General features: G+C 60.1%; 51 protein-coding genes and 1 pseudogene (2 of these 52 running past the window's edge). 43 read left to right on the top strand and 9 right to left on the bottom strand.

Going from position 1 to position 57,492, the window contains the following annotated elements; translation table 11 throughout:
- Positions 1 to 844 carry the 3' portion of a phosphoglycerate dehydrogenase gene (serA, locus tag B0B52_RS17480; protein WP_077594949.1) on the top strand. Its footprint begins 386 nt before the window's first position, so only the last 844 of its 1,230 coding nucleotides appear in the window; its start codon lies off the left edge, out of view; it ends in the stop codon at positions 842 to 844.
- A 90-nt stretch (positions 845 to 934) separates the two neighbouring features.
- Here serA and B0B52_RS17475 read toward each other — a convergent pair whose 3' ends face one another.
- Both B0B52_RS17475 and B0B52_RS17470 read right to left on the bottom strand, forming a co-directional pair.
- The gene (locus B0B52_RS17475) at positions 935 to 1,543 is read right to left on the bottom strand and encodes a thioredoxin fold domain-containing protein (protein ID WP_077595046.1); all 609 of its coding nucleotides are present in this window, start codon (positions 1,541 to 1,543) and stop codon (positions 935 to 937) included.
- Between the two features lie 186 nt (positions 1,544 to 1,729).
- Positions 1,730 to 2,701 (bottom strand): tripartite tricarboxylate transporter substrate binding protein, encoded by a 972-nt coding sequence (locus B0B52_RS17470; RefSeq protein ID WP_077594948.1) that lies wholly within the window; start codon positions 2,699 to 2,701, stop codon positions 1,730 to 1,732.
- Positions 2,702 to 2,917: 216 nt separating this feature from the next.
- On the opposite strand from B0B52_RS17470, the gene B0B52_RS17465 reads away from it, so the two are divergent.
- From B0B52_RS17465 to B0B52_RS17455, 3 genes are all read left to right on the top strand, one after another.
- Positions 2,918 to 3,427 (top strand): hypothetical protein, encoded by a 510-nt coding sequence (locus B0B52_RS17465; RefSeq protein WP_077595045.1) that lies wholly within the window; start codon positions 2,918 to 2,920, stop codon positions 3,425 to 3,427.
- Positions 3,427 to 4,707 (top strand): Hsp70 family protein, encoded by a 1,281-nt coding sequence (locus B0B52_RS17460; RefSeq protein ID WP_077594947.1) that lies wholly within the window; start codon positions 3,427 to 3,429, stop codon positions 4,705 to 4,707. Before B0B52_RS17465 ends, B0B52_RS17460 begins: the two co-directional genes overlap by 1 nt.
- 194 nt (positions 4,708 to 4,901) lie before the next feature.
- On the top strand, positions 4,902 to 5,351 hold the full coding sequence (locus B0B52_RS17455) for an Lrp/AsnC family transcriptional regulator (RefSeq protein ID WP_077594946.1): 450 nt from the start codon (positions 4,902 to 4,904) through the stop codon (positions 5,349 to 5,351).
- Positions 5,352 to 5,551: 200 nt separating this feature from the next.
- Here the strand turns inward: B0B52_RS17455 and B0B52_RS17450 are convergent, their stop codons facing one another.
- A complete protein-coding gene (locus tag B0B52_RS17450; RefSeq protein WP_077594945.1) occupies positions 5,552 to 6,262 on the bottom strand; it encodes a hypothetical protein in 711 nt (236 codons plus the stop codon).
- 435 nt (positions 6,263 to 6,697) lie between these two features.
- Here B0B52_RS17450 and B0B52_RS17445 point away from each other — a divergent pair, with 435 nt between their 5' ends.
- The 4 genes and pseudogenes from B0B52_RS17445 to B0B52_RS17430 form a co-directional block, all read left to right on the top strand.
- Positions 6,698 to 7,168 (top strand): DUF2721 domain-containing protein, encoded by a 471-nt coding sequence (locus tag B0B52_RS17445; protein ID WP_077594944.1) that lies wholly within the window; start codon positions 6,698 to 6,700, stop codon positions 7,166 to 7,168.
- 72 nt (positions 7,169 to 7,240) lie between these two features.
- Entirely contained in the window at positions 7,241 to 7,876 is a 636-nt protein-coding gene (locus B0B52_RS17440) for an isochorismatase family protein (RefSeq protein ID WP_077594943.1), read from the top strand.
- Between the two features lie 66 nt (positions 7,877 to 7,942).
- A complete protein-coding gene (locus B0B52_RS17435) occupies positions 7,943 to 8,797 on the top strand; it encodes a DMT family transporter (protein WP_077594942.1) in 855 nt (284 codons plus the stop codon).
- 265 nt (positions 8,798 to 9,062) lie between these two features.
- Positions 9,063 to 10,979: pseudogene (locus B0B52_RS17430) on the top strand (propionate--CoA ligase); the annotation flags it as partial.
- Positions 10,980 to 11,076: 97 nt separating this feature from the next.
- Here B0B52_RS17430 and B0B52_RS17425 read toward each other — a convergent pair.
- The gene (locus B0B52_RS17425) at positions 11,077 to 13,206 is read right to left on the bottom strand and encodes a tetratricopeptide repeat protein (RefSeq protein WP_077594940.1); all 2,130 of its coding nucleotides are present in this window, start codon (positions 13,204 to 13,206) and stop codon (positions 11,077 to 11,079) included.
- Between the two features lie 85 nt (positions 13,207 to 13,291).
- Here B0B52_RS17425 and B0B52_RS17420 point away from each other — a divergent pair, with 85 nt between their 5' ends.
- Positions 13,292 to 14,302: a glycosyltransferase gene (locus B0B52_RS17420; protein WP_217349811.1), complete on the top strand. Its 1,011-nt coding sequence runs from the start codon at positions 13,292 to 13,294 to the stop codon at positions 14,300 to 14,302.
- 8 nt (positions 14,303 to 14,310) lie between these two features.
- Here B0B52_RS17420 and B0B52_RS17415 read toward each other — a convergent pair whose 3' ends face one another.
- The 3 genes from B0B52_RS17415 to B0B52_RS17405 all read right to left on the bottom strand — a co-directional run bounded on the left by B0B52_RS17415 (position 14,311) and on the right by B0B52_RS17405 (position 18,454).
- Positions 14,311 to 15,651, bottom strand: coding sequence for a FecR family protein (locus B0B52_RS17415; protein WP_077594938.1), 1,341 nt, complete (start codon positions 15,649 to 15,651; stop codon positions 14,311 to 14,313).
- Positions 15,652 to 15,706: 55 nt separating this feature from the next.
- On the bottom strand, positions 15,707 to 17,038 hold the full coding sequence (locus B0B52_RS17410; RefSeq protein ID WP_077594937.1) for a FecR domain-containing protein: 1,332 nt from the start codon (positions 17,036 to 17,038) through the stop codon (positions 15,707 to 15,709).
- An 81-nt stretch (positions 17,039 to 17,119) separates the two neighbouring features.
- Complete coding sequence (locus B0B52_RS17405; RefSeq protein ID WP_077594936.1) at positions 17,120 to 18,454, bottom strand: porin family protein; 1,335 nt, start codon at positions 18,452 to 18,454, stop codon at positions 17,120 to 17,122.
- Positions 18,455 to 18,709: 255 nt separating this feature from the next.
- On the opposite strand from B0B52_RS17405, the gene B0B52_RS17400 reads away from it, so the two are divergent.
- The 13 genes from B0B52_RS17400 to B0B52_RS17340 all read left to right on the top strand — a co-directional run bounded on the left by B0B52_RS17400 (position 18,710) and on the right by B0B52_RS17340 (position 34,254).
- Positions 18,710 to 19,105, top strand: coding sequence for a helix-turn-helix transcriptional regulator (locus tag B0B52_RS17400; RefSeq protein WP_077594935.1), 396 nt, complete (start codon positions 18,710 to 18,712; stop codon positions 19,103 to 19,105).
- An 18-nt stretch (positions 19,106 to 19,123) separates the two neighbouring features.
- Positions 19,124 to 20,446, top strand: a complete 1,323-nt coding sequence (gene soxC / locus B0B52_RS17395; protein WP_077594934.1) for a sulfite dehydrogenase — start codon at positions 19,124 to 19,126, stop codon at positions 20,444 to 20,446.
- The gene (locus tag B0B52_RS17390; protein ID WP_077594933.1) at positions 20,433 to 21,563 is read left to right on the top strand and encodes a c-type cytochrome; all 1,131 of its coding nucleotides are present in this window, start codon (positions 20,433 to 20,435) and stop codon (positions 21,561 to 21,563) included. Before soxC ends, B0B52_RS17390 begins: the two co-directional genes overlap by 14 nt.
- Before the next feature lie 122 nt (positions 21,564 to 21,685).
- Complete coding sequence (soxY, locus tag B0B52_RS17385; protein ID WP_077594932.1) at positions 21,686 to 22,153, top strand: thiosulfate oxidation carrier protein SoxY; 468 nt, start codon at positions 21,686 to 21,688, stop codon at positions 22,151 to 22,153.
- 154 nt (positions 22,154 to 22,307) lie between these two features.
- Positions 22,308 to 22,619, top strand: a complete 312-nt coding sequence (gene soxZ / locus B0B52_RS17380) for a thiosulfate oxidation carrier complex protein SoxZ (protein WP_077594931.1) — start codon at positions 22,308 to 22,310, stop codon at positions 22,617 to 22,619.
- A gap of 34 nt (positions 22,620 to 22,653) precedes the next feature.
- Positions 22,654 to 23,451 (top strand): sulfur oxidation c-type cytochrome SoxA, encoded by a 798-nt coding sequence (soxA, locus tag B0B52_RS17375; RefSeq protein ID WP_077594930.1) that lies wholly within the window; start codon positions 22,654 to 22,656, stop codon positions 23,449 to 23,451.
- A 24-nt stretch (positions 23,452 to 23,475) separates the two neighbouring features.
- Positions 23,476 to 24,120 (top strand): sulfur oxidation c-type cytochrome SoxX, encoded by a 645-nt coding sequence (gene soxX / locus B0B52_RS17370; protein ID WP_077594929.1) that lies wholly within the window; start codon positions 23,476 to 23,478, stop codon positions 24,118 to 24,120.
- 105 nt (positions 24,121 to 24,225) lie between these two features.
- Positions 24,226 to 25,941, top strand: coding sequence for a thiosulfohydrolase SoxB (soxB, locus tag B0B52_RS17365; protein ID WP_077594928.1), 1,716 nt, complete (start codon positions 24,226 to 24,228; stop codon positions 25,939 to 25,941).
- A 238-nt stretch (positions 25,942 to 26,179) separates the two neighbouring features.
- Positions 26,180 to 29,059, top strand: a complete 2,880-nt coding sequence (locus B0B52_RS17360; RefSeq protein ID WP_077594927.1) for a 2-oxoglutarate dehydrogenase E1 component — start codon at positions 26,180 to 26,182, stop codon at positions 29,057 to 29,059.
- A 58-nt stretch (positions 29,060 to 29,117) separates the two neighbouring features.
- Positions 29,118 to 30,389, top strand: a complete 1,272-nt coding sequence (gene odhB, locus B0B52_RS17355; protein WP_077594926.1) for a 2-oxoglutarate dehydrogenase complex dihydrolipoyllysine-residue succinyltransferase — start codon at positions 29,118 to 29,120, stop codon at positions 30,387 to 30,389.
- A gap of 630 nt (positions 30,390 to 31,019) precedes the next feature.
- On the top strand, positions 31,020 to 32,447 hold the full coding sequence (gene lpdA, locus B0B52_RS17350) for a dihydrolipoyl dehydrogenase (protein WP_077594925.1): 1,428 nt from the start codon (positions 31,020 to 31,022) through the stop codon (positions 32,445 to 32,447).
- 68 nt (positions 32,448 to 32,515) lie between these two features.
- Positions 32,516 to 33,616 carry a cell division protein ZapE gene (gene zapE, locus B0B52_RS17345; protein ID WP_077594924.1) on the top strand — a complete coding sequence of 367 codons (1,101 nt, stop codon included), beginning with the start codon at positions 32,516 to 32,518 and terminating at the stop codon, positions 33,614 to 33,616.
- Positions 33,613 to 34,254 (top strand): hypothetical protein, encoded by a 642-nt coding sequence (locus tag B0B52_RS17340; protein WP_077594923.1) that lies wholly within the window; start codon positions 33,613 to 33,615, stop codon positions 34,252 to 34,254. The genes zapE and B0B52_RS17340 overlap by 4 nt, the downstream gene beginning before the upstream one ends.
- 9 nt (positions 34,255 to 34,263) lie before the next feature.
- Here the strand turns inward: B0B52_RS17340 and B0B52_RS17335 are convergent, their stop codons facing one another.
- A complete protein-coding gene (locus B0B52_RS17335; protein WP_077594922.1) occupies positions 34,264 to 35,022 on the bottom strand; it encodes a PP2C family serine/threonine-protein phosphatase in 759 nt (252 codons plus the stop codon).
- A gap of 85 nt (positions 35,023 to 35,107) precedes the next feature.
- On the opposite strand from B0B52_RS17335, the gene B0B52_RS17330 reads away from it, so the two are divergent.
- Both B0B52_RS17330 and B0B52_RS17325 read left to right on the top strand, forming a co-directional pair.
- Positions 35,108 to 35,311 (top strand): DUF465 domain-containing protein, encoded by a 204-nt coding sequence (locus B0B52_RS17330; protein ID WP_077594921.1) that lies wholly within the window; start codon positions 35,108 to 35,110, stop codon positions 35,309 to 35,311.
- Positions 35,311 to 37,317 carry an ATP-dependent DNA helicase gene (locus B0B52_RS17325; RefSeq protein ID WP_077594920.1) on the top strand — a complete coding sequence of 669 codons (2,007 nt, stop codon included), beginning with the start codon at positions 35,311 to 35,313 and terminating at the stop codon, positions 37,315 to 37,317. Before B0B52_RS17330 ends, B0B52_RS17325 begins: the two co-directional genes overlap by 1 nt.
- Here B0B52_RS17325 and B0B52_RS17320 read toward each other — a convergent pair.
- Complete coding sequence (locus B0B52_RS17320) at positions 37,280 to 38,104, bottom strand: outer membrane protein assembly factor BamD (RefSeq protein ID WP_077594919.1); 825 nt, start codon at positions 38,102 to 38,104, stop codon at positions 37,280 to 37,282. The two genes, B0B52_RS17325 and B0B52_RS17320, sit on opposite strands and share 38 nt — an antisense overlap.
- A gap of 17 nt (positions 38,105 to 38,121) precedes the next feature.
- Here B0B52_RS17320 and B0B52_RS17315 point away from each other — a divergent pair, with 17 nt between their 5' ends.
- From B0B52_RS17315 to B0B52_RS17225, 19 genes are all read left to right on the top strand, one after another.
- Positions 38,122 to 39,156, top strand: coding sequence for an RluA family pseudouridine synthase (locus B0B52_RS17315; RefSeq protein ID WP_077594918.1), 1,035 nt, complete (start codon positions 38,122 to 38,124; stop codon positions 39,154 to 39,156).
- A gap of 104 nt (positions 39,157 to 39,260) precedes the next feature.
- Positions 39,261 to 39,974 (top strand): SMC-Scp complex subunit ScpB, encoded by a 714-nt coding sequence (gene scpB, locus B0B52_RS17310; RefSeq protein ID WP_077594917.1) that lies wholly within the window; start codon positions 39,261 to 39,263, stop codon positions 39,972 to 39,974.
- Positions 39,975 to 39,984: 10 nt separating this feature from the next.
- Positions 39,985 to 41,664 carry a pseudouridine synthase gene (locus B0B52_RS17305; RefSeq protein ID WP_077594916.1) on the top strand — a complete coding sequence of 560 codons (1,680 nt, stop codon included), beginning with the start codon at positions 39,985 to 39,987 and terminating at the stop codon, positions 41,662 to 41,664.
- A gap of 118 nt (positions 41,665 to 41,782) precedes the next feature.
- Entirely contained in the window at positions 41,783 to 42,208 is a 426-nt protein-coding gene (ndk, locus tag B0B52_RS17300; protein WP_077594915.1) for a nucleoside-diphosphate kinase, read from the top strand.
- A 19-nt stretch (positions 42,209 to 42,227) separates the two neighbouring features.
- Positions 42,228 to 43,373 carry a 23S rRNA (adenine(2503)-C(2))-methyltransferase RlmN gene (gene rlmN / locus B0B52_RS17295; RefSeq protein WP_077594914.1) on the top strand — a complete coding sequence of 382 codons (1,146 nt, stop codon included), beginning with the start codon at positions 42,228 to 42,230 and terminating at the stop codon, positions 43,371 to 43,373.
- Complete coding sequence (pilW, locus tag B0B52_RS17290) at positions 43,370 to 44,182, top strand: type IV pilus biogenesis/stability protein PilW (protein ID WP_077594913.1); 813 nt, start codon at positions 43,370 to 43,372, stop codon at positions 44,180 to 44,182. Before rlmN ends, pilW begins: the two co-directional genes overlap by 4 nt.
- On the top strand, positions 44,175 to 45,167 hold the full coding sequence (locus B0B52_RS17285; RefSeq protein ID WP_077594912.1) for a helix-turn-helix domain-containing protein: 993 nt from the start codon (positions 44,175 to 44,177) through the stop codon (positions 45,165 to 45,167). Before pilW ends, B0B52_RS17285 begins: the two co-directional genes overlap by 8 nt.
- The gene (ispG, locus tag B0B52_RS17280) at positions 45,167 to 46,441 is read left to right on the top strand and encodes a flavodoxin-dependent (E)-4-hydroxy-3-methylbut-2-enyl-diphosphate synthase (RefSeq protein WP_077594911.1); all 1,275 of its coding nucleotides are present in this window, start codon (positions 45,167 to 45,169) and stop codon (positions 46,439 to 46,441) included. Before B0B52_RS17285 ends, ispG begins: the two co-directional genes overlap by 1 nt.
- Before the next feature lie 8 nt (positions 46,442 to 46,449).
- Positions 46,450 to 47,757, top strand: coding sequence for a histidine--tRNA ligase (gene hisS, locus B0B52_RS17275; RefSeq protein WP_077594910.1), 1,308 nt, complete (start codon positions 46,450 to 46,452; stop codon positions 47,755 to 47,757).
- Between the two features lie 52 nt (positions 47,758 to 47,809).
- Positions 47,810 to 48,520, top strand: a complete 711-nt coding sequence (locus tag B0B52_RS17270; RefSeq protein WP_077594909.1) for a tetratricopeptide repeat protein — start codon at positions 47,810 to 47,812, stop codon at positions 48,518 to 48,520.
- On the top strand, positions 48,517 to 49,692 hold the full coding sequence (bamB, locus tag B0B52_RS17265; RefSeq protein ID WP_077594908.1) for an outer membrane protein assembly factor BamB: 1,176 nt from the start codon (positions 48,517 to 48,519) through the stop codon (positions 49,690 to 49,692). Before B0B52_RS17270 ends, bamB begins: the two co-directional genes overlap by 4 nt.
- A 162-nt stretch (positions 49,693 to 49,854) precedes the next feature.
- Positions 49,855 to 51,198 (top strand): ribosome biogenesis GTPase Der, encoded by a 1,344-nt coding sequence (der, locus tag B0B52_RS17260; RefSeq protein WP_077594907.1) that lies wholly within the window; start codon positions 49,855 to 49,857, stop codon positions 51,196 to 51,198.
- Positions 51,199 to 51,248: 50 nt separating this feature from the next.
- Positions 51,249 to 51,518, top strand: coding sequence for an RNA chaperone Hfq (gene hfq, locus B0B52_RS17255; RefSeq protein ID WP_077594906.1), 270 nt, complete (start codon positions 51,249 to 51,251; stop codon positions 51,516 to 51,518).
- Positions 51,515 to 52,696 (top strand): GTPase HflX, encoded by a 1,182-nt coding sequence (hflX, locus tag B0B52_RS17250; protein WP_077594905.1) that lies wholly within the window; start codon positions 51,515 to 51,517, stop codon positions 52,694 to 52,696. Before hfq ends, hflX begins: the two co-directional genes overlap by 4 nt.
- A 181-nt stretch (positions 52,697 to 52,877) precedes the next feature.
- A complete protein-coding gene (hflK, locus tag B0B52_RS17245) occupies positions 52,878 to 54,227 on the top strand; it encodes an FtsH protease activity modulator HflK (protein ID WP_174575507.1) in 1,350 nt (449 codons plus the stop codon).
- 11 nt (positions 54,228 to 54,238) lie between these two features.
- Positions 54,239 to 55,138, top strand: coding sequence for a protease modulator HflC (gene hflC / locus B0B52_RS17240; RefSeq protein ID WP_077594904.1), 900 nt, complete (start codon positions 54,239 to 54,241; stop codon positions 55,136 to 55,138).
- Positions 55,139 to 55,148: 10 nt separating this feature from the next.
- On the top strand, positions 55,149 to 55,337 hold the full coding sequence (locus B0B52_RS17235) for a DUF2065 domain-containing protein (RefSeq protein ID WP_077594903.1): 189 nt from the start codon (positions 55,149 to 55,151) through the stop codon (positions 55,335 to 55,337).
- Positions 55,338 to 55,463: 126 nt separating this feature from the next.
- Positions 55,464 to 56,678, top strand: coding sequence for an ATP phosphoribosyltransferase regulatory subunit (locus B0B52_RS17230; RefSeq protein ID WP_077594902.1), 1,215 nt, complete (start codon positions 55,464 to 55,466; stop codon positions 56,676 to 56,678).
- 57 nt (positions 56,679 to 56,735) lie between these two features.
- Positions 56,736 to 57,492, top strand: the 5' portion of a protein-coding gene (locus B0B52_RS17225; RefSeq protein ID WP_077594901.1) for an adenylosuccinate synthase. It continues 584 nt past the right edge of the window; the window shows 757 of its 1,341 coding nt (coding positions 1-757); it begins with the start codon at positions 56,736 to 56,738; its stop codon lies beyond the right edge, outside the window.

Raw genomic sequence — 57,492 nt, 5'->3', positions numbered from 1 at the left:
AAAAAGCGCGGTAGCGCACCGCGGTGGCTGGCAGAAGTCGGCTGAAAATGCGTTCGAGATTCGCGGCAAGACCCTGGGCATTGTCGGTTACGGCTCCATCGGCACGCAGCTGTCGGTGCTGGCCGAGGCGCTGGGCATGCAGGTCGTGTTTTTCGACGTGGTCACCAAGCTGCCGCTGGGCAATGCGCGCCAGGCCGGCAAGCTCACCGACCTGCTGGCGCAGTCGGATGTCGTTAGCCTGCATGTGCCGGAAACGGCCGCCACGCAGTGGATGATGGGTGCGGCAGAAATTGCCGCCATGAAGCCGGGGAGTGTGCTGATCAATGCCTCGCGCGGCACGGTGGTCAAAATTGAAGCCCTGGCCGAAGCGCTGCGGGCCAAAAAATTGCTCGGAGCCGCCATCGACGTTTTCCCGGTCGAGCCGCGCAGCAACAAGGACGTGTTCGAGTCACCCTTGCGCGGCCTGGACAACGTGATCCTGACGCCGCACGTTGGCGGCTCGACCATGGAGGCTCAGGAAAACATCGGCATCGAGGTGGCAGAAAAACTGGTGAAGTACAGCGACAACGGAACCTCGACCTCGTCGGTCAATTTTCCCGAGGTGGCGCTGCCCGCGCATCCGGGCAAACATCGCCTGCTCCATATTCACCGCAACGTGCCGGGCGTGCTGGCCGAGATCAACCGGGTGTTCTCGGACAACAACATCAACATTGCGTCGCAGTTTCTGCAGACCAATGAAGCCATCGGTTACGTGGTGATCGACATCGACGCGGCCCATTCCGACATGGCACTGGCCAAGCTGGCCGGCGTGCCAGGCACCATTCGCAGCCGCGTCCTGTTTTAAGCAGGGGTGCTGAACACGCTATCAAAAAAAGAGCTGCTGGCGCCCTTATTCATTGGGCGCGAGCAGCTTTTTATTTGAAAAGAAGGTAATTTATTGCGCTGCAGGCACCTGCAGGCCCAGCAGGTTTGCCAGTGCAGCGGTCGGCATGGACCCCTCCTTCGTCACCAATACACCGCTTTGTGCATGGGTGCCGACGATGGTCGGAATCGAGGCGAAGCCCAGGCGCGTCAGGAGTGCCGTGTTTTTGGCCACCGTTTCCTTTTGCGCGGCAATGTCACTGCCGGCGCTGATGCCGCCGCCCTTGGCCTGCATGGACGCCTCATGTTCGTCCATCGCTGCCACCGGGTCTTTGGCCGCGAGCAGGGTGGCGCCCTGAGAAGTGCTGGAAGCATTGAGCAAGCCCACCGGAATCCATACAAATTTCGCTTGCGACCGCAGCGGTTTGGCGGCCAGCCACAAGGCAGTGCAATGTGGGCATTGGGCATCGAAGAAGACATACACCGTGCGGGCGCTCATGGTTGAGCCGACGGTGAAACCCTTGGCCTCGGCGGCAATCACGGCTGTAGACACCGGTGTGGAGCCAGCCTTGACCGGTGCGTCTGTACCGGGGGTGTCCTTGCAGCCGGACACCAGCAGGCCGGCGGCGAGCAGAAGCGCGAGGAGGGTGGCGGGAAAAAGCTTGAAGGTAGGGCGTGTCATGGCGGTCCGTTCGGGGATGAACCGCAAAGCATAGCGCAGGCGCGGCAGGGCCATGAGGGGCCTTTTTTCTTGCCCCCGCATTCTGTGCGCCACTCTGTGGATAAGCGCGTGGACAAGCCCGCAAAGCCTTGCCGGCCGGGGCTTGCCGGACTGTGCCCGATATTTGGGCACCAGCACGAACTGGATTTAGCCCTTGTTGGTCAGGCCCAGACGTTCGATGGTCGCCTTTTCGGCGATGAAGGTCTCGCGCGCAAAGCGCGTGTACTGCGAGGTGTTCATATAGATCACCGATTGGTCGTACTTGTCGAAGGTTGCCAGCACCGCCGGGTCATTGAGGGTTTTTCGGAACGCTTCGTGCAGCGTCGCCACAACGGCCGGGTCCATCCCCTTGGGGCCGCACACGCCGAAAGGCGAGTCCGACACGGTGTCGTAGCCCAGCTCGTTCAGCGTCGGCACGTTGGGCCAGCGCTTGGTGCGTTTGCTGCCGTAAGTGGCCAGCAGGCGCAACTTGCCCGATTCCACATGCGGGCCCCAGCCGGTGGCGTCGCTTGCGGCCATCACGTGGCCACCCAGGATGGCCTGCATGTTGTCGGCATTGCCCTTGAAAGGCACATGCGTGAGCTTGATGCCGGCGCGCTGCGCGAACTCCTCCATCGCCAGATGAGGGCTGGTGCCGGTGCCGGTGGATCCATAGGTGAATTTCTCGGGGTTGGCCTTGGCATAGGCCACCAGGTCTTTGATGCTCTTGATGGGCGAGTCCGCTGGCACCACAAGGCCGAAGGTGTAGCCGGTCAGGCAGGCGATCCAGGTGAAATCCTTGAGCGGGTCGTATTGCACTTTCTGCATGTGCGGAATGCGGAACACGCCGTGCGGCAGCTGCGTGAGCGTGTAGCCGTCGGGTTTGGCGCTCATCATCTCGTTGGCGCCCAGCATGCCGCCGGCGCCTGGTTTGTTTTCGACAATGATGGTCTGGCCCAGGCTCTTGCCGGCGCTTTCGGCCAGCACACGGATCACGGCGTCGGTCGAGCCGCCTGCCGGCCATGGGCAGATGTATTTGATCGGACGCGAAGGGTAGGCCTGCGCGCTGGCCAGCAAAGGCAAGGCTGCACCGGCCACTGCGGCAGTAGTGCTGGCGATGAATGTGCGGCGGTTGGTCATGAACGTTCTCCGGGATGTTGCAAGTAATCAAAAGGGATAAGCGTATCGGTACAGCGCGTGGCTGTCATCAAGGTTTACGAGCGGGGCGGATTCTGCAACGCGGAACAGCCGCCGCAGCAGCAGAGGGCACGCTGCGTATGCGGGGTAAAATCGCACCGACAGACAAGGCGCGGCAGCGCCATTTTTTTTGACTGAAAACGACTCCCCTTGACCGATATTACCGACGCCTCCTCCGACTTTCCCTTTCCGGAAACCTCCACCGATCCGGATGCGCCCGTGCAGCAGGCACGCCTGTGGTGCGGCGATGGCTGGACCGCACGTGTTCTCAAGAATGAAGACGACGACGGCTGGGCGGTGGCCATGATCAAGGATGGCGAACCTGAGCCTGCATTGGTAGGCCCCTGGACCATGGGGCGTGACAAGAAGAATCCCAAGCCTCTCGACGGCCCGGCCTTCAGCACGTTGGTAAAAACCGCTTCCGAGTTTGTGCGCCGTCATGAGCAGCAATTGCATGCTTCGCTGCACCAGAGCCTGGAGGTCAGCGCGCGTGGTGCGCGAATCACGGTCTCGCTGGACATCGTGCCGGATGAAGACAACCCTTCAGCCTTGTTGACGGCACACGATGAGGCGGGCGAACAACTGGCACAGGTGCGTGTGTCACCGGCCTTCAAGCTCAGCCGCGCCAGTGCAACCGCCTGGGCCGACGGCGGCTTTGCCAAGCCTTGATGGCTGGCGCCTTGCCGACCCGGCCCGACGCCTGCGGCATTGACTTCGGAACTTCCAACTCCACCGCCGGTTGCGGCAGCGATTCCGAACCGGGCCGCGCTGTTCTGTTGAATCTGGAAGACGGCAAGCCGACCATACCTTCGGTGGTGTTTTTTCATGCCGAAGACAGGCACATCAGCTACGGCCGGGCAGCACTGGCAGATTACCTGGCCGGCGATGAGGGGCGCCTGATGCGCTCGCTCAAAAGCCTGCTTGGCACGTCGCTGATTGACGAACAGACCGAGGTGGCGGGCCAGGCCTTGCCGTTTCGTGCATTGCTGGCGCAGTTCATCGGTGAACTCAAGCGACGGGCCGAACATGCTGCTGGGCGCGAGTTCACGCGTGCCGTGCTGGGGCGGCCGGTGTTTTTTGTCGATGGCGATGCGGCGGCTGACCGGCAGGCTGAAAACACGCTGGCCGAAATTGCGCGCGCCGTCGGCCTGAAGGAAATCGCTTTCCAGTACGAGCCCATTGCCGCGGCTTTTGCCTATGAGGCCCAGGTCACGCGCGAAGAGCTGGTGCTGGTGGTTGACATTGGCGGCGGCACCTCGGACTTCGCACTGGTGCGGCTGGCGCCTGAAGGCGTACGCAAAGCGGACCGGCGCGAGGACATCCTGGCCAGTGGGGGTGTGCACATAGGCGGTACCGACTTCGACAAATACCTCAGCCTGGGCAGCGTCATGCCCTTGCTGGGTTTGGGCAGCCAGCTCAAGAACGGCTTGCAGATGCCTTCGGCCCAGTATTTCAACCTGGCAACCTGGCACACCATCAACTTTGCCTACACAAAACAGGCGTGGTCGCAGATCAGCGAGCTGTATCGCGAGGCGCAGGAAAAGGAAAAGCTCGCGCGCCTGCAGAAGCTGGTGGCCGAGCGTGCAGGCCATTGGCTGGCCATGCAAGTGGAAGAAGCCAAGATAGCGCTTTCAGGCACGCCGCAAACAGAACTGAACCTGGGGCGCATCGATCCCGGTGAAGTTCTCGTTTTGCATCGAGCCGACTTTGATGCGGCCATTGGCGAGCTGACAGATACGGTTGCCCGGGCCGTCACCGGCCTGTTGCGAGACGCCGGGGTGCTGCCAGCGCAGGTGGATACGGTGTTTTTTACCGGCGGCTCAAGCAGCGTGCCTTTGCTGCGCGAGCGTGTTGCCGCGCTGCTGCCGCAGGCGCGCCGGGCCGAGGGCGACCTGTTCGGCAGCATAGGCAGCGGCCTGGCGATTGACGCGTTGCGGAAGTTCGGCTGAGCCGCACATGCCCAAACGCACCAGTGGGCGGTAACCCGCTGGTGCGTCTGCCTTGCAACACGTATCGGTAAATTCGTTTGCCAGAAAGAAGTATCCGCTTCGAAGCGGAGAAAGTGCTTCTGTATTTCTTTTGATTTTCAATGATTTAAGTAATAATTTCTTTAAATATTGATTAATAGAGGAAATATTTCTGCATGGATAAAATTGATCGAAAAATACTTCAGGTTCTGCAGGCCAATGCACGCGCCAGTTTGCAGGAGATCGGCCAGGCCGTCGGCCTGAGCCACACACCGTGCTGGAGCCGCATCAAGAAGATGGAGGAGTCCGGCGTCATCGAGGGGTACACCGTGCGCATCAACGCCGCGGCGCTGGACCTGAGTGATACCGTGTTGGTGCAGGTCACGCTGGACAGCCACTCCGACAACACGCTGGAAAAATTCGGCGAAACCCTGGCGAAGATTCCGGAAGTGATCGAGGCTTACCTGGTGTCAGGTGACTATGACTACCTGCTGCGCATTGCCGTCAGCGGCACCAAGGACTATGAGCGCCTGCTGCGTGAGCGGCTCTACAAGATCAAGGGCATACGCCACAGCAAATCCAGCTTTGTGCTGCGCACCCTGAAAAAAGCCGACTTGCCGCTCTAAGCGCTGTCTTGCCGTCTACCAACGCTCGCCGCCTGCCGGCTCGCAGCTGCCGCAGTGGCTGCCTTCATGCGAGCGCATAAGCATGGTCGCCTGGCAGGGCGCCCCTTTCGCAGTGCTGGCGGAATTTATAAGCAAAAAGTGCCACCAGCCCTTTGCAATCGGGCGCAAGCAGCTATCAAAACAGGAGCGGATGCCAGGCTTCAGCCGATGACAAGGGCCTGTTCGATTTCGCTGAACAGCATGTCGGCATGGTTGGCGCTGTAGCTGATGCTGACTTTTTCGGCTGCCGCAAGGGCCTGCACATCGTCCCATCCCAGCGCACGGTACATGCGCGCCTCATCGACGCCGGCTTCGCTCTCGCCCTCGCCGCGGATCATGTTGATGCAAACCCGGGTCTGGCCATCGGCGGGCTGATTGCTGAGCACCACGGTGGCTGGCGCTTCGGCGGCATCGGTGAGGGCAATCAGGCAGGCGGTGAACACGGTTCTAAGCGCGAAGACGGACGTATTCACCTCCGGCGCGTTGATCTGGTTGTCCACCGTGAAGCCGCGAAAGGCCAGGTCGGTAGTGAGCATGCCTAGCGCTTCTTCCACGCCGGCTTCCAGCGAGATGACGCCGTTTTCCTTGGGGATGACCCAGGTGATCAGGTTCATGCAGCCGCTGGCGGCCGATCGCGACAGTGTGCTGATCGACTTGCTGTTGTCGCGCAGCACGGCCAGGTCGGGCGCGGGCGCCTGCAGGCGCCTCTCGAGGATGGCGGAAATCATGCCTATGGGTTGCAGCGTGCCCGCCATGTGGTGGCGGATGGCTGGTGCAATGCGGCGCAGCAGCGCGTAGCGCGCAGCCTCTTCGCGGAGCAGTTCCTGACCGGGTTGTGAAGCGTGGACGGAAAGGGTGTTGGGCGGTGTCATAACTCTTCACTCAAGGTCAGGGAGGCAACTCAAATATCCTATCACCGGCTTGGCGTGCGTGCGGCGCAGGCTACCAGGAGGGGCACGTCCCTGTCGGCCAGCCAGGCTTGCAGGGCTTCGGCACCACCGATTTTTTGCCCGGCGATGAACACCTTTAGCACGGTTCCGACACCGGCCACTGTCTGTTGCGGCGGATCTTGAAGGTGACATCGGGAACGCGTTGTCCCTCTCGGTTGGGCAGCATGCGGGAATCCTTTGGATTGGCCAGCCAGGGCCGGTACGGGCGCTTGAGCAAGCAGTGTGGGCCTGCTTTTGCCTGAGGGATGTCGGACAGAGACGACATTCACGTAGGAGGCGGTGTGTAAGCGTACCGGGAGGGGCCGGCGGCCGCATGACAAAATGCCGTCTTCCCCATCAAGAGCCGGAGCCCCCTCGATGAATTTTGCGTCTGACCTTGCCACAGTGACCCACGGCATACAGCTGGCAGTGGCCCCGGTGTTTCTGCTGACGGCCGTCTCCGGCATGATTGCCGCCGTGGCCGGGCGTCTGGCGCGCATCATCGACCGCGCACGCTTTCTGGAAAACAGGCTGGAGGCGGGCGGTGTTGAAGAGAGCAAGGCGAAAAAAATGTACGCAGAGCTGGGAGAGCTCAGGCACCGCGGCTGGCTGGTCAACGGCTGCCTGGCCTTGCTGACGTTTTGCGCCATCCTGATCGGGCTAACCATTGTTTTGCTGTTCCTTGGCGAAACCAGCGACCTGCCCATCCTGAAAATCGCCACGGTGAGTTTTCTCTCGGGCGTGTGCTGTTTCCTGCTGGCTCTTTTGTGTTTTCTGGCCGAGACGCTGCTGGCGACACGGCTGCTCAAGTTTGCCGAACTGCCGGTACAGCCAACGCCCCGACCTTGAAGGTCAACCCTCCGCACTGCTGCGACAACGCTCTGTACAACTGATTTTTTCAATAGACTTTCTGGAATAAACATGCTGCTTGATGCCGATGACTCTCAACTTGTGCTGGTGGACTACCAGACGCGGCTGATGCCCGCCATTTTTGAGTGCGAACTGGTTCTTGCCAATGCCTTGCGCCTGGCCCGGCTGGCCGGTTTGATGCAGGTTCCGTTGTGGGGCACAGCCCAAAATCCGGACGGTCTGGGTGCCACCATGCCTGAGTTGCAGACCCTGATTGAAGCGGCAGCCGGAAGGACCTTGGCCAAGATGCATTTCAATGCGGTCGAAGACGGGCTGAGCGAGCTGCTACGGCCACCGGTTCGAAAAGCGCAGGGTGGCGGTAACGCCCGCAGCCTGCCCAAACACCTGCAAAAAGCCGCACCGGCCGAAGAAGAGGGCAGAGGCGTGATTGTTCTGGCTGGCTGCGAGGCGCATGTGTGCCTGCTGCAGACGGCGCTGGGTTTGCTTGATGAAGAGTTTGAGGTTTGGGTGGTTACCGATGCCTGCAGCTCCCGCACCGAGCGTAACCGTGACGCTGCCTTCGACCGCCTGGCCGGCGCTGGCGCCGAATTGGTGACAACCGAGATGGTCGCCTTCGAATGGCTGCGCACGGCTGAGCACCCGGCGTTCGGGAAAGTGCTTGAGCTGGTGAAGCAGGGCGCTGCCTAGCCTGCCCGGGTTCAAACCCCGTATTTGTTCCGGCGGTATGAAGGCCGCCCATCGCTAAGATGCGTCATGGTTCCTGCACGCCTGGTCACCTTGACGTTTCTCGCCATGATGGCGTTTGCGGGCAATTCATTGCTCTGCCGGGCGGCGCTCAAAGACAGCGGAATGGATGCCGCCAGTTTCACCACCGTCCGCCTGGTTTCGGGTGCATTGGTCCTCTGGCTGTTGGTGCGAGCAGGGCGCCGCACGGTCGAGGGTGGCGGTAACTGGCTGTCGGCTCTGGCCCTGTTTGCTTATGCCGCCGGGTTTTCTTTTGCGTATCTGAGCCTGCCGGCGGCGAGTGGTGCGTTGTTGCTGTTCGGCGCCGTTCAGGCGACGATGATCGGTCATGGTGTCTGGTCAGGCGAGCGATTTCGCAAGCTGCAGCTGTTCGGCCTCGTCCTGGCGCTGGTCGGGCTGGTGGGGCTGCTGCTGCCCGGTTTATCGGCGCCGCCGCTGGCGGGTTCATTGCTGATGCTGGGCGCCGGGGTGGCTTGGGGCATTTATTCCCTGCGCGGCAGGGGGCAGGGCGACCCGACCCGGGTGACGGCGGGCAATTTCCTGCGTGCAGCGCCGATCGCTGCCGCATTAAGCGTATCGATGGTGAACCAGGTGTCGGTGGATGCTGCCGGCTTCTGGTACGCGCTTGCGTCAGGCGCCCTGACCTCCGCGGTGGGTTACGCCATTTGGTACACGGCCTTGCCGGCCTTGAAAGCCACCAGTGCCGCAACCGTGCAGCTGAGTGTTCCTGTGATTGCTGCGCTGGGGGGCGTGGCTCTTCTTGGGGAGGAGATCACACTGCGACTGGTGCTGGCTTCGCTGGCCATTCTCGGGGGTATTGCGATGGTGATCCTGGAGAAGCCACGTTCGCCAGAACAGCCATGAACGGGATGGCAGCCTGATTACCGTCGACGTGCTTGGGGTGTAAGCGTGCCGCAAGACTATTATTTATAATTATGAATTCAATTTAAACGAATAGCCGGAGACAAGCACAGGCTGGTGATGGACCTGGACACGGTGAAACTCGAAAACCGTTGTGGAAGAAGTTGCGCTGAGCCGTGTTGTGAGAAAAGCCGCCGAGTTGATGGCGGGCAAGGTCCGCGGACGCATCGTGGTCAAAATCTGAGCGGGTGAAAAAAACTGGAGCCAAGACATGACAAGCTACGCCGATTTCTACCGCCAGTCGATCAATGAGCCCGACGCCTTCTGGACCGAGCAGGCCAAACTGATCGACTGGCAGCAGCCTTTCACGCGTGTCTGCAATTACGACAAGCCGCCGTTTGCGCACTGGTTCGAAGGCGGCACCACCAACCTGTGTCACAACGCCGTGGACCGCCACTTGAAAGACCGGGCGGACCAGGCGGCGCTGATCTATGTATCGACCGAAACCGGCGTCGAAAAAACCTACAGCTTTACCGAATTGCACGCCGAAGTGCAGCGCATGGCGGCCAGCCTGCAGGCACTGGGGGTGACCAAGGGCGACCGTGTGTTGATCTACATGCCCATGATTGCCGAGGCAGCGTTTGCGATGCTTGCCTGCGCCCGGATTGGCGCGATTCACTGCGTGGTGTTTGGTGGTTTTGCCAGCGGCTCGCTGGCCTCGCGCATTGAAGACGCGACGCCCAAGGTCATCGTCAGCGCCGACGCGGGCTCGCGCGGCGGAAAAATCGTACCCTACAAGCCGCTGCTTGACGAGGCAATTCGCCTCTCCAGTCACAAGCCGGAGGCGGTGCTGCTGGCCGACCGCGGCCTTTCGCCCATGCAGCTGGTCGCCGGGCGCGACCAGCTGTGGTCGGATCTGCGCGCCAAACACGTGAACGACAAGGTTCCCTGCGAGTGGATGAAGTCCACCGACATCAGCTATACGATCTACACCAGCGGTACCACAGGCAAACCCAAAGGCGTGCAGCGCGACACCGGCGGTTATGCAGTGGCGTTGGCCGCCAGCATGAAACACATCTTCGACGGCCGCGCCGGCGAAACCTATTTCTCGACCAGCGACATCGGCTGGGTCGTGGGCCACAGCTACATCATTTATGGCCCGCTGATTGCCGGCATGGCCACGCTGATGTACGAGGGCCTGCCGACGCGGGGCCTGGACAAGGAGCCCGATGGCGGCATCTGGTGGCGGCTGGTGGAGAAGTACAAAGTCACGGCCATGTTCAGCGCCCCTACAGCCGTGCGCGTGCTGAAGAAGCAGGACCCGGCGCTTCTCAAGAAATACGACCTGTCCAGTCTGCGCGCGCTCTTCCTGGCCGGCGAGCCGCTGGACGAGCCGACGGCGCGATGGATCAGCGAAGGGCTGCAGGTGCCCATCATCGACAACTACTGGCAGACTGAAAGTGGCTGGCCGATTTTGACGATTGCCAATCCCGTCGAGAAAAAAGCCAGCAAGTTCGGCAGCCCGGGCATTCCGATGTACGGCTACAACGTGAAGCTGCTGCACGAGTCCACCGGTGAAGAGCTGACGCAGCCCAACGAAAAAGGCGTGGTCGTGCTGGAAGGCCCGACACCGCCCGGCTTCATGCAAACGGTGTGGAAAGACGATGCGCGCTTCGTCAACACCTACTGGAAAACCGTGCCCGGCAAGATGGTCTACAGCACTTTCGACTGGGGTATTCGCGACAAAGACGGCTATTACTTCATCCTCGGCCGTACGGACGACGTGATCAATGTGGCTGGCCACCGCCTGGGCACACGCGAGATTGAGGAAAGCATTTCCGGCCATGCGGGCGTGGCGGAAGTGGCGGTGGTCGGTGTGGCGGACACCCTCAAGGGCCAGGTCGCCATGGCGTTTGTTGTGCCCAAAGACGCCAGCGTGCTTGCCAACAGCGCCGAAGCCCTCAAGCTTGAAGGCGAAGTCATGAAACGTGTCGACCAGGATCTGGGCGCGCTGGCCCGGCCTTCGCGCGTGCGCTTTGTGTCCATGCTGCCCAAAACACGCAGTGGGAAGCTGCTGCGCCGCGCCATCCAGGCGGTATGCGAGGGCCGCGATGCAGGCGACCTGACCACCATGGACGATCCCTCGGCGCTGCAGCAGATCCGCGATCGGGTGGAAGCTGGTTGACACCAAGGACGGGTTTCTGTAAACAAAAAATGCTTCAAGCCCATATTCACCGGGCGTGGATAGCTATAAAAACAGGAGCAAATTCGCGCTCAAAACCTTAATCCGGCGGAACGTCAAAAGCTGCAGGTGGCAAGCCGGCGCGAGAGCGTTCAATCATGATGGTCCAAGCCGCTTCCAGTTCGCGGACGCGCGCCGGCAGGTTAAAAAGCGGTGCGGTGGGGATGGCCGCTTGCAACCTGGTGCGCAGGCTCTTGAGATGGCCACTGTCCTGCCCGAGCCGGATCGCCGCTTCGAGATAGGTTGCTTCGTTTTCACAAACGCAGTCCGGCAAACCAGCCGCACGGATGATGCTGCCTCCCAGCCGGGAAGCCATGCTTTTGCCTGCGCAGGTGATGGCAGGAACGCCAAGACGCAAGGCATCGACCAGGCCCTGATTTGCATTGAAACGGATGGGATCAAGAAACAGATCTGCGAGCCTGAGATCTGCCGACATTTCAAGATTGTCCGCAGACGCGGAACACCGGATCCGGTGGGGCGACATGCCGACGGCTTCTGCTTCCCGACACAGGTGGGACGCCGCAGCGCCAAAACCAGGCAGCCAAAGCACGGCATGGGGTAATGCCCGCAGGATGTCCATCCACAAGCTGAAGGTGGAGGGGTCGAGGGTGGCTGGAGAAATGACAGAGCAGAGCACAAAGGCGTCATCAGGCAGACCTGCTGCAACTCGACTCACGGCCCGTGACTCATGGCCCTCGAGCCGGGTGTCCAGCCAGCAGGTATGGGGCAGGCGAACGACCGGCCCGAAGGGATTCAGGTCCAGGCCGTCGGGATGAATAAACGTGTCCGACAGGTTGTAGTCGCAGGGCTGCGCCGGATGGTGTCGATGCCAGGTTAGCTGGCGTATCTGCACCGGCGCTACACGAAGCGCAAGAACCTCCGGGCGACACCACGGGCTGTTGAAGGCCATATCCACAAACACATCCAGCTGGTCCAGCCGCATGCGCGCCGCAGCTTCTGCATGGGTCATGTGAGCGGTTTCCACGAGGCTGGCAGCGAGCGGCGCGAGGGTGTCTTTGTGTTGAAGATTGGGGCGGCGGGTGGAGGAATAGACATGAAAAGCAAAGCGATTCCTGTCATGCAATTGCAGTTGGCGCTGGAGGGCTGAAACGGTCCGGCTGTCAGCGAGCCCGGGTACCGCCAGGCCGATCTGAATACGCTGGTCCTTGCCCCGATAAGGCTTGCGTGTCGCACTAAACGTGGGCAAGGCAGTTTGCTGACGCGCGGCGATCGCCCTTGTTGAAACTTCGCGCATCTGCGCCAGTTCGTCTTCGCGCAGTCCCAGAACGGTCCCGAAGAACTGGGCCTCCCGGAAATCTCTTGGGGTGTGATTTTCCATGCAGTCTGCGAGCATGCGACGCAGCGTCGCGGCGAGCTGCGCGCTTTCGCGCCAATCGCATGTGATGAGTGCGCTGAAAGCCTGGTCGGTGTAGAGCTGGAAGGCGTCGGTCGAGATGTCGGGTGCGGGAAGTAGACGCTTGTCGGGATCTGCCGAGGCGGCGGCCCGCTTCAAAAACGCCAGGAAATACTCTCTTTCCCCATCAGTCAGCTTTGCCTCCAGCGCGGCCGAGTCCTCGAGACGCCCACAAAAAGCCAGTGCCGCGATGCGGCGCATGCTGATGTCCAGGTGGTCCGGAAAGCGCAGGCAAGCCAATTCGAGGACGTCGAGCGATTCGCGGTAGTGGCCAGCTGCAGCGAGCAGGTCTGACAGGTTGTGGCGATAACCCGGCTCATCCGGGGCCAGAGCCACGGCTTGCTCGGCCGCCGCGACCGCTTCTACCCATCTGGACTGTGCTCCGGCGAGCAGAGCGGCGTTGGTCAGCGCGCGCACATGGGTAGGGTCCAGCGTGAGTGCTTGTCGATAGGCGGCTTCCGCCTTGGTCAGGTCGCCGCAGGCTTCCGCGGCTATGCCCAGATTGGTGGCGCCCTCGGCGCTCGCCATCAGCTCTTTTTCAAGGGTCAGTAACAGGCGGTAGGCCGCCTGCGGCCGGGACAATGCCACCAGGAGCGTGGCGCTTGCGACTGAGGTGTTCGGATCCGACGGTGCCAGCGCGCGCGCGTTTTCGAATGCGCTCAGCGCCTGCTCGAGCTGGCCTTGCGCATGGAGCGCAATACCGCGCTCCATCCAGGTGGCGTGGGGAGTGGCGTGGGGCACGACAGTCGAAGTCATGGCTGATTATGAGACAGCCGCCAACACCGCCTGCGCGACAAAGTGTCCGGGCCAGGCAGCGGATATACGGATAATGAGCAGCACCATGAACCCCGCCACGCCGGCCTCAGCCTTGTCGACCTTGCACTTGCTGGGCCAGTTCGGATCACTGTTTACCGGGGCTGAGCGCGAGCTGCTGGACATCCAGCGATTGATAGTCGGTAGGAGAGCCGTCCAGGTATGGTCGGACACGCCGGTCCATCGCGCTTATGGCGGTCGCACCATCCAAGCTATTCAGCCCTTTGCGCACCAGTTTCCCAAAGACGGCCGGCTGTGGATTGGCGGGGTGCATGTGCGTTTGGGCCCCTGGCTGAAGTACACCCGTTTCGAGCGCGTCAGCATCGCCTACAACCTGGCCAACCACGCCTTGCTGTTCAGCATGATTGAGCAGGTGCGCGACGCCACCGGGCTTGACCCTGAGCTGGTTTTTGTCTCGCAGATGTTGCAACTGAGCGTTTCCTTGCCGGGGCGCGTTGCTCACAGCCTCATGGATTTGCAGCCCATGTTTGATATGGCCTCTGCCCGGTTCGAAAAGCGCGATGCACAGACCCCGCAGAATTTTGTCGTTGGCCGGGTTAGCCGGGATTCGCTGGACAAGCACCATCCCGACGATCCGGCGCTGTACCGGATGCTTGCCAGCCAGGGGATCAAAGTGCGCATCATGGGTGGCACCTGTCTGGGGCCCGCGCTGGATGGGGTCGAGGGTGTGGAACTGTTGGCGGAGGGGGCGGAGCCTGTGTCCGACTTCTACGCGTCCTTGAACGCATTTTTCTACAGAACCGGGACATCCACCGAAGCTTATGGGCGTGTTGTGCTGGAGGCGATGGCCAGCGGTCTGCCGGTGGTGGCGCAGCGCCGCGGGGGTTATGTCGAGGCGATCGAGGAAGGGGTGTCGGGTTTCCTCATCGACTCGCAAGAGCAAGCCTACGATGTTCTGATGCGGCTGCAAGCATCGCGTGAACTGTGCACTCTGACTGGGCTGGCCGCCAGGCAGCAGGCCATGGAACTGCATGGCGAATTTACTACCGAACGCGACCTGGCTTTTCTTTTGCGCTGAGCCAGTGACTATTTTTGGAACACTGCAGCACCGGAGAAGTAACCGCCATTTGCGCTGCTATAGCCGTTATAAACAAGGCCCGCCCGCGCGGCATTGGGACCGCTGAAAAATCCCTTGATGGTTCCGTTGGATCCGCCGCTGAAGTCTTGCGGGCCTGCTCCGCTTATTGACAGGGGGCCGCTGACGGTACCGAAGCTCGTCGCCAGGGAGACGGCAATCGTGGCGGCGGCGAAATCTGCAACAAATGATGTGCTCAACAGGGTCCCGCTGGTCCCCGTGTACAAGGTCGGTGCCGTGGAACCCACCAGTGAATAGCTTGCCGACCCTGTGGTGGGCATGACAGCGGTGGGCTGGCCCGCAACGAAGTGCAGGTAATTGACCGATATGGGGGATGGTGTTACGAGATTGGCTTTGGTGCCATTGGTCCACACCCCCCAGCCAATGAAGTCATTGGTCGAGACGGCGCCCAGAAAGCCGGACGAGCCCACTGTGTTGGGCGTATAGCCGAAGGTTCCGTCGGTGAATTTGGTTACTTTTCCGTTGTCCAGCACCGTTAGTGCGCCCCCGGCCGGAACAAATGTTGAGCCGCCTGTGGTCGCGTCGTAGCTTGCGCGGACCAGCATGTTGGTGAAGCTGCCGGTCGAAGCCGGCACCGCCACCGCCGCTGCAGTGCCGCTCGTGACGATCATCGCCTTGCCTTCTTCGTTGACCTTGTCGCCGGCCACTACCGGGTCTTTTGGGGTACTTGGTGTTTCCACCTTGGCTTGCTCGCTTGTGCGCGTCGGTGGGGTGACACTATCGATCACTTTCACCGACTCACCCGCCACGAGGCCAATACAGCCGCTCTGGTTGCACACCTCGATCTTGTCCAGCTCGCTGCTGATGCCCAGTGAGCCGTCGGGGTTGTAACCCACCTTGAAGCCCGAGCCGCGGATGCCGATGGTGGCCGTGGTGGTGGTGAGCTTGTAGTTGTCGCGGTTGCGCTTGCCGATCAGGCCGGTAATGGCGCGCATGCTGCCGCGCAGTAGGTCCACCAGAAAACGGTCTTCCTTGGGATCGTTCTGGTCAACATAGTTGGCGATCTTGAACTCGGTGTTGGGCTGCAGGGAAATCAGCCCGCCGTCGGTGAACTTGACCTGGGCGCGACCGCTGCCGCCGGTGACGATGGCCTGGCCGCTGTCGATGTTGCCTCCTTTGGCCAGGGCGATAGTGCGGCCGTCGGTCTGGCGCACATTGACTTCGCCTGCAGTGAATTGCGCAACACCTGCCAAGGCGTGCGCCTGCAAGGGGTAAACGGCGGCAAGAGCCATCAACAAGACTGCGTTCTTGAGTTGAAAGTGTTGTTGCATCGTGATTGCTCTTGATGTTTGCTGAATGCGCTGGTGCGAAGCGCGGCTCAGTCCCTTACTGTTTGGTAAAGACCACGGCTCCAGTCACCACATCGCTGACGGTGAGAGATTTCTTGAAGGTCAACCCTGCGCGAGCGGCACCCGCACCAGTGAAAAATCCGTTGACGTAAGTCCCGCTGAACGAGGCGCCAACGATAGATGCTGTATCGCTGATGACGACAAATGAGGTGTCAATGTTGGCCGTCAGGCTGCCGGCGCCGAAATTGACGCTCAGGTTGGTGTTGGCGGCATTGATGGTGCCAACGGTAGTCCCGCCTCCGTTGATCCGCGTAGGGGATGTTCCCCCGGCAAATATGTATGTTGCAGTGCCGGTAGTGGGCATTTGCGAAGTGGGGCGTCCGGCAATGTAATGGAAATATTGCAGCGGGGTTACGGTGGTCGAGCCGCCGTTGACCACCTCCTTGCTGGTCTGCACCCAGCTGCCCCATCCCAGGAAATCAGGGTCGCTCACACCCCCCATGAAACCGACACCCACCGCGGCCCCGGTGGGAGCCCAAGTGGTTGATATTGCGCCCGGCTTGTTGACCTTGAGCATCTTGGCACCGTTGACCTCGAACGTGCTGGAAAGGCCGCCACCGGTGCCCAGCTCGTTGAAGGCATTGTTTGAGCTGTCAGTCGCGACACCGAGCACAGTGATGTCGGTAAAGGTCAATTCTTTTGGGGCCGGAGGCTGTGGGGGGATGGGTTGTCTTTCGCCAATCACAATGATCTCTTTTTCAGGAGGCTTGGGCATGTCGTTCTTAACCATCCCGCTCGTCCGCACAGGCGGGGTGGTGCTGTCAACAACCTTGACCGACTCCCCGGCCACCAGGCCAATACAGCCGCTCTGGTTACACACCTCGATCTTGTCCAATTCGCTGCTGATGCCCAGGGAGCCATCAGGGTTGTAGCCAACCTTGAAGCCCGAGCCACGGATGCCGATGGTGGCCGTGGTGGTGGTGAGCTTGTAGTTGTCGCGGTTGCGTTTGCCGATCAGGCCGGTGATGGCACGCATGCCGCCACGCAGCAGGTCCACCAGGAAACGGTCTTCCTTGGGGTCGTTCTGATCGACGTAATTGGCAATCTTGAACTCAGTATTGGGCTGCAGGGAAATCAGCCCGCCGTCGGTGAATTTGACTTGGGCGCGGCCAGTGCCACCAGTGACGATGGCCTGGCCGCTGTCGATGTTGCCGCCTTTGGCCAGGGCGATGGTGCGGCCATCGGCCTGGCGCACATTGACTTCGCCGGCGGTGAACTGGGCCACGCCGGCCAGCGCGTGGGCTTGCAAAGGGCAGGCCGCAGCCAGAGTGGCTAACAGGACGGCATTCAAATGGAAATCAGGTTTCATGAGCGGTGCGTTGCCGGTATTGTTCGGTGGCCGATGAAAAGCATGGTCGCATGGACAGGGTCGGCGGGTAAGGGGTGATTCTTAAAAATCCTTGCGAACCGTGACGGAGAGCACGCGTTTGGTGAAGTCCGAAATGGCAACGTTGGAGTTGTTTTTCAACAGTGACAGCTGGGGCGTGATGCGCCAGCTCACTGCCGGTACCCAGTTGATGCCCAGATTCAAGGTGGTCTGTCTGTCCCGGCGAGTAACCAGAAACAGAGGGTCAGGTCCGCCGTAGCGGCGGTGTTCGTAACCGAGGTTGGCAAACAGATCCACGTCTGCGTTGAGGGGTTGCTGCAGGCCAGCGCGCAGACCGATCAGCCGATGGCCGAGGTGGGGAACACCCGCCGCGCGCTCATCTTCAACGCCAAAGTAAGCGCCGCCAAATACCAGCATGCCGCTGCGCAGGGCCATGGCATAGGAGGTTCCCAGCACGTAGCGCTCGGCATCGCGAATATGCTGGTCCGGATAACGCAAGGTGCCCAGCTGCAGGTAGGTACTCCACTGGCTGGTGTCATCCGGCCGATAGGTCCATTCACCGACAACACCTCGCTGATCACGCGCCCTGTGGTTGTCGGCGCTATAGGTACCCACTTGAACCGCTGCCGTGAATTCGTGTTTGTCGAAGCGGTAGACCGCTCCGCCGGAAATATCGACCTGGTTGGTGTCGAAGTCGTTGTAGTCATGATTGAAACGGGCATTCCCGCTCACACTGCCGATCAGTGACAGCCGCGGGTCGATCACGTAGCGACCGGAAACCCCCGCGCCCACCGTATGGAAGTCGTCCTTTAGCTTCGTGCTTGTGGGGTTGAGTGTGAACACCAGTCCCCCAAAAGCCGGAACAGCGACATTGGCGTTGCTGGGTCCGCTGTTGATATTGCTGTCGGAGCCAATAGAAGTTTCTATGTAAGCCTTGACGGAAGACCTGGTAGCTTCTTCGTTGCGGTCGATGGCCAGCAGAAAATCATCGATTCGCCGGGCCACGTCGGCAGGAATATTTTCCCGCTTGGTTTCCTGCAGAACCTGGCGAGCTGCCTGGTTGTCCTTGAGTGCAAAAAGAGCGCGGCCCAGCTCGGCGCGGGCGCGGGCATTGGCGGGCTGGACAGTCAGGGCGCGTTCGAGGGCAAAAACGGCGCGTGTGAACTGTCCGCTGTCATTGGCTGCGATTCCGAGCACGGTGTCAAAGTCCGGGTCACCGGCGCGTTCTGCTTCAACGGGCGCCAACCGGTCAAAGGCTTGCTGTGGCTTGCCCTGTTCGATAAGCGCCAGCGATTCGCGAACCAGCGCGTCAACCTCGGAGTGTGCCGGCGCTGCCAACAAAAAAGCAGCCAAGAGGCCGGAGCCGACGATGGAAAAGTGAAATTGTTTTGGGAACATTAGTCGTAGGAATTGGTAACAACCTTAAGGTGCTAGAGGTTTTATAGCATGGTGTAGGCCGAAAGTGAGTTTTTTTCCGGTGACTTTTGGCGCTTGCTTCTTCTTAAAACCACAGCTGCAGGCTTTCGTCACTGAATGGGCTGGAATGGTGCAGGCGTCGAGCCCTTCTCGCGCCTGCTAAGGGTATGTCCCGGTACGGCCAGAGCGTGGCCCGGATTCAAATATCAGCAAATACTTATATTTGAATAATCTCCCATGAACAACATGATTCAAGCCGGTGCCAAGTCCGAACAGGGGCGGGTGTTCGAACTCGCCGCAGAGCTGTTCTCCGTACTGGCGACTCCCATGCGTCTACGGGTGCTCAGCGCCCTTTGCGAACGAGAGAAGTCCGTTAACGAGCTTCTGGCCGAGATTGACACCACCCAGCCGAATTTGTCGCAGCATCTTGCCGTGCTGTTTCGCACCGGCGTGCTGGCCAAACGCAAGGAGGGCACACAGGTCATTTACCGGGTGCAGAGCGAAAAGGCGGTTGCCCTGTGCCGCAGCGTTTGTACGCAGATTGCCATCGAACTTGACGAGCCCGGCGCACTGCCGGCGGAGCAAAGCCTTTCGCCGATTCACGCAGCGAAAGCGCATAGCTATGACATCTGAATTTCCGGTGCTGACACCATGCTGAGCCGCTTCCTTCAACGTGCCCCCGAAAATTTCCTGAACCGGGACCAGATCCAGGAGGTCCGGGCCGGGCGGCGCGGCTTTTTATCGAGCGCCATGGCCGCAGCCGCCAGTGCCATGGTGGCGGGCAGGGCCTCTGCAACCGACGACCCTGCGATTTTGAACTTGCCCGCGCATAGCAAGGGTCTGGGCCAGCCGGTGGCAGCTCGCGGCTATGGTTCGCCCAGCGAATGGGAGAAAAATCTTCAACGCCGTGAAAGCCCAGGCCTGACACGGGTGCCGCAGTCCAGCGTGAGCTTTTGCCCGCTGCAAGGCCTGTTCGGCATCATCACGCCGAGCGGCCTGCATTTTGAGCGCCACCACCAGGGCTGGTGGGACATTGATCCTTCAAAACACCGGTTGATGGTCAACGGATCGGACAACACGCTGCTCAAGCGCGCCATGGTTTTCAGCATGGATGAGTTGATGCGTCTGCCCAGCGTCAGCCGGATGCATTTCATCGAGTGTGGTGCCAACACCGGCATGGAATGGGGTAATGTGGCGGTGCCGACCGTCCAGTACACCCACGGCATGCTCAGCTGCAGCGAATTTACCGGCGTGCCGCTGCGCACCCTGCTCGAGTTGTGCGGCGCCGACTTCAGGCGCGCCAAATTTGTACTGGCAGAGGGCGCCGACGGTTCCGGAATGACGCGAACCATTCCCATGAGCATGGTGATGGACGGCCAGGTGCTGGTGGCCTATGGCCAGAACGGCGAGATGCTGCGTCCCGAAAACGGCTATCCCCTGCGTCTGGTCGTTCCCGGCGTGCAGGGCGTCAGCTGGGTCAAGTACCTGCGCCGCATCGAAGTGGGAGACATGCCCTACGCCACGAAGGACGAGTCCATTCACTACATGGACCTGATGCCCAATGGGCTGCACCGCCAGTACACCAGTATTCAGGAGGTCAAGAGCGTGATTACCTCGCCAAGCGGCGGCCAGGTTCTTCTTGACAAAGGCTTTCACACGGTCACCGGCTTGGCGTGGAGCGGGCGCGGCAAGATCAAACGGGTTGATGTTTCTGTAGACGGGGGCAAAAACTGGAAGCCGGCGCGCCTGGAAGGCCCGGTGCTGTCCAAATGCCTGACGCGCTTCAACGCAGATTTTGTGTGGGACGGCCAGCCAGCGCTTTTTCAGAGCCGCGCGGTTGACGAAAGCGGGCACATCCAGCCGACGTATGGCGAATTGCGCAAGGTGCGGGCGTCGCGCAGCATTTATCACAGCAACGCGATCCAGACCTGGGCGTTGGGGGAGAACGGCGAGGTGAAGAATGTTCAGGTCTAGCTGCGTGCAGTCAGTCCTGATTCTGGCTATTGCCTTGAGCGCCAGTGCAGCCCATGCAGACGGGCAGGCTGTTACCAGGTACTCGGGCATAGGCCGCCCGGCAACGTCGGCGGAAGTCAAGGCCTGGGACATTGACGTTCGCCCTGACTTCAAGGGCCTGCCCAAAGGGCGGGGCTCGGTGCGCCAAGGCGAAGTGGTGTGGGAGAGCAAATGTGCATCCTGCCATGGCACCTTCGGTGAGTCGTCAGATGTTTTCGCACCGCTTGCCGGAGGCACCACGGCCGAGGACATCAAGACCGGGCGGGTGGCGAACCTGATGCCGGGCGCCAACCAGCCACAGCGCACGGCCTTGATGAAGATGGCAACGCTGTCGACCCTGTGGGACTACATCAACCGCGCCATGCCATGGAACGCTCCCAAGTCGCTCAGTACCGATGAGGTTTATGCGGCGACGGCTTACATCCTGAATCTGGGCGGCATTGTCCCCGGGGATTTCACACTGTCTGACGCCAATATCCGGGACGTCCAGGAACGGCTGCCCAACCGGAAAGGGACAACGACGGCTCACGCGATGTGGCCTGGCGCTGAATTTGGCGGTACCAGCAAGCCTGATGTGCAGGGATCAGTCTGTATGCGCGACTGCAAAAAGGAAGTGATCGTCAAGAGTTTCCTGCCCGACTATGCGCGTAATGCCCATGGCCAGCTGGCTGAACAGACGCGCCTGGTGGGCGGGACCCGGGGGGCCGATACCAACCGGCCAGAACCTGAAATCTTCATGTCAAACAAGGCCTCACCCCTTATTGCACGTGCGCCAGTAGCTACTGAAAAGATAGCAAACGCGGTGTCCGGCAGCGCACCCGGTGCGGCTGTCATGCCGCTGCTTCAGAAAAACGCCTGCATAGGCTGTCACGCCATGGACGGCAAACTGGTGGGTCCGTCATTCAAGGATGTCGCCGGCAAATATAAGGGGCGCGTCGACGCGGTGAATTACCTTGCGGGCAAAATCAAGGGTGGAGGACAGGGCGTTTGGGGCAGCATGCCGATGCCGCCGCAGACCCTCAATGAGGCCGAGGCAACTCAGCTCGCCCAATGGCTGGCGCGGGAGTTTTCACCTTAGCCGTGCGAGCGCGTTTGTGGGTTGAACCACCGGTTCTTGGGAGAAGTCCCCTGTCGTTGATTCTGGTTTTTGTGTCCAATTGTTCAAGTTTCAAGTTAGTTATATCCAAAGGAGTTCAATTCATGGAACGTCGTCACTTTCTAGCCAGCGGTTCTGGCGCTACCGCGCTGGCGCTGGCCGCTTCGGCGGGGCTGGCACCGGCCCATGCGCAAACGGCAACTGCGTGGAACAAGGCCGCGTTCGAAAGCAAGTCGATGGCGGAAGCCGCCAAGGCGCTGGGCGCCACCGGCGCGCCGGTGGAAAGCAAAGATCTGATCCTGCAGGCGCCGGAAATTGCCGAAAACGGCAGCGTGGTACGTGTCGGTGCGCAAAGCAACATTGCCGGCACCACGCAACTGGCGCTGGTTGTCGAGAAGAACCCCAATGCGCTGGCCGCGCTTTTCGACATACCCGCAGGTACAGACGCCAATGTGTCCACCAACGTGAAGATGGGCCAGTCGTCCAACGTGTATGCCCTGGCCAAGGTGGGCGACAAATTTTTCTATGCGGTCAAGGAAGTGAAGGTCACCCTGGGCGGCTGCGGCGGCTAGGTTGGCTACTGCGCGGCTGTGATCCGTTGTTGCGGGCCCTGTCTGGCAATCTTCACGTACCTGAAGTACGTTCCGGTTTCCAGCCACCCCCGCCCCGGCAGACAGCCGCTTGCTGCGCCGACAAGTGTTATCTGTACAACTGAAGGAAACAAATATGTCAGAACCGATGAGAATCCGGGCCCAGGCCCAAGGCGATAAAACCACCGTGCGCGTGCTGGTCAGCCATGAAATGGAAAGTGGCCAACGCAAGGATGCTGCCGGCAAGATCGTACCCGCCTGGTTTATCCAGAACATCAGCGCCACGCACAATGGCAAGACCGTGATGAGTGCCCAGTGGGGCCCGGCGGTGTCAAAAAACCCCTTCATGCAGTTCAGCTTCAAGGGCGGCAAGGCCGGCGACAAGGTGGTAGTGAGCTGGGTTGACAATAAAGGCGACAAGCGAACCGACGAAGCAGTGGTTTCCTGAAACCCAGACAACTTAAAAGAACGAGGAGCACGCGATGAGATGGAATCTTTTGGGATGGGCGGCGGTGTGTCTGCTGCCCTTATCGGCAGCGGCACAGAAGAGCACGGCCGAGGGCATTGCCGAATACCGCGCGATGCTGGCCGACGGCAACCCTGCCGAGCTGTACGAGGCGAGGGGCGAAGCCCTCTGGAAGCAGGCACGCGGCCCCAAAAATACAAGTCTCATGCAATGCGACCTGGGCAAGGGCCCCGGTGTTGTCAAGGGCGCTTTTGTCGAGCTGCCGCGTTACTTCGCCGATACGGGCAGGGTGCAGGATCTTGAGTCCCGGCTTCTGACCTGCATGGAAAGCCTGCAGGGCTTCAGCGCAGAGGCGATTGCCAAAACACCGTTTGGCCGTGAAGAGCAAAAAACCATGGAGTCGTTGGTGGCCTTCATTTCCGGCGAGTCGCGCGGGATGAAGTTCAACCTGCCGCAGGCCCATCCGCAGGAAAAACTCATGTACGCCGTGGGTAAACAGGTGTTTTATCAGCGTGGCGGCCCTTACGACTTCTCTTGCGCGTCCTGCCATGGTGAAGACAACAAGCGGGTGCGCCTGCAGGATTTGCCCAACTTGACCAAAAATCCGGGTGCCGGCGACGGTTTTGGCGCATGGCCGGCCTACCGGGTGTCCAGCGGCGACTTGTGGGGCATGCAGCGGCGCCTGAACGATTGTTACCGCCAGCAGCGGTTTCCATTTCCCGGCTATGCATCCGACGCCACCATTGCACTGGGCGTGTACATGGGCGTGAACGGCAAGGGGGGTGTTTCCACGGCGCCCGCCCTCAAGCGTTGAACAGCACAACAGGAAGCCATTGACATGAAGAAAACCTACAAACAGGCCGCACTATTGGCCGTGAGCATGTTTCTCGCGAGTTGCGCGACCGGGCCTTCGCCGCAGGATGTGGCCGCAGCCACCGAGAAAGTACTGAAATCGTCGTTTCGCGACCAAGGTATCGCCAAAACCACCTGGCTGGACCAGGACGCCTCCAACAAGGCCTGTTCCGAAGCCCAGGGGGCGGCGCTTGACGAAAAACTGGCCAAATCCATCGAAGAGGCCAATATGAAGACCGTCAAGATGCCGTCGGACGGCAAGTTTCTGGGCGACTGGAAAGAGGGCGAAAAAATTGCCCAAAACGGCCGCGGCATGACATGGAGTGACGCCGCAGGATCTGCCAATGGTGGCAGCTGCTACAACTGCCATCAGATCAGCAAGGCGGAGTTGTCTTTCGGCTCCATCGGTCCCAGCCTCTATAACTACGGCAAGCTGCGCGGCGTCGCCGATCCGGCGGCCGCAGCCAGCAAACCCGTCGTGGACTACACCTGGGGCAAGCTCTGGAATTCCAAGGCCTACAACGCCTGTTCGGGCATGCCGCGCTTTGGCCATGCCGGTATCCTGAACGAAACCCAGTTGCGCCATGTGATGGCGCTGCTGCTTGATCCGGCGTCGCCTGTGAACAAGTGATTGATAGTCTTTTGTGCCTCTAGCCCTTATTTTTCGGGCGGAGGCAGCTATCAAATTCATAGTAAATCAATAGCGCCTGGTTGAACAGGCAGGGTACCTCTCGTCATGAATCTGTCCCGCCGCGAGTTTGCAAGTGTCATGGCGGCTGCATTGGCCGCCGGTTTCCCGTTGCAGCGGGAAGCCGGCGCTGCGCAGGCGGCCAATCTTTACAACGTGCCGCGCACCGGCAATGTGCACTTGCTGCATATGACGGATTGCCACGCTCAGCTGATGCCGACTTACTTTCGGGAACCCTCGGTCAACATTGGCGTGGGTGCCATGAAGGGCCGCCTGCCGCATCTCGTGGGGCAAAACCTTCTCAAGGCAGCCCATCTGAAAGGCGGCACACCCGAAGCCCATGCCTTCACTTTTCTGAATTTCGAGCGGGCCGCGCGCCAGTACGGCAAGGTGGGCGGTTTTTCGCACCTCGCCACCCTGGTTAAACAGCTGAAGGGCAGTCGTCCCGGCGCGTTGTTGCTTGACGGTGGCGACACCTGGCAGGGCAGTGCGACCGCGCTGTGGACTCAGGGCCAGGACATGGTGGATGCCGCCAAGCTGCTGGGCGTTGACGTGATGACCGGCCACTGGGACTTCACCTATGGCGAAGAACGCATCAAAACCATTGTCGAGAAAGACTTTGCCGGCAAGGTCGATTTTGTCGCGCAGAACGTCAAAACCAGCGACTTTGGCGATGCGGTATTCAAGCCTTATGTCGTCAAGGAGATGAACGGTGTGGCGGTGGCCATCATCGGCCAGGCCTTTCCCTATACGCCGATTGCCAATCCCGCATGGCAGACCCCAAACTGGACTTTCGGCATCCGCGAAAGCGAAATGCAGGAGACGGTTAACGAGGCGCGCGCAAAAGGCGCTCAGGCGGTGGTATTGCTGAGCCACAACGGCATGGACGTGGACCTCAAAATGGCTTCACGCGTGAGTGGCATCGACGCCATTTTGGGCGGCCACACGCATGATGGCGTGCCTGTCCCTATCGTGGTCAAAAACCCCGGCGGCCAGACCATCGTGACCAATGCGGGCAGCAATGGCAAGTTCCTGGGTGTGCTTGATCTGGACGTCAAGGACAAGAAGGTAGTGGGTTTCAGTTACCGCTTGCTGCCGGTGTTTTCCAATCTGTTGCCCGCAGACCCAGCCATGAGTGCACTTGTTTCCAAAGTTCGTGCGCCTTATGAAGCCAAATTGTCCGAAAAACTGGCAGTCACTGAAGGGACCCTGTACCGGCGCGGCAATTTCAACGGCACGTTTGATCAGCTGATACTCGATGCGCTGATGAACGTGCGCGGCGCGGAAATTGCGTTTTCACCCGGGTTCCGTTGGGGCACCTCACTGCTGCCGGGGCAGGCCATCACGCGCGAGCATCTGATGGACCAGACCGCCATCACTTACCCATGGACCACCTTAACCACCATGCGTGGGGACATGATCAAGACCATTCTTGAAGATGTAGGCGACAACCTTTTCAACCCTGACCCGTATTACCAGCAGGGCGGCGACATGGTGCGTGTTGGCGGCCTGAGCTATCGCTGTGAACCCGGGGCGAAGATGGGCTCGCGTATCCAGGATATGCGCCTGGGCCACAAATTAATCGAAGCTGACAAGACCTACAAAGTGGCAGGCTGGGCCCCGGTGCAGGAGGCCAGCAAAAATGCCGGCCCGCCCGTGTGGGACGTGGTCGAAACCTATTTGAAAGCACACCCGGTGGTCAAGCCGCCAAGGCTCAATGCGCCCGTGCTTGTGGGCATGGCGGGCAACCCCGGCCTGGCTTGAGGCGTGCCAGTTCAGCGGCCCATTTGACAGCTTCATGACAAACCCCGGAGGCCTTCATGGCTGCCCGGGGTTTGGTCATTTGTACATTCGATGGCACAATCGACCCTGTTTCTGAAGGCCCTTCCTTGCCACAGTCGCATCCGCTAATCGGTCAAGCCGTGTTGCGGAAGGTTAATCAACCAGCCACATCCCGTTGTGGCCAGCTAATGTTTCCTTAAGGGAAACGGAGGTCAGCGTAATGAGTTCAGTCCCGACGGCGTCGTCCGTCTATTCGGCCTATCAAGGCAATACTTATCTCTTCGGCGGCAATGCGCCCTATGTCGAAGAGATGTACGAAAACTACCTTGCCAATCCAGGCAGCGTGCCAGACAACTGGCGCGAATATTTTGACGCCCTGCAACACGTGCCCGCCGTCGATGGCAGCAACGCCAGGGACGTGCCGCACCTCCCGGTGGTCAATGCCTTTGCCGAACGCGCAAAACAGGGCCAAACCCGTGTGGTGCAGGCCAGCGGCGCCGATTCCGAGATGGGGCGCAAGCGCACCGCCGTCCAGCAGCTGATTGCCGCTTACCGCAACGTCGGCGCCCGCTGGGCCGACCTCGATCCGCTCAAACGCACAGAGCGTGACCATATTCCCGAGCTGGACCCGTCTTTTTACGGTTTCGGCGACGCCGACCAGGAAACGGTGTTCAACACCAGCAATACCTTCTTCGGCAAAGACACCATGAGCCTGCGCGAGCTGCTCAATGCGCTGCGCGAGACCTACTGCGGCACGATTGGCGCCGAGTACATGTACATGACCGACCAGAACCAGAAACGCTGGTGGCAGCAAAAACTGGAAGGCATCCGCAGCAAGCCCAATTTCACCAAGGAAAAGAAGCTTCATATCCTGGACCGCCTGTCTGCGGCAGAAGGCCTGGAGCGCTTTCTCCACACCAAATACGTTGGCCAGAAGCGCTTCTCGCTCGAAGGCGGTGAAAGCTTCATCGCCAGCATGGACGAGTTGATTCAGCGCGGCGGCAGCATCGGTGTGCAGGAAATCGTTATTGGCATGGCCCACCGTGGCCGGCTCAATGTGCTGGTCAACTCGCTGGGCAAGGTTCCAGCGAACCTGTTTGCCGAGTTTGACCACACGGCCCCGGAAGAGCTGCCCAGCGGCGACGTCAAGTACCACCAGGGCTTCAGCTCCGACGTGACTACCCCCGGCGGCCCGGTTCACCTGAGTCTGGCGTTCAATCCTTCGCACCTGGAAATTGTCAACCCTGTGGTCGAAGGTTCTGTGCGGGCACGCATGGACCGCCGCGACGACCCCAAAGGCAAGCAGGTATTGCCCGTGCTCGTCCACGGTGATGCGGCGTTTGCCGGGCAGGGCGTGGTCATGGAAACACTGGCGCTGGCTGAAACCCGTGGTTATTCCACCGGCGGCACGGTGCATCTGGTGATCAACAACCAGATCGGCTTCACCACCAGCGACCCGCGCGACAGCCGCTCCACGCTGTATTGCACCGACGTGGTCAAAATGATCGAGGCACCCGTTCTGCACGTCAACGGCGATGACCCGGAAGCCGTGGTGCTGGCGACCCAGCTCGCACTTGAGTTCCGCATGGAGTTCCAGAAGGATGTCGTGGTCGACATCATCTGTTTCCGCAAGCTTGGTCACAACGAACAAGACACACCAGCGCTGACCCAGCCGCTGATGTACAAGAAAATTGCCCAGCATCCCGGCACGCGCAAGCTGTATGCGGACAAGCTGGCAGCCCAGGGCATGGGTGAAACGCTGGGCGACGATATGGTCAAGGCCGTGCGTGCTGCGCTCGACGCGGGCCGCAGCACCTTCGACCCGGTGATCACCAATTTCAAGAGCAAGTACGCGGTCGACTGGAGCCCTTTCCTCGGTAAAAAGTGGACGGATGCAGGTGATACCGCGATTCCCATGGCCGAGTGGAAGCGCCTGTCTGAAAAGATCAGCACCATCCCTGCCACAGTGACGGCGCACCAGCTGGTCAAGAAGGTGTACGACGACCGCGCCGCCATGGGGCGCGGTGATGTTCCTGTCGATTGGGGCATGGGTGAACACATGGCGCTGGCCTCGCTGGTTGCCAGCGGCTATCCGGTGCGCCTGTCGGGTGAGGACTGCGGACGCGGAACCTTTACCCACCGTCACGCCGTGATTCACGACCAGAGCCGTGAGAAGTGGGATACCGGAACCTATGTGCCACTGCAAAACGTGGCTGAGAACCAGGCCCCGTTTGTGGTCATTGACTCCATCCTGTCCGAGGAAGCGGTGCTGGCCTTCGAATATGGCTATGCCTCCAACGACCCCAACACGCTGGTGATCTGGGAAGCCCAGTTCGGCGACTTTGCCAATGGCGCCCAGGTCGTGATTGACCAGTTCATTGCCTCCGGCGAAGTCAAGTGGGGCCGGGTCAACGGCATCACATTGATGCTGCCGCACGGCTACGAAGGGCAGGGGCCTGAACACAGCTCTGCGCGCCTTGAGCGCTTCATGCAGCTGTCAGCTGACACCAACATGCAGGTGGTTCAGCCGACAACGGCCAGCCAGATCTTCCACGTGCTGCGCCGCCAGATGGTGCGCAACTTGCGCAAGCCGCTGGTCATCATGACGCCCAAGTCGTTGTTGCGTAACAAGGACGCCACCTCGCCACTGTCCGAGTTCACCAAGGGCGGCTTCCAGACGGTGATTCCGGACAGCGCCGGCCTCAAGGCGGAAAAGGTCAAACGTGTTGTCGCATGCTCGGGCAAGGTCTATTACGACCTGGCCAAAAAGCGTGAAGAAAAAGGTTTTGATGACGTGGCCATCCTGCGCGTGGAGCAGCTCTATCCCTTTCCGCACAAAGCCTTCGCAGCCGAGTTGAAAAAGTACCCGAATCTCACTGACATCGTCTGGTGCCAGGATGAGCCGCAAAACCAGGGTGCATGGTTCTTTGTGCAGCATTACATCCACGAGAACATGACTGAAGGCCAGAAGCTGGGTTATTCGGGTCGCGCTGCCTCGGCTTCCCCGGCTGTTGGCTACTCGCATCTGCACCAGGAGCAGCAAAAAGCGCTGGTGGACGGCGCCTTTGGCAAGCTCAAGGGCTTTGTACTGTCTAAATAAATAAGAGGGCGGCGCCGGCTGGCGCGCCCACCAGAACCCACATATTGAAAGAATTTAAATGGCTATCGTAGAAGTCAAAGTACCGCAGTTGTCCGAGTCCGTGGCAGAAGCCACCATGCTGCAGTGGAAGAAAAAAGTCGGCGAATCCATCGCCATTGACGAAATCCTGATTGAGATCGAAACCGACAAGGTGGTGCTGGAAGTGCCGGCTCCTGCGGCCGGTGTTTTGTCCGAAATCCTGGTCGCTGACGGCGGCACCGTCGCTGCAGAGCAGCTGATTGCCCGAATCGATACCGAAGGCAAGGCGGCAGCCGGTGTGCCCGCTGCAGCAGCACCTGCCGCCGCAGTGGCCGTTGCACCGGCGGCCGCGCCTGCCGCAGCCGGTGGCAGCATGGCCGGTGTGCCCATGCCCGCCGCAGCCAAACTGATGGCCGACAACCAACTGGCTTCCGGCTCGGTTGCCGGTACAGGCAAAGATGGCCGCGTGACCAAAGGCGACGTGCTGGGAGCCGTTGCCGGTGGCGCCGCGTCTGCTCCTAAATCAGTAGCTGCCAGCGCAATACCTACGGGGGCTCCGACCACTTCTTTGCCTCAAGTTACAGCGCCGGCCAAGGCCAATGACCTGGGCGAGCGGCCCGAGCAACGTGTGCCCATGAGCCGTCTGCGCGCCCGCATCGCCGAGCGCCTGCTGCAATCGCAGGCCACCAATGCCATCCTGACGACCTTTAACGAGGTCAACATGGCGCCGGTGATGGAAATGCGCAAGAAGTTCCAGGACCAGTTCACCAAAGAGCACGGCGTCAAGATCGGCTTCATGAGCTTCTTTGTGAAAGCCGCCGTGCATGCGCTGAAGAAATTTCCGGTGATCAATGCATCGATCGACGGCAATGACGTCGTCTATCACGGCTATTTCGACATCGGTATCGCGGTGGGTTCCCCGCGCGGCCTGGTGGTGCCCATCCTGCGCAATGCCGATCAGATGAGCTTTGCCGACATCGAAAAGAAAATTGCCGAGTTCGGGAAAAAAGCACAGGACGGCAAACTGGGTCTTGAAGAAATGACCGGTGGCACCTTCTCCATTTCCAACGGCGGAACCTTCGGCTCCATGTTGTCGACTCCGATCATCAACCCGCCGCAGTCAGCCATCCTGGGCGTACACGCCACCAAGGACCGGGCGGTTGTCGAGAACGGTCAGATCGTGATCCGACCGATGAACTACCTGGCCATGAGCTATGACCACCGCATCATCGACGGCCGCGAAGCCGTGCTGGGCCTGGTGGCCATGAAGGAAGCGCTGGAAGATCCGGCACGCCTGCTGTTCGATATCTAACGTTCAGATGCTGAATGGTGGAATGATAGTGACGGATAAAAACAGGTGGGCACTGCGAGTAACGTGCATCTTGATGGCCCTGGCGACGCAAGCAAGCGTGTGGGGTAATTCTCCAGCGCGATTGCCGCCTCCCCCGGTTGACTACTATCTTTTCCCTTTGTGGCCCTCTGGAATTGGCGAGCCGAAGTCAAGTCCGATTGCTTTGACGTTGCGGGAGAAAAATGTGCGAGTTGCGCAGATGACTTCTGCGCAGTTTGGCTGTTCGACCTGGGCGAAGCAAGACGTTGAGGTCCAGCCTGCGGGAGTTCCGAGTTACCGGCTGCGGGCATCAAATGCAACGAAAACCGTTATAGAAGGTATCGCATTTGTTCATTACATGGGGGGCTTCGAGGACTCGCATCTTGTGAAGTCCGGCGATACGGCAAAGCTGCGCTTGCTCATTGGAGAGTCGAACAGTAATGACTCTTCTCGTGCGGGCGCAGAAGTTCAGTATCAACGGCTGGTGCTACTGGTCGACGATTTCAATGCTTGGCCCTTCGCGGCTATACCGTTGCGACGGAACGAACTTCAAACTGTTGCGAGTTCAGCCCTTTATAGTTGTTTTAGATTCTGATTCGAGAGTATTTAAATATGTCCAAACAATTCGACGTCATCGTCATCGGCGGCGGCCCCGGCGGCTACATTGCCGCCATCCGCGCCGCCCAACTGGGTTTCAACGTCGCCTGTATCGACGAGTGGAAAAACGCCAAGGGCGGTCCAGCCTTGGGAGGCACCTGCACCAACGTTGGTTGCATTCCTTCAAAAGCATTGCTGCAGTCGTCGGAACACTACGACCATGCCAGCCACCACTTTGCCGAGCATGGCATCGAGGTCAAAGGCCTGGGTCTGGATATTGCCAAAATGGTGGGCCGCAAAGACACCGTGGTCAAGCAGAACAACGACGGCATTGTTTACCTGTTCAAGAAAAACAAGGTGACCTTTTTCCACGGCCGCGGCTCTTTTGTTGCGGCGAAAGATGGCGCCTACGAGATCAAGGTAGTTGGCGCAACCGAGGAAACAATTTCCGGCAAGCACATCATCGTGGCCACCGGCTCCAACGCGCGTGCCTTGCCTGGCGCACCATTTGACGAAGAGAATATCCTGTCGAATGACGGTGCTTTGCGCATCGGTGCTGTGCCGAAAAAACTGGGCCTGATTGGCTCCGGCGTGATTGGCCTGGAAATGGGCTCTGTCTGGCGCCGTCTGGGCGCAGAAGTGACCGTGCTGGAAGGCCTGCCGGTGTTTCTGGGCGCGGTTGATCAGCAGATTGCCAAGGAAGCGCACAAAGCCTTTGTCAAGCAGGGTTTGAAAATCGAGCTCGGTGCGAAGGTCGGGGAAATCAAAACCGGCAAAAAAGGCGTGTCTGTCGCCTGGACCAATGCCAAGGGTGAAGCCCAGACGCTCGACGTCGACAAGCTGATCGTGTCGATTGGCCGGGTGGCCAACACCATCGGCCTGGCGCCTGAAGCCGTGGGACTGAAGCTCGACGAGCGCGGCGCCGTTGTCGTCGATGGCGAGTGCAAAACCAACCTGCCTAATGTATGGGCCGTCGGTGACGTGGTGCGTGGCCCCATGCTGGCACACAAGGCAGAGGAAGAGGGCGTGGCGGTGGCTGAGCGCATCGCGGGCCAGCATGGGCACGTCAACTTCAACACCATCCCGTGGGTGATTTACACCAACCCCGAGATCGCGTGGGTCGGCCAGACGGAAGAGCAACTCAAGGCAGCGGGCCGTGCCTACAAGGCCGGTACTTTCCCTTTCATGGCCAACGGCCGTGCGCGGGCGCTGGGCGACACCACCGGCATGGTGAAAATGCTGGCGGACGCAGCTACCGACGAAATTCTCGGTGTGCACATCGTGGGCCCAATGGCCAGCGAACTGATTGCCGAGTGTGTGGTGGCCATGGAGTTTCGCGCCAGTGCGGAAGACATTGCAAGAATTTGCCACGCCCATCCGTCGCTCAGCGAGGCCACCAAAGAGGCGGCGTTGGCAGTGGACAAGCGCACGCTGAACTTCTAAGAAATGCCGGCTGCCACGCCTTTCCACTTCGTGCGGATCGCTGCCGCCCGGAGCGGCCCAGCCGGCTTATGACTTCGGTTATCGAGCAGTACGAGGCCGAACTCGCTGTCCGCGGCTACCAGAGCGATCCCGCTCAGTTGCGGGCCATCGAAGCGCTGGACCGCTGCTCGCGGGAGTGGGCGGACTTCAAGGAGCAACGCTCCAATGCGCTGAAGAAGCTCATCAACCGCCCCGATATTCCGCGTGGCGTTTACATGCACGGCGGGGTCGGGCGCGGCAAAAGTTTTCTCATGGATTGCTTCTACAACGCAGTCCCTCTGAAACGCAAGACGCGGCTGCATTTTCATGAGTTCATGCGCGAGGTGCACCGGGAACTGCGCGATCTGCAGGGAACCGTCAACCCGCTTGATGAGTTGGGCAGACAGATTGCCAAGCGTTACCGGTTGATTTGCTTCGACGAATTTCATGTTGCCGACATCACGGATGCCATGATCTTGCACCGGTTGCTGGCGGCCCTGTTCGATAACGGGGTGGGATTTGTCACCACGTCCAATTTCCATCCGGATGAGTTGTACCCCAATGGCCTGCATCGGGACCGCATTCTTCCAGCGATTGCCCTGCTCAAGCAGAACCTGGAGGTGATCAGCGTGGACAACGGTACCGACTACCGCCGGCGCACCCTGGAACAGGTGAAGCTGTACCACACGCCGCTGGGTCCGGCAGCAGATATCGAAATGCGGGAAACTTTTGAGCGCCTGGCAGAGTCACATGACGAGCCGCCGATTTTGAATATTGAAGCACGCCAGATTCATGCCCGGCGCAAGGCAGGTGGTGTGGTTTGGTTCGACTTCAAGACGCTGTGCGGTGGGCCGCGTTCGCAAAATGACTATCTGGAAATTGCCACCCAGTTCCACACTGTGCTGCTCAGCGATGTTCCGTACATGCCTGTGCGGATGGCGTCTGAAGCGCGGCGCTTTACCTGGCTGGTTGACGTGTTGTATGACCGCCGCGTCAAGCTCATCATGTCGGCAGAAGTCCCACCGGAGGCGTTGTATACGGAAGGACCTTTGGCCCATGAATTTCCCCGGACTGTCTCGCGGCTCAACGAGATGCAGTCAACCGAATTTCTGGCGCTGGAGCGCAGGAACGTGGACACTACCCTGACATGAAAAAACTTGTTGTTCTACTGCTTCTTTCTGGCTTGGGTTTTTTCGCCAAAGGCCAGACGGGGGACGCCGCCATCGCCGCGATTGACGCGGAAAGGCAACAAATCACTGCTGAGCGGCTGAAACTGGAGGAAGCTTTTGATGCGGAAGACGCGATTTGTTACACAAAGTTCTTTGTTAACAGTTGCCTGAATTCCGTCAAACCCAGGCGACGGGAGGCGATGGCCGGACTCAAACTGCGTGAAGTTGCGCTCAATGAGCAGGAGCGTCGCCAAAAGGCCGCAGATCAGATACGCAAAACAGAGGAAAAGTCTTCTCTTGAAGCGCTGCAGCAAGCGGCTGAGCGGCGCACGCAGGCGCTGGAGGACACAAAAGAGCGGGAAGAGCGTACCCGTCAAAAGGCTGAAGAGCGGGGTGCCTTGCAGCAAAACGAAGCGCTCAACGCAAATGAAGCGGCCAACAGGCTCCAAGGATCAAAGGATATGGCGCGAGCTCGAGCGGAAAAACAGGCGGCCACTGCTGAAGAGGTAAAAAAATTCAATGCCAAGCAGCAGGAGGCGATGGAAAGAAAAGCCAGTCGCGACAAGAAGCAGCGCGAACAGACAAAGGCACCGGCGGCACCTTTACCCGCGTCAAAATAAGCAGATGGCTTAGGCCAGCGCTTCCAGTTTGACAATAACCAGGGACAAATTGTCTCCTCCGCCGTGCGCGCGCGACCTGGCTTTTTGAATCAGGAATTCCGTGGCTTCCCGAGGGGAGAGCATTGAAAGTGCGGAACCCATCTCGCTGGGGCTGAAATAGTGCCAAACTCCGTCGCTGCATGCGATCAGGGAGTCACCGGGGCGCAGCTGTGGGATGAAGTGCAGGCTGACAGGCGGGGCCTCTTCGGTGCCGAGGCAACCCATCAGAATATTCGACTGTGGATGGACATTGGCTTCTTCTTCGGTAATCTCGCCTTTGTCCACCAATGTCTGGACATAAGAGTGGTCGATTGTTCGTTTGACGAGTTTTGAGCCGTGGAAATGATAGATGCGCGAGTCGCCGGCATGCGCCCAGTGGCAATCTCCGCCAGGGTTGATCAGGAATGCGGCAAGCGTGCTGTGAGGCTCCTGCTCGGCAGAAATAGCCGTCAGCTTGATCACGGTGTGGGCTTCTTCCACAAGTTGACTGAGCATGGCCGCAGCATCGTCTGTGGCCGGGGCATAACGCTCAAACAGCTGTTTGGCGGTCATCATGACCTGGTCTGAGGCCTTGCGTCCGCCACTGCGTCCGCCCATGCCATCGGCCACGATGCCTAACATGCACCCGGCGATGCGCGAGTGGCTGAGCAGGGCCACCTGATCCTGCTGGTAGTCGCGGTCCCCCTTGTGGATGCCGGTGGACGCTGTGATTCGATAGCCTTTGGACATATTGAAATGGCCGAGTCATGTGGACTCGATTTATCTCCGTAATCGACGTATTATCAGATGAAGCTGCCTGTCTGGATAAAAAAACTTGGACTCCAACCTGCACTCTCCGGAGCGCCGCCTGATTGACCTCAAAATCGAACACGCAGACCTCAATGCCATGGTTGACTTCGCATCGCATGCCGTGCCGATCGACGAGTTGATGCTCAGGCGCCTCAAAAAACGTCGACTGCTCCTGCGTGACCAGATATCGCAGCTTGAGCTCTCCCTCGATCCACCCGAGCCCGCCTGATGAATCTGGAAGCCCAAGTCCTGGAGGCTTTTGCCCCCAATGGCGTGCTGTCGCGTGCCGCTGAACATTTTGTGCCTCGAACGGGGCAGACCGATATGGCGATTGCCGTCGCACGCGCCATCGAAGGAGCTTCCCCGCTTGTGGTGGAAGCCAGCACTGGCGTGGGGAAAACCTTTTCCTATCTGGTTCCGGCCTTGCTCAGTGGGGAACGGGTGCTGCTTTCCACGGCCACCAAGGCCCTGCAGGACCAATTGTTCGGACGGGACCTGCCAACTCTGGTCAAAGCCCTGGGGGTGCCCGTAAGCACCGCCTTGCTCAAGGGGCGCGGTAGCTACCTCTGCCTGCACCGGATGGAAATGGCTCGCCATGACCCGAACTTTCCCGAAAGGAGTTCTCTGCGCACTCTAGCGAAGGTCGAGGAATGGGCGCGTGTCACGGAGACCGGCGATCTGGCCGAGCTCCCGGGCCTGGACGAGCGGTCGCCGGTGATCCCCTGGGTCACCTCCACCCGGGAAAACTGCCTGGGTGCGCAGTGTCCACGCTTTCGCGCCTGTCATGTGAATCACGCGCGTCGCGAGGCCCTGGCCGCCGATGTGGTCGTGATCAACCATCATCTTTTCTTTGCGGATCTGGCGGTGCGCGAATCCGGCGTGGCGGAGCTGCTTCCTACGGTCAGGATCGCCATTTTTGATGAGGCGCACCAACTCAACGAAACCGGTGTGCAGTTTCTGGGGACAAATCTGTCTACCGGACAATTGCTCGATTTTTCGCGAGACCTTCTCGGCGCTGGGTTGCAACTGGCACGTGGCTTGCAGGATTGGCAGTCGGTCGCGAGTGCAACTGAGCACGCGGCGCGCGATTTGCGTTTGTGTGTTGGTAAGGCTTTTCCCGGGAGCAAGCTGCGCTGGAATGAGGCAACGCCCGATGCAGTGGACGCCGCTGCCTGGAGTGCTGCGCTGGGGGCGGTGTGTGAGACCCTGTCCGTCACTTGCGACACCCTCGCGACGGTCAATGAAATCGCGCCAGATTTCGAACGATTGCATGAGCGTGCCACGGAATTGGAACAGCGCGCCCGCGGGTTCCTTCTTCCTGCCGCGGCGGGCAGTGTTCGCTGGCTCGATATCGGTACGCAGTTGCGGCTGGTGGAGTCGCCGCTGGACATTGCGCAGGCCATTCAGGCCCGCGTATTTACCGACGACAAGGCGGCCGCCAAATCATGGATTTTTACTTCAGCCACGCTGGGTGACGACGAGCAACTGAGCTGGTTTACGCAGCCTTGTGGCTTAACCGGCGCCCCGGTTTTACAAGTAGGCAGTCCTTTCGACTATGCCAGCCAGGCAGCCCTTTACGTTCCACGCAATTTCCCCAAGCCCGGTGATCCCGCGCACACGACTGCGGTGGCAGCCTCGGCGGCAAACTGGGCACAGCGGCTGGGAGGGCGCACGATGGTGCTGACCACCACGCTGCGCGCGTTACGCACGATCGGCGAGGCGTTGCAGGCGAGGTTTGATGGCTCGTCCGACATTGAGGTTCTGGTTCAGGGCGCCATGCCCAAGCGTGCGTTGATCGAGCGATTCCGCCAGGCCGATGGGAATGGCGCACGGGGTTGTGTGCTGGTCGCGTCGGCCTCCTTCTGGGAAGGTATTGACGTTCCCGGTGAGGCGTTGCAGTTGGTCATCATTGACAAGCTGCCTTTTCCACCGCCCAACGATCCCATGGTAGAGGCTCGGTCGCGGCTCCTGGAGTCAGAGGGGAAAAATGCGTTTAACGACTATTTTTTGCCGGAGGCGGCCGTGGCGCTGAAGCAGGGCGCTGGCCGACTGATTCGGCGGGAGACTGACCAAGGTGTGCTGGTTGTCTGCGATGGCCGCCTTACGGGCATGGGTTACGGCAAGCGACTGCTGCGCGCTTTGCCTGCAATGCAGCGCCTGGCCTCAGAGGAAGAACTCGGTGACAGGCTGGATCTGCTTACCAGAACTTGTACCAAGGCGTATCCACCGATTTGAACCCCTTGGTCAGGTATTCGCTTTGGGGATAGCTTTTTTCCATCACGCGTTTGGTGTCGTCGCGTAACTGGGTCATGTTCAGGGCGTCGTAGGACTTGTACAGAATGAACAAGGCTTCCTCGAGCACCGGAACATCGCGGTAATCTGTAATCGCGGCTTGGGCTCGGTTGATGGCCGAGACGTACGCTCCGCGCGAATAGTAGTAGCGCGCAACGTGAACTTCATATTGGGCAAGGGAGTTGACAATATAGGTCATGCGCAGGCGCGCATCCGCCGAATATTTGGACTCGGGGAACCGGTTGACAAGTTCCTTGAAGGCTTCGAAGGACTCTTTGGCCGCTTTCTGGTCTCGTTCGGAGAGGTCCTGTTTGTAGATAAAACTGAACATCCCCAGATTTTCGTTGAAGGTCACCAGGCCCTTGAGATACAGGGCGTAATCGATCGCGGGACTGGCTGGATGCAGTTTGATGAAGCGGTCCAGCGTGGCCAGCGCTTGGGCTTGCTCACCACCCTTGAACTGGGCATATGCTTTTTCAAGCTGGGCCTGTTGGGCTAGCGGTGTTCCTGCCGCCCGGCCTTCGAGTTTTTCAAAAAGTGGGATGGCCTTGTCATAGGCACCGGAGCTGGCCTCTTCCCGTGCTTCCGCATAAATTTTGTTGGGGCTCCAGGCTGTGGTCGGATCCTTTACTGCGGTCGAGGAGCAGCCGAAGAGGACAAGTGTGCAGGCAAGCAGCGCTGCAGTAATGTGGGGTGTCACCGGAACAACCGATAATTTGGTGGAAAACATCGCAATTGATCCTCTTGATGACTGATTCTGTACAAAGCAAATTGATTATATCGAGCGCTGCAGCCGGGCTCCGTCCTGGCGATGATGTTCTCGAGGACGGTGAGGCCACTGTTGAGACCGAGTGGCGGGAGGTGAATGTTCCTGTGGAGAGCCATGGGGCGCGTCTTGATCGGGCGCTGGCGGCGATTGTGCCGGAGTTCTCCCGCAGCTATCTGCAGCAACTGATCGACGCCGCGGCGGTGCAGCTCAATGGCGTCACGGTTACCAAGACGTCAACCAAGGTCAAGGCTGGTGACGACCTGAAGATCGAGCTCAGGCCCACGCCGCAAAGCCAGGCCTTCAAACCCGAAATAATTCCGTTGGACGTTGTGTTTGAGGACGACCATTTATTGGTCATCAACAAACCAGCCGGCCTGGTGGTCCATCCGGCGCCTGGAAACTGGAGCGGCACGCTGCTCAATGGGTTGCTGGCGCGGGACGAACAGGTCAGCACCCTGCCGCGCGCCGGCATTGTGCACCGGCTGGACAAGGATACGAGCGGGTTGATGGTGGTGGCACGCAGGCGCCAAGTCATGGACCAGTTGGTGAGCATGATTGCCGAGAGAAGTGTCAGCCGGGAGTACCTGGCGCTGGTACATGGCGTCTGGCAGGGTCCCAAAGGGCGCAGGATTGAGGCGCCCATGGGGCGCGATCCGCGCAACCGTCTTCGCATGACCGTGGTGGATCTGGAGAAAAATGCCGGTAAAACCGCTTCAACCGACTTGTATTTGTTGCAGCAAGAGGGGGCTTTTTGCCTGGTGCGCTGCAGGTTGCACACGGGACGAACCCATCAAATCCGGGTTCATATGGCCTTCATTGGCCATCCGCTGGTGTCCGACGAGGTTTATGGCGGCAAACCTGCCGCTGGCATGACGCGGCAGGCCCTGCACGCGTGCAGACTGGCGTTTATCCACCCCGTAACAGGTGAATCCCTGGAGTTCACGGCCCCCCCGCCGGAGGATATGCTCACGGCTCTGGAGCAACTGGGGCTGGGATACAATCAAGTCCAGTAGTTTTCTGCTACCCGCCGCATGGCGCGCCCAGGTGTTGTGGTTGCGCATGAATGTGAACTGCGCCGCCTGGCGCCTTTATCTCGACTCATTTCGGAACCAAGACCATGAATACGACGGATGCCAAGCGCGTCCTCGAAACGGCACTGATTTGCGCGCAGCAACCGCTGCCTTTGCGCGAAATGGGTGTTTTGTTCAACGGGGCGCTCACGGCAGACACCCTCAAGCTTCTGCTTGAGGACCTGCAAAACGACTGGGGCGGGCGGGGTGTGGAACTTGTGCACGTTGCGACTGGCTGGCGTTTCCAGAGCCGGCCCCAGATGCACGAGTACCTTGACCGCCTGCATCCTGAAAAACCACCGCGCTATACCCGCGCCACGCTGGAGACCTTGGCGATCATCGCCTATCGCCAGCCGGTTACCCGCGGCGACATGGAAGACATTCGCGGCGTGACGATCAACAGTATGCTTCTCAAGCAACTCGAAGATAGGGGTTGGGTCGAAGTGATTGGCCATCGCGAAACCGTCGGGCGGCCGGGTTTGTACGCAACCACGCGGCAGTTCCTCGACGATCTGGGGCTGGAATCTTTGGATCAATTACCAGCGACGGACAATGCTGCGGCACAGGCCTCCATGCTGGAGCAGATCGAATTTGGCATGTCCACCACGCCCGTCGTGGATGAGGCGCTTCCGCCGGAGGTCGATGTGACAGGCGAGCCAGAGGCTGGTCTGCCGCCTGGCGACATTTCCGACACGGTCGATCCTGCGGATATCCAGGAAACCTCCTTGAATAGCCATACGGCCATTGACCCCAACGCCTGAACGTAAACGCATGAATCAAAACGACAACCCGGCTCCGGCTGCCACTCCGGCTTTCTCAGATGATGGGTCAAAAACGGCCCCAGCCCTTGATTCACAAGCGCAGGCAGCTCCTGATTTGATAGCGACTGATTCGTCTTCTGCAGATGCGGTGGTCACCGTGGCGCCGGGCAAGCCTGAACGCGCTGTGATGCTGCAACCGGCGCTGGCCCGTTTTGAAGACGTGGTCACCGGTAAGTTCGATGCCGATGAAGAGGATGTGGCACTCGAACCTCTCAAACGAGTTTTATTGCCCCAGCCAGAAACACCCAAGCTGCATAAAGTGCTGGCACAGGCAGGGCTCGGATCGCGGCTGGAAATGGAACAATTGATTCTGGAAGGGCGTATTTCCGTCAATGCAGAGCCAGCCCACATCGGTCAGCGCATCCAGTTTGGTGACCTGGTTAAGGTCAATGGCAAACCTATCCGGGTCCGTATTGATCCGCCGCCACCGCGCGTTATTGCCTATCACAAGCCTTCCGGTGAAGTGGTGTCGCATGATGACCCTCAAAACCGCCCCACGGTATTTCGCCGCTTGCCCAAGTTGTTCCAGGGGAAATGGCAATCGGTCGGCAGGCTCGACCTGAATACCGAAGGCCTACTCTTGCTGACCAGTTCCGGCGAGTTGGCCAACAAGCTGATGCATCCCCGTTTCGGCCTGGAACGCGAATACGCCGTGCGCGTGCTGGGGGCTCTGAACGATGAAGAGAAAAGACGCCTGCTTGATGGGGTGCAGCTTGACGACGGCCTGGCTCAGTTCAGCACGATAGAGGCTGGCGGCGGTGAGGGTGCCAACTGCTGGTATCGGGTGACAATTTCGGAGGGGCGCAACCGCGAGGTGCGTCGTATGTTCGAGGCGGTGGGCCATGCTGTCAGTCGCTTGATCCGCATCCGCTACGGCGCCGTGGTGCTGCCGCGCGGCCTTAAACGCGGTGCTTTTGTAGAACTCGACGAGCGCGACATTGCCGCTCTGACCAGCGCGGTTGGGCGTTCGGAAGCCCGTGGAGACCCCCGCGGCGCTAAAAGAGGTGGCGGGGAGCCGGGCGATGCCGATACCGGGGAGAGCCGGATGGGGCGTGGATCACGACGAAACGATCGCTCGCGCGGCGGGCGCAATCGTCCCGACAACAACGGGACCCGGCCGGCAGATCTTCAGGCCATGCCTGAAACCGGCCGTACGGGCGAAGCCGCGGATCGGGACGAGGAGGCTGGGCACGATCCGCTTGATCTTCAGCCGCCAATGAATCGTAATAATGAAGCGCCGCGCGAAGGCAATCGCCGTCGGGGCGGCAAGGGTGGTCGCGGTAATGGCGGCAACGCCGGTGCTGGCCCGCGTAACAACCCGTCCCCCGGCAAATTCGGCGGCGGCTCCGGTGGACCGGGACAAAAACGTCGAGATGATCGTGGCGACAAAGTGCCTGGCGGTGCGCAACCCGACCCCATGAAAACGTCTTTTGGCTACATAGGCGCTGAAACCTTCACCCGGCAGCGTCAAGCGCCGGGCCAGGGGCAACGCCGTGGTGGTGGCGGTGGCGGTGGTAACAATGGGACCGGTGGCAGTGGTCCAGGCCAGCGTCGGGGGGGTGGCAACAGCAACGGCGGAAATCGAGGGGGCAATCGCAGCGGCGGTGGCAACCGCGGCGGCAACCGATAGGCCGCAGTTCGCATGCTTGGCATGCACTTTGGCCCCAAGGGCCATTGACGCCGGGTTAAAATCAGAGGCTTTATTCGATTTGAATAAATCTCACAAAAATCAAGGTTAAGGAAATCTCATGGCGATCGAACGCACTCTCTCAATCATCAAACCCGACGCAGTGGCCAAAAACGTGATCGGCCAGATTTACGCCCGTTTCGAGGCTGCCGGCTTGAAGGTGGTTGCAGCCCGGATGGCGCACCTGTCGCGCGGCGAAGCCGAAGCGTTTTACGCCGTGCATAAAGAGCGTCCTTTCTTCAAGGATTTGGTTGAGTTCATGATCTCCGGCCCGGTCATGATTTCCGCGCTTGAAGGCGAAAACGCGATTCTGAAACATCGCGACCTGATGGGCGCTACGGATCCCAAGAAAGCCGCACCCGGGACCATCCGCGCCGATTTTGCCGACAGCATCGACGCCAATGCCGTGCATGGCTCTGACGCCACCGAAACCGCCAAGGTGGAGATCAGCTTCTTCTTCGCGGGCATGAATATCTATTCGCGCTAGACCGCGAATTCCCGATGCGATGACAGCCAACCTGCTTGATTACGATCTGGAAGGTCTGGCTGCGTTTTGCGAGAGGCTCGGAGAAAAACGCTTCCGGGCCACCCAGCTGTTTCGCTGGATTCACCAGAAGGGCGCTACCGGTTTCGAGCAGATGACCGATCTGGCGAAATCCCTTCGCGAGAAGTTGCCCGCGTCAGCCCACATTGAGGGTCCCAAGGTGGTGTCCCGCCACGATTCGGCCGATGGCACCATCAAATGGCTGTTCGATGTGGGGGCCGGCGACGTTATCGAAACCGTTTTTATTCCCGAATCTGATCGTGGAACGCTTTGTATCTCCTCACAGGCCGGCTGTGCCGTGGGCTGCCGATTCTGTTCCACCGGCCATCAGGGTTTCAGCCGAAATCTGACGACGGCCGAAATCATTGGCCAGCTTTGGTATGCCGAGCACTTTTTGCGCAAACATCTTGGCAAGGAGGAGCGGATTGTTTCCAATGTCGTCATGATGGGCATGGGGGAGCCTCTGCAAAATTACTCGCAATTGCTTCCCGCGTTGCGCGTGATGCTTGACGACCATGCCTATGGTTTGTCGCGCCGGAGGGTGACCGTCTCAACCTCGGGTGTCGTTCCCATGATGGACCGTCTTGCTCAGGATTGCCCTGTTGCACTGGCGGTTTCCCTGCATGCGCCGAGCGACGAGTTGCGCAGCAATCTTGTTCCCCTCAACAAAAAATACCCGATTGCCGAGTTATTGCAGGCTTGCACTCGTTACCAGGCGGCAGCGCCTCGGGATTTCATCACCTTCGAGTACTGCATGCTTGAAGGGGTGAATGACCAGCCTGAGCATGCTCGGCAATTGGTGGCCCTCATGCGCGAGCATGGTGGGCATGGCCTGGCCTGCAAGTTCAACCTGATTCCTTTCAATCCGTTCCCGGCTTCCGGGCTCAAACGCTCTGATATGCCGCAAGTGCTGGCATTTGCCAAAATATTGATGGATGCCGGTATCGTGACCACCGTCCGGAAAACACGTGGCGACGATATCGATGCAGCCTGTGGCCAGCTAGCCGGTGATGTGCAGGATCGCACGGGTGTGCAGCAGCGCATGGCGACACAGCGGCAAGGTATGCTCAAGGGGATCAAGGTTGTCACCAGGGAGGTCGGTATATGAGTCTCGTCCGTAATGCCATTTGGCTTTCCGCTTGTTGGGTGGTTGTATTGCTCGCCGGCTGCGCCGGTACGCCAGGTGCTTCGTCCGGTACTGCCGGGGGGCGCCCGGAAATCATGACGGAGTCAGACGAGCCGGACAGCCGCAGGCGAGCGCGTATTCGTCTCGAGCTGGCTGCCAATTACTTCCAGCAAGGCCAGACAAACGTCGCGCTGGATGAGCTCAAGCAAGCCCTGGCAACCGACCCGACCTATGCCGATGCCTATAACCTGCGCGGCCTCGTCTACATGCGCATGAATGACAATGCGCTCGCCGAGGACAGTTTCCGTCGGGCCGTGACGCTCAATCCACGAGACGGCGGGGCGCTTCACAACTATGGCTGGCTGTTGTGCCAGCAAAAACGCTATAGCGAATCGATAGCGCTGTTTGGGCGCGCTGTTGCCATTCCCCAGTACGCCGATCAGGCCAAAACACTGATGGCTCAAGGCATTTGCCAGATCAGCGCAGGGCAGGCGGCTGAAGGTGAGCGCAGTCTGTCGCAGTCATATGAACTGGACGCAGGCAACCCTATTACCGGCTACCACCTGTCCCGGGCGCTTTTCCAGCGTGGTGACCTGACACGTGCGCAGTTCTATATTCGCCGCGTGAATAACAGCGATCTGGCCAGGGCGGAGACCCTGTGGCTGGGCATCAAGGTGGAGCGCAGCCTGGGCAATCGCGAAGCGATGCTTCAGCTGGCCGATCAACTAAAAAAACGCTTCGGGCAGTCAAGCGAGGCAGCTGCATACGCCAGAGGAGCTTTCAATGAGTGAATTGGAGGGGCGTTCGCCAGAAAATTCAGCGGTCATGCAGGAGGATTTGCAGCAAGGCGGACCCCGATTGCACGAAGCCAGCGCCGGAACACTGCTTCGGCAGGCGCGTGAGGCCGCGGGCCTTCACATTGCTGCACTTGCAGTGGCTTTGAAGGTGCCGGTTAAAAAGCTCGAAGCGCTCGAGGCGGACAGGCTGGACCTCTTGCCCGATGCTGTGTTTGTCCGTGCGCTGGCTGCCAGTGTTTGCCGCACGCTGAAAATAGATGCTGCCCAGGTGCTGGCGCAGTTGCCACAAACCGGGAAGCCAAATCTCGGTTATCAGCATGCACCGATCAACACGCCTTTTCGCTCGCCCAGTGATGGTCCTGGCCCTTCGTTGATTACTCAAGTTTCCAGGCCTGCTGTTCTGGCGGGCCTCCTGCTGGTACTCGCTGCGCTGGTGCTTATTTTTATGCCTGCGGTTCAGCGACAGGAAGGCGTGTCCGGGGCGAAGTCAGGTTCTGCAGGAAGCGAAACGACAACTTCGTCTCAAACAGGCGCAGGCACGTCGGCAGGTGAGGCGATGGCGCGCACTGAGTTGCTGGTGGGTGAAAAGCCGACCGACACAGTCCGTCCCGCCGAGGCGCCAGCCGTTGTCACGACTCCCGCCCAGGCCCTGGTACCACAGCCGCAAATAGCGGCTAAGCCGGTAGAGCCTGTGCCTGCCGCGACATTGCCGGTGGCAGGGGAAGCACTCCCGTTGGCATCAAAGGGAATTATCGTATTCAAAGCTCGCGGCGAGTCGTGGGTGGAAGTCACCGACGCCAAGGGTGTGGTTGTTGTACGCCGTACGCTTGCAGCGGGCGAAGAGGTAGGTGCTACGGGCGCTTTGCCGCTTGCCGCTGTTGTGGGGCGCGTCGATGCAACCCAGGTTCAGGTGCGGGGCAAGGTGTTCGATCTGAACCCGGTCAGCAGAGACAACGTTGCACGCTTCGAGGTGAAATAGTGGCTTCCTGCCTTCCCATAGAGTCTGCCGCGCCCAAGGCACGCACATCCGGGCAAGCTCGCGTTGTTTGGGGCTCCCGCGTGGTCACCGTGGGCGGCGATGCGCCGGTGCGCGTGCAGTCCATGACCAATACCGACACGGTGGACGCGATTGGTACGGCCATTCAGGTCAAGGAGTTGGCCATTGCCGGCTCGGAGATGGTCCGCATCACGGTTAATACGCCAGAGGCTGCGGCGCAAGTGCCCTACATTCGTGAGCAGCTTGATCGCATGGGCATCGATGTGCCGCTGATTGGCGATTTTCACTACAACGGACATCGCTTGTTGACCGATTACCCGGCTTGCGCCGAGGCGTTGTCCAAGTACCGGATCAATCCCGGCAACGTGGGCAAAGGCGACAAGCACGACAAGCAGTTTGGCCAGATGATCGAAGCTGCCATGCGCTGGAACAAGCCGGTGCGTATCGGGGTGAACTGGGGCAGCCTGGATCAGGAACTGCTGGTCGGCCTGATGGATGAAAACAGCCGGCGTGCCGAACCCTGGGATGCCAAACAGGTGATGTACGAAGCCTTGATCACCTCGGCGATTGACTCCGCAACGCTGGCCGAGCAAATGGGCATGGATAAAAACCAGATCATCCTGTCCTGCAAAGTCAGTGGCGTTCAGGACCTGATCTCGGTTTATCGTGAACTTTCAAAGCGGTCTCGTTATGCACTGCATCTGGGTCTGACCGAAGCCGGCATGGGTACCAAGGGCACCGTGGCATCCAGCGCCGCGCTGGCCGTGCTGCTGCAGGAGGGCATTGGCGACACCATCCGCGTCTCCCTGACGCCGCAACCTGGTGAAGCGCGTACCCAGGAAGTGTTGATTGCATCGGAAATCCTGCAGGCGCTGGGGCTGCGGAGTTTTGTGCCCAGCGTCACGGCTTGCCCGGGCTGCGGCCGCACCACCAGCACCACCTTCCAGGAACTGACCAAGGAAATCGACGACTTTTTGCGTGCGCAGATGCCGGTCTGGCGTGCGCAATACCCTGGCGTTGAAAAACTCAAGGTCGCGGTGATGGGCTGCATTGTCAACGGCCCCGGCGAAAGCAAACATGCCGACATCGGCATCAGCCTGCCGGGCTCCGGGGAAGCGCCGGCCGCACCGGTTTATATCGATGGCGAAAAAAGCGTGACCCTGCGCGGCGACCGGATTGCCCAGGAGTTCCGCGTGATTGTCGAAAACTACATTGAAAAGCGCTTTGGCACGCAAGCCGTCGCCCAGGTCGCCTGAATCACCTCATGGCTGAAAAAATAACTGCCGTCAAAGGCATGAACGATATATTGCCGCCCGATTCGGCGCGCTGGGAATGGTTTGAGGCCAAGGTGCGCGCGCTGATGGCGCGTTACGCCTATGCCAACGTCCGCACACCGATCGTCGAGCCGACGGCGCTGTTCGTTCGCGGCCTTGGCGAAGTGACCGATATCGTTGAAAAGGAGATGTACTCCTTCGTGGACTCGATGAATGGCGACAAGTTGACGCTGCGCCCCGAGGCCACCGCCGGCATCGTCCGCGCGATGATTGAGCACAATGTGCTGTACAACGGGCCGATGCGGGTCTGGTCTGCCGTGTCGCTGTTTCGCCACGAGCGGCCCCAGAAAGGGCGCTATCGCCAGTTTCACCAGATCGACGTTGAAGCACTGGGTTTTGCCGGGCCCGATGTGGACGCAGAGCAGATCCTGATGTGCCGCGCCTTGCTGCGCGATCTGGGCATTCCGATGGAGCACGTGCGGCTCGAACTGAACAGCCTGGGCCAGCCCAGCGAGCGCATGGCGCACCGTGCGGCGCTGATTGCGCACTTCGAGGCGCACGCCGATGTGCTGGACGAAGACGCGAAGCGCCGCTTGCACAGCAATCCGCTGCGTATCCTCGACACGAAAAACCCCGCGCTGCAGGCCGTCGTTGAAGCGGCTCCGCAGCTCATGGGCTTTCTTGGCGAGGCTTCGCTTGCGCACCTGAATGCGGTCCGCGCGGTGCTCGACGCAGCGGGGCTGGCCTACCGCATCAACCCGCGGCTGGTGCGGGGCATGGATTATTACAACCTCACCGTGTTCGAATGGATTACCGACAAGCTCGGTTCGCAGGGCACGGTTTGCGGCGGTGGCCGCTACGACGGCCTGTTTGAACAACTTGGTGGCAAACCTACGCCGGCGGTGGGTTGGGGCATGGGGGTGGAGCGCATGCTGCTCTTGCTCGAAGCGGTCGGCGTGCTACCGCCAGAGAGTTCGCCCGACGTCTACGCCGTCGTGCCATCGGCAGAGGTTATGCCCACCGTCATGGCGGCCTGCGAGGCCTTGCGCGCTGCCGGTCTCAATGTCCAGATGCATGCCAGCAGCGCCGACGGCATGGGAAGCATGAAGTCTCAATTCAAAAAGGCCGATGGCAGTGGCGCGCGCTTCGCGCTGATTTTTGGCGAAACCGAACTGGCCGAGGGCCGCGTGGCGGTCAAACCCCTGCGCGGCGAGAAGACTGATGCCGGGCAGGTTCAGACGCTGCAGCCGCTGGACGATATTGACTCCTGGGCGCCGGGTCTGCGTGCGGCCCGCTGACGGCGCCCGCCTACAATCAACATTCATCATTGGGCAGAACTAGAAGAGCTTTATGGCAAAACATCTCGATTTGGAAGAACAGGAACAGCTTGACGAGCTGAAGCACTTCTGGAAGCAATACGGTGACCTGATTACTTGGGGTCTGATTGCCATTTTTGGCGTCGCCGCCGCCTGGAATGGCTACAACTACTGGGAGCGTGACCGGGCAGCCAAAGCAGCGGTTATGTACGACGAGGTGGAGCGCGCAGCCCAGTCGGGAGATGCCGGCCGGTTGGATCGGTCCCTTTCCGACATGCAGGAACGTTTTGCGGGAACGGCCTTTGCCCAGCAAGCCGGCCTTCTTGCCGCCAAAACGTATTACGACAAAGGCAATACCGACGCCGCCAAGACCTCATTGCGATGGGTTGCCGGCAAGAGCGCAGATGAAGGGTATCAGGCCATTGCCAAGTTGCGTCTGGCAAGCTTGCTACTGGAGTCCAAGGCTTACGATGAGGCGCTGCAGCTGGTTTCCGGAGCTTTCCCCAAAGATTTTGTAGCCTTGGCAGCCGATCGCCGCGGTGACATTCTGCTTGCCCAAGGCAAGAAAGCTGAAGCCCGCGCCGAGTACGAAAAAGCCTATAAAAGCATGGATGACCGCACCGAGTACCGGCGGCTGGTCGAAGTCAAACTCAATGCGCTCGGGGTGAACCCCTCTCCCGCTGCGTCCAGTGTTGCAGCAACCGCTGCAGTTTCTCCCGCGTCCGCCACGGAGGTCAAGCAGTGAACCAACAGTCTTTTCGGCCTTTGGCCAAGGTAATTCGGGCGTCAGTAGCTATTTTTTTAATAGCATCCTTGTCCGGCTGCTCCGTGTTCAGCGGCATTGGCAATTTGTTCGGAAGCTCCGTCAAAAAGCCACAACCGGCCGAGTTGCAACCCGTGGTTGCCTTGGTGCCGGCCAAGCTGATCTGGAGCGCGCGTATTGGCGAGGTCTCATTTCCCCTTCAGGTGAGTGTCGTGGCGGATACCGTGGTGGTGGCAAGTACCGATGGCTCGGTCGCGGCGCTCGATGCGCGTACCGGCCGCGACTTCTGGCGCACGAACGTCGGGGCTCCGATTGCCGCTGGTGTGGGAAGCGACGGGAAGCTTTCCGCTGTTGTCACCCGCAGCAATGATGTGGTGGCTTTGGCTGGTGGCAAGGAGCTATGGAGGCAAAAACTTGCCGCCCAGGCATTCACCTCCCCATTTGTGGCGGGAGGGCGGGTGTTTGTTCTCGCAGCCGACCGTTCGGTTAACGCCTTTGATGGTCAGACAGGGCGCAAACTCTGGTCCCAGCAGCGCCCGAGCGAGCCACTTGTATTGCGCCAGTCGGGCGTGATGCTCGCCGTGGGTGACACCTTGGTGGTGGGGCTGGCTGGCCGTCTGGCGGGTTTGAACCCGCTCAACGGCAGCGTTCGTTGGGAAGTGCCCATCGCTTCACCGCGCGGTATCAACGATGTCGAGCGCCTGGTGGATCTGGTGGGGACAGTCAGTCGGAACGGCAATACCGTTTGCGCCCGGGCATTTCAGGCCAACGTCGGCTGTGTGGACGCCCAGCGCGGCACTTTGCTGTGGACAAAACCGGCCAACGGCGCACAAGGCGTGGATGGTGACGATCATCTCATCTTTGGCACGGAAGCTGATGGCAAGGTCATGGCCTGGCTGCGCGCCGACGGTGAAGCCGCCTGGAACACGGATCGGCTGCGCTACCGCAACCTGACCGCGCCGCTTGTCGTTGGGCGTTCCATCGCTATGGGTGACTCTGCAGGGTATGTTCACCTCTTGTCCCGCACGGACGGCAGTTTGCTGAACCGGCTCACGACTGATGGTTCCGCCGTGACTGTTACCCCGGTGCTTGCCGGTAACACCCTGATTGCAGTCACACGCTCGGGAGCCGTTTTTGGCTATGCACCTGAATAGATCCTGGCCCCCACGCTTGTCACTTCGTGTACTGCGCTGCCCCCCGTGGGGGCGCTGCGCCTGCCGCCCGGCGAAGCCGGTTCGGCGGCCCCGGCTGGTGAGGAGGTGCCTCCCTTGCCTGCCCCTTTCGGGGGCTGATTTGCCCGTCTTGATTGCCATCTCGTGAAACCTGTTATTGCTCTGGTCGGTCGCCCCAATGTAGGCAAATCGACCATTTTTAACCGCCTGACCAAAACCCGCGACGCGATTGTTGCGGACTATGCTGGTCTGACGCGGGATCGCCACTATGGCAATGGCCGGTTGGGCGCGCAGGAGTTCATCGTCATCGACACGGGGGGCTTCGAGCCCAAAGCGGTCGACGGCATCTACAAGGAAATGGCCAAGCAGACGCGGCAGGCCGTTGCCGAGGCCGATGTGGTGGTATTTGTCGTTGATGCTCGTGCCGGTGTGAACGCCCAGGATCACGAGATCGCCAAGTACCTGCGCAAGCTAGGCGTACCGACGGTGCTGACAGCCAACAAGGCCGAAGGCATGACGGAAGGCGTTCAGCTTTCGGAGTTCTTTGAGCTTGGGCTGGGTGAGGTGTTGCCTGTCTCCGCTTCGCATGGGCAGGGTATGCGCACCCTTGTCGAGCGGGCGCTGGCGCCGTTGAACCTTCCTGATCCGGATGAGGACGATCTGGCCGGGGACCCGTCGGTGATCAAACTGGCCGTGGCTGGACGCCCTAATGTGGGAAAGTCGACCTTGATCAATACTTGGTTGGGCGAGGAACGCCTGGTGGCGTTTGACCAGCCGGGGACGACTCGCGACGCGATTTCAGTGCCTTTCGAGCGTGGTGGGCAAAAATTCGAGCTCATCGACACCGCCGGTTTGCGGCGCAAGGGCAAGGTTTTTGAGGCCATCGAGAAGTTTTCCGTGGTCAAAACCTTGCAGGCCATCGAAAGCGCCAATGTGGTGCTTTTGCTGCTCGACGCGACTCAGGGCGTGACCGATCAAGACGCACACATCGCCGGCTACATCCTGGAAAGCGGCCGTGCGGTGGTGTTGGCGGTCAACAAGTGGGATGCGGTGGATGCGTACCAGAGGGAGATTCTGGAGCGGTCTGTCGAAACCCGCCTGTCCTTCCTTAAATTCGCCACCATCCACAACATTTCGGCAATCAAGCGCCAAGGGCTGGGCCCGGTCTGGAAATCCATTGTCCAGGCGCATGCCTCGGCCAATCGGAAGATGTCTACCCCGGTGCTGACCCGGCTCTTGCTTGAGGCCGTGCAGTTCCAGAGCCCGCAACGGGCCGGCATGTTCCGCCCCAAACTGCGTTACGCGCACCAAGGTGGCATGAATCCTCCCATCATCATCGTCCACGGAAACTCGCTGGAGCACGTCACAGATGCCTACAAGCGCTTCCTGGAAGGGCGCTTCCGCAAGGAGTTCGATCTGGTGGGAACCCCGTTGCGAATCCAGATGAAATCCTCCAGCAACCCCTTCGCGGACAAAGATTCGGACTAGGATGATATCCGCAGCTGATTTGCTGTGGTAAGGTGAAGTTCTATCAACTCTTGAACACGGAAAATATCGTGAGCAACAACAAAGGTCAGCTCTTGCAGGACCCTTTCCTGAATACATTGCGCCGTGAGCATGTGCCGGTATCGATTTACCTCGTCAACGGCATCAAACTTCAGGGCCAGATCGAATCTTTTGATCAGTATGTGGTTCTGCTGCGCAACACCGTCACCCAGATGGTTTACAAACACGCGATTTCGACCATCGTTCCTGGTCGCGCAGTCAACTTCGCTGCAACAGAATCCCAAGAAAGCCCAGCCAGCTGAGTTCGCAGGACCCCTCCCTGGCGGCCACGCCTCTGGCCATTTTGGTCGGGGTGGATCTGGGCCTTCCGAATTTCGATTCCAACCTTGAAGAGCTGGGCCTTTTGGCCCAGACTGCAGGGCTGCAGCCCGTTGCGCGTGTGGTGTGTAAACGCCGGGCGCCGGATGCCGCGTTATTCATTGGCAGCGGCAAGGCCGACGAGATCAAGATGCTCGCCCTTGAAACGGGTGCCAGCGAGATCCTCTTCGACCAATCCCTGAGCCCAGCCCAGCAGCGCAATCTCGAGCGCGTGCTTGGGCTTCCGGTAAATGACCGGACCCTGCTCATTCTGGAAATCTTTGCCCAGCGCGCCCGCAGTCACGAGGGCAAGCTGCAGGTGGAGCTAGCCCGTTTGCAATACCTGTCTACCCGCCTGGTCCGGCGCTGGTCGCACCTTGAGCGCCAGACGGGTGGCGCGGGTGTTCGCGGTGGACCGGGTGAGAAGCAGATTGAGCTGGACAAACGCATGATTGGCGAGTCCATCAAGCGGACCAAGGAGCGGCTGACCAAGGTCAAGAAGCAGCGCCAAACCCAGCGCCGGCAGAGAGAGCGGCGCAACTCTTTCACCATTTCACTGGTTGGCTACACCAACGCCGGCAAGTCGACCCTTTTCAACGCCCTCGTGAAGGCGCGTGCGTATGCGGCTGATCAGCTGTTTGCAACGCTGGACACGACGACGCGGCAGCTTTATCTGGGAGACGCTGCCCGCTCTGTGTCGCTGTCTGACACGGTGGGTTTTATCCGTGACCTGCCACATGGGTTGGTGGATGCATTTGCCGCTACCTTGCAGGAGGCGGCGGACGCTGACTTGCTCCTGCATGTGGTTGATGGCGCCAACCCGGATCATCTTGAGCAGATTGAGCAGGTGCAACGCGTGTTGGCCGAGATCGGTGCAGCAGATGTTCCGCAGATTCTTGTGTTCAACAAGCTTGATGCCCTTGAAAAATCGCGCAGGCCGCTGCAGTTAAGTGACAGTTTTGAGATCAAGGACGCTTTTTCCGATACCGGAAGGCGGGTTGAGCGGGTGTTTGTCAGCGCGCAAACGGGTGAGGGTTTGCCCTTGCTGCGCGAGATGCTGGCCCGGTATGCGTCTCAACCTCCCGTTGAAGATAGTCCCCAAATTGATGAAGCCGTAGTCTGATTAGGCACAATGTCGAAGTAATGAAAAAAGTGAGCTCGATTCCATGAACCTGAACCCTGTGCTACAGATGCTGACGCGCGCCGTGAAGGGCCGCCCCAAGCAAGCGACGACCCCCTCGGGGGGCAACGAAGCGTGGGGGCAAACGACTTTGCCAGGACGGCTGAGGCAAGGCGCCCGAGGAATGTTCAATCTGAACGATCCCCGCTGGGGCCGCGACGACGACAAATCTCCGGCTGATGAGGCCAAACCCGACGCAGGCCGTGATGAGGTTCCACCGGCAAAGCCCCCTGTGCCACCCCGGCCGCAAGGTCAAGGCCCAAATCAGGGCCCGCCCGATCTTGACGAGTTGTGGCGTGACTTCAACCGCAAACTCGGTGGCCTTTTTGGGGGGGCGAAAAACGCAGGACAACGCGGCCGGGGCAACGGAGGTGGAGGCGGCAATGGCGGCCCGGGCGGCTTTCAGCCCGACATGAAAAGTGCAGGCATAGGCATTGGTCTGATTGCCGGCATTGCAGTGCTGATCTGGCTGGGTACTGGCTTCTTCATCGTGCAAGAGGGCCAGCAAGCGGTGATTACCCAGTTTGGCAAGTACAAATCAACCGTGGGCGCCGGTTTCAACTGGCGCCTGCCGTACCCTGTCCAGCGCCATGAGATGGTCGTCGTCACGCAGATCCGTTCCGTGGATGTGGGACGCGACACCATCATCAAGGCCACGGGTTTGCGTGAGTCGGCCATGTTGACTGAAGACGAAAACATCGTCGAGATCAAGTTTGCGGTGCAGTACCGCCTCAGCGACGCGCGCGCCTATTTGTTCGAAAGCAAAGACCCGGCGGGAGCCGTGGTCCAGGCAGCGGAAACCGCTGTGCGCGAAGTGGTGGGCAAAATGAAAATGGACTCGGCCCTGGCCGAAGAACGCGACCAGATTGGCCCACGCGTGCGAACGCTCATGCAGACCATCCTCGACCGCTACAAAGTGGGTGTCGAGGTGGTCGGGATCAACCTGCAGCAAAGCGGCGTGCGCCCGCCTGAGCAGGTTCAGGCCTCGTTCGATGACGTGCTCAAGGCCGGCCAGGAACGTGAACGTGCCAAGAACGAAGCACAGGCGTATGCCAATGACGTCATTCCGCGTGCGGTCGGCTCCGCTTCGCGATTGAAAGAAGAATCCGAAGCCTACAAGGCCCGCATTGTTGCCCAGGCCCAGGGTGATGCGCAGCGCTTCCGCTCCGTGCTGGCTGAATACCAGAAAGCCCCGCAGGTCACACGTGACCGCATGTACACCGACACCATGCAACAGGTGTACAGCAACGTCACCAAGGTGATGGTGGAGTCCCGCCAGGGTTCGAACCTGCTTTACCTGCCACTCGACAAGATCATGCAGCAGTCTGTCCAGGGCGCGCCATCAAGCGGTGCCGATGCTACCGTTTTACCCGGCGCGGTAACAGCACCGGCGCTGCCCGCAGCCCCGGCCACCGGCACCTCCGATACCCGCGCCCGCGATGCTTCCCGCACGCGTGACCGTGACACCCGTTAAGGAAGACAAAAGTGAACAGAGTCGGATTTATTGCCTCGTCGCTTCTGGTGCTGCTTGCACTGGCCAGTTCCATGTTGTTCGTCGTCGACCAGCGCCAGTTCGGCGTGATTTACGCACTCGGGCAAATCAAGGAAGTCATTACCGAACCCGGCCTGAACTTCAAGTTGCCGCCACCGTTCCAGAACGTTTCTTACATTGATAAACGCCTGTTGACGCTGGACAGTACGGATGCCGAGCCCATGCTGACTGCGGAAAAGCAGCGCGTGGTGATCGACTGGTATGTGCGCTGGCGGATCACCGATCCGTCGGAATACATCCGCAATGTGGGGCTGGACGAGCGCGCTGGCGCCAACCAGCTGAACCGGGTGGTTCGCAATGCTTTTCAGGAAGAAATCAATAAGCGCACCGTGCGCGACCTGCTTTCCCTCAAGCGTGAAGCGTTGATGGCTGACGTGAAGAAAGAAGTGCTGCAGGTAGTGCGGGGCGCGAAGCCGTGGGGCGTGGATGTTGTCGACGTGCGCATCACGCGCGTGGATTATGTCGAGGCCATCACGGAGTCGGTCTATCGGCGTATGGAGGCCGAGCGTAAGCGTGTTGCCAATGAACTGCGATCGACAGGTGCAGCCGAAGGCGAGAAAATCCGCGCTGATGCCGACCGGCAGCGTGAGGTGACCATTGCCAATGCTTACCGCGATGCACAGAAGGTCAAGGGGGAGGGCGATGCCCAGGCAGCTTCGGTTTATAACGAATCTTTCGGCCGGGACCCGCAGTTTGCCCAGTTCTACCGCAGCCTGGACGCCTACAAGGCCAGCTTTAGCAAGAAGAGCGACGTGATGGTGCTTGACCCGTCCTCCGACTTCTTCAAGGCCATGCGCAGCTCCGGTACTGGCGCGGCTCCGGCCAAAAAGTAAAGCACCTCTTTTGGACAGCGGCACGCTCTGGCTCGCATTGGCGTGCATGCTGGTCATCGAAGGCTTGCTGCCGTTTTTCTCGCCATCCGGCTGGCGCAGCATGTTTGAGCAAATTCTGCGAATGAGCAATGGCCAGATCCGGTTTTTCGGCTTGTGCAGCATGGCCGCCGGCCTGGTCTGGATCCTTTTTCTTCTTTGACAGGTAAGCCCTGAGGGCCCGGTTGCCACGGTTTTTGCTGCCGCTGACTGCATCCGGCTTGTGGTTGGCCGGAAACCGGGCCTCAAGCCCGGTAAAATCCTGTTTTTAACAGCCCACGATAAATACATGCCCGCCTGGTCGTCATCATGGCAATTGCCGGATCAAATTGCCGATGTCCTGCCCTCCGAGGCGCGCCATATCGAAGAGCTGCGTCGCCTGTTTCTCGACACGGCCCGCAGCTATGGCTACGAGCTGGTCATGCCGCCGCTGCTCGAACACCTCGAATCCCTGCTTACCGGCACCGGTGAAGCGCTCGACCTGCAGACCTTCAAGCTGGTGGACCAGCTGTCCGGCCGAACGCTGGGCCTGCGCGCCGACACCACGCCGCAGGTCGCGCGCATCGACGCCCACCTGCTGAATCGCCAGGGCGTGGCTCGCCTGTGTTACTGCGGCCCGGTGTTGCACACCCGCGCCGACCGCCCGCACGCCACCCGCGAGCCGCTGCAGTTCGGCGCCGAAATTTACGGCCATGCCGGGCTCGAGGCCGACCTGGAAGCCCAGTTGCTGGCGTTGGAAGGACTGACGGCCGCCGGCGTCACGAAGCTGTCGGTCGATATGGCCGATGTGCGCATCGTCAGTAGCCTGTTGGCCGGTGCCAAGGTCAGTGCCGCCATGCTGGCCCGCATTCATGCCGCCCTCGCGAGCAAGGACGCCAGCGAGCTGGCCAGCCTGACCGCCAGCCTCAACGGAGAGTTGCCCGCCGCCGCACGCCAGGGACTGCTCGCGCTGCTGCAGTTCTATGGCGACGAGAAGGTATTGGCTGAAGCCGAAAAGGTCTTCAAGGCTTTGCCCGAAGCGCTGAAGGCGTTGCAGAACCTGAAGTGGCTGGCGACCCACGTGGCCAACCTTGCGGGTGGCGTCAAAATTGGGTTCGACCTGGCTGACCTGCGCGGTTATGCCTACTACAGCGGTACCCGCTTTGCCATTTACGGCCATGGCCAACGTGATGGCGCCCAGGGCGCCGAGCTGGTGCGCGGTGGCCGATATGACGAGGTTGGTGCCGTGTTCGGGCGCAACCGGCCCGCGGCCGGCTTCAGCCTGGACCTCAAGGAGCTGGTCAGCGTGCTGACGCCCAAACCACTACGGCCCGCCATACGCGCGCCTTGGGGCGAAGAAGCCGATCTGCGTGCTGCCATTGCCCGATTGCGCGCCGGCGGCGAAACCGTGGCCTGCGTCCTGCCGGGCCATGAGCACGAAGTTGATGAATTTGACTGCGACCGCGAACTGGCCAGCGTTGCCGGCCAGTGGCAGGTCCAGCCGCTGGGTAAAACGCCGGCCTGAACGGTGGCGCGAACCATCCCTGCATCCCCGCAACAATCCTTAAAGAGTGAATTGAAGATGACAAAGACAAATGCCGCAACGGTCGGCCGCAACGTGGTGGTCGTGGGCACCCAGTGGGGAGACGAAGGCAAGGGCAAGCTGGTGGACTGGCTGACTGAAAGCTCTCAGGGCGTGGTGCGTTTCCAGGGCGGCCACAATGCCGGCCACACGCTGGTTATCAACGGCATCAAGACAGCCCTGCACCTGATTCCCAGCGGCATCATGCGCCCCGGGGTGAAGTGCTACATCGGCAACGGTGTGGTGCTCTCGGCCGCCAAGCTGTTCGAGGAAATTGAAGGTCTTGAAAAAGCCGGGGTCGAGGTGCGCTCGCGCCTGCGCATCAGCGAAGCCTGCCCGCTGATCCTGCCGTTCCACGTGGCACTCGACGTTGCACGCGAAACGCGCCGGGAAACCGGCGGCACGGTCAAAATCGGCACCACTGGCCGCGGCATCGGCCCGGCCTACGAAGACAAGATTGCGCGCCGTGCCCTGCGTGTGCAGGACCTGAAGTACCCGGAACGTTTTGCCGCCAAGCTGCGCGAGCTGCTGGACCTGCACAACTTTGTTCTGACGGGCTACCTGAAAGCGCCGCCCATCGAGTTCCAGCCGGTGTATGACGAAGCCATGCGCCATGCGGAGCTGCTCAAGCCGATGATGGCTGACGTTTCGCGTGAACTCAACGATGCGAATGCCGAAGGCGCGAACCTGCTGTTCGAGGGCGCGCAGGGCACGCTGCTCGACGTCGATCATGGCACTTATCCCTTCGTCACATCCA

Source organism: Polaromonas sp. A23, assembly GCF_002001015.1.
GTDB lineage: Bacteria > Pseudomonadota > Gammaproteobacteria > Burkholderiales > Burkholderiaceae_C > Polaromonas.
Note: the sequence above shows the minus strand (reverse complement) of the source record. Positions and strands in the feature narration are given on the sequence as shown.

Bases quoted from the DNA above. Each gene is read 5' to 3' on its own strand.
- B0B52_RS17420 (WP_217349811.1), top strand. From the start codon at position 13,292: ATGAACCCCGCCACGCCGGCCTCAGCCTTGTCGACCTTGCACTTGCTG.
- B0B52_RS17360 (WP_077594927.1), top strand. From the start codon at position 26,180: ATGAGTTCAGTCCCGACGGCGTCGTCCGTCTATTCGGCCTATCAAGGC.
- B0B52_RS17320 (WP_077594919.1), bottom strand. From the start codon at position 38,104: ATGTTTTCCACCAAATTATCGGTTGTTCCGGTGACACCCCACATTACT.
- B0B52_RS17305 (WP_077594916.1), top strand. From the start codon at position 39,985: ATGAATCAAAACGACAACCCGGCTCCGGCTGCCACTCCGGCTTTCTCA.
- hisS (WP_077594910.1), top strand. From the start codon at position 46,450: ATGGCTGAAAAAATAACTGCCGTCAAAGGCATGAACGATATATTGCCG.
- rlmN (WP_077594914.1), top strand. From the start codon at position 42,228: ATGACAGCCAACCTGCTTGATTACGATCTGGAAGGTCTGGCTGCGTTT.
- soxZ (WP_077594931.1), top strand. From the start codon at position 22,308: ATGTCAGAACCGATGAGAATCCGGGCCCAGGCCCAAGGCGATAAAACC.
- soxX (WP_077594929.1), top strand. From the start codon at position 23,476: ATGAAGAAAACCTACAAACAGGCCGCACTATTGGCCGTGAGCATGTTT.
- B0B52_RS17390 (WP_077594933.1), top strand. From the start codon at position 20,433: ATGTTCAGGTCTAGCTGCGTGCAGTCAGTCCTGATTCTGGCTATTGCC.
- B0B52_RS17285 (WP_077594912.1), top strand. From the start codon at position 44,175: ATGAGTGAATTGGAGGGGCGTTCGCCAGAAAATTCAGCGGTCATGCAG.
- B0B52_RS17425 (WP_077594940.1), bottom strand. From the start codon at position 13,206: ATGACTTCGACTGTCGTGCCCCACGCCACTCCCCACGCCACCTGGATG.
- B0B52_RS17435 (WP_077594942.1), top strand. From the start codon at position 7,943: ATGGTTCCTGCACGCCTGGTCACCTTGACGTTTCTCGCCATGATGGCG.
- B0B52_RS17455 (WP_077594946.1), top strand. From the start codon at position 4,902: ATGGATAAAATTGATCGAAAAATACTTCAGGTTCTGCAGGCCAATGCA.
- B0B52_RS17445 (WP_077594944.1), top strand. From the start codon at position 6,698: ATGAATTTTGCGTCTGACCTTGCCACAGTGACCCACGGCATACAGCTG.
- zapE (WP_077594924.1), top strand. From the start codon at position 32,516: ATGACTTCGGTTATCGAGCAGTACGAGGCCGAACTCGCTGTCCGCGGC.
- B0B52_RS17470 (WP_077594948.1), bottom strand. From the start codon at position 2,701: ATGACCAACCGCCGCACATTCATCGCCAGCACTACTGCCGCAGTGGCC.
- B0B52_RS17440 (WP_077594943.1), top strand. From the start codon at position 7,241: ATGCTGCTTGATGCCGATGACTCTCAACTTGTGCTGGTGGACTACCAG.
- B0B52_RS17230 (WP_077594902.1), top strand. From the start codon at position 55,464: ATGCCCGCCTGGTCGTCATCATGGCAATTGCCGGATCAAATTGCCGAT.
- soxB (WP_077594928.1), top strand. From the start codon at position 24,226: ATGAATCTGTCCCGCCGCGAGTTTGCAAGTGTCATGGCGGCTGCATTG.
- odhB (WP_077594926.1), top strand. From the start codon at position 29,118: ATGGCTATCGTAGAAGTCAAAGTACCGCAGTTGTCCGAGTCCGTGGCA.
- B0B52_RS17325 (WP_077594920.1), top strand. From the start codon at position 35,311: ATGAATCTGGAAGCCCAAGTCCTGGAGGCTTTTGCCCCCAATGGCGTG.
- B0B52_RS17340 (WP_077594923.1), top strand. From the start codon at position 33,613: ATGAAAAAACTTGTTGTTCTACTGCTTCTTTCTGGCTTGGGTTTTTTC.
- ndk (WP_077594915.1), top strand. From the start codon at position 41,783: ATGGCGATCGAACGCACTCTCTCAATCATCAAACCCGACGCAGTGGCC.
- B0B52_RS17400 (WP_077594935.1), top strand. From the start codon at position 18,710: ATGAACAACATGATTCAAGCCGGTGCCAAGTCCGAACAGGGGCGGGTG.
- B0B52_RS17315 (WP_077594918.1), top strand. From the start codon at position 38,122: ATGACTGATTCTGTACAAAGCAAATTGATTATATCGAGCGCTGCAGCC.
- B0B52_RS17405 (WP_077594936.1), bottom strand. From the start codon at position 18,454: ATGTTCCCAAAACAATTTCACTTTTCCATCGTCGGCTCCGGCCTCTTG.
- B0B52_RS17410 (WP_077594937.1), bottom strand. From the start codon at position 17,038: ATGAAACCTGATTTCCATTTGAATGCCGTCCTGTTAGCCACTCTGGCT.
- lpdA (WP_077594925.1), top strand. From the start codon at position 31,020: ATGTCCAAACAATTCGACGTCATCGTCATCGGCGGCGGCCCCGGCGGC.
- soxY (WP_077594932.1), top strand. From the start codon at position 21,686: ATGGAACGTCGTCACTTTCTAGCCAGCGGTTCTGGCGCTACCGCGCTG.
- soxC (WP_077594934.1), top strand. From the start codon at position 19,124: ATGCTGAGCCGCTTCCTTCAACGTGCCCCCGAAAATTTCCTGAACCGG.
- B0B52_RS17460 (WP_077594947.1), top strand. From the start codon at position 3,427: ATGGCTGGCGCCTTGCCGACCCGGCCCGACGCCTGCGGCATTGACTTC.
- B0B52_RS17450 (WP_077594945.1), bottom strand. From the start codon at position 6,262: ATGACACCGCCCAACACCCTTTCCGTCCACGCTTCACAACCCGGTCAG.
- B0B52_RS17270 (WP_077594909.1), top strand. From the start codon at position 47,810: ATGGCAAAACATCTCGATTTGGAAGAACAGGAACAGCTTGACGAGCTG.
- scpB (WP_077594917.1), top strand. From the start codon at position 39,261: ATGAATACGACGGATGCCAAGCGCGTCCTCGAAACGGCACTGATTTGC.
- B0B52_RS17335 (WP_077594922.1), bottom strand. From the start codon at position 35,022: ATGTCCAAAGGCTATCGAATCACAGCGTCCACCGGCATCCACAAGGGG.
- B0B52_RS17475 (WP_077595046.1), bottom strand. From the start codon at position 1,543: ATGACACGCCCTACCTTCAAGCTTTTTCCCGCCACCCTCCTCGCGCTT.
- hflK (WP_174575507.1), top strand. From the start codon at position 52,878: ATGTTCAATCTGAACGATCCCCGCTGGGGCCGCGACGACGACAAATCT.
- B0B52_RS17415 (WP_077594938.1), bottom strand. From the start codon at position 15,651: ATGCAACAACACTTTCAACTCAAGAACGCAGTCTTGTTGATGGCTCTT.
- pilW (WP_077594913.1), top strand. From the start codon at position 43,370: ATGAGTCTCGTCCGTAATGCCATTTGGCTTTCCGCTTGTTGGGTGGTT.
- soxA (WP_077594930.1), top strand. From the start codon at position 22,654: ATGAGATGGAATCTTTTGGGATGGGCGGCGGTGTGTCTGCTGCCCTTA.